Annotated in this window: 35 protein-coding genes; 11 read left to right on the top strand and 24 right to left on the bottom strand. The window is 73.1% G+C overall.

Going from position 1 to position 45,395, the window contains the following annotated elements; all coding sequences use genetic code 11:
• Together PV343_RS36075 and PV343_RS36080 are read right to left on the bottom strand one after the other, a co-directional pair.
• On the bottom strand, positions 1-712 hold a 712-nt coding region (locus PV343_RS36075; RefSeq protein ID WP_319151263.1), incomplete at its 3' end, for a TerD family protein.
• A gap of 129 nt (positions 713-841) precedes the next feature.
• Positions 842-1,438, bottom strand: coding sequence for a M48 family metallopeptidase (locus PV343_RS36080; protein ID WP_133920210.1), 597 nt, complete (start codon positions 1,436-1,438; stop codon positions 842-844).
• A 286-nt stretch (positions 1,439-1,724) separates the two neighbouring features.
• Between PV343_RS36080 and PV343_RS36085 the strand changes: the two genes are divergently transcribed.
• Together PV343_RS36085 and PV343_RS36090 are read left to right on the top strand one after the other, a co-directional pair.
• Positions 1,725-2,975 carry a TOMM precursor leader peptide-binding protein gene (locus PV343_RS36085; RefSeq protein WP_319151264.1) on the top strand — a complete coding sequence of 417 codons (1,251 nt, stop codon included), beginning with the start codon at positions 1,725-1,727 and terminating at the stop codon, positions 2,973-2,975.
• Positions 2,968-4,368 carry an ABC1 kinase family protein gene (locus PV343_RS36090; protein WP_319151265.1) on the top strand — a complete coding sequence of 467 codons (1,401 nt, stop codon included), beginning with the start codon at positions 2,968-2,970 and terminating at the stop codon, positions 4,366-4,368. Before PV343_RS36085 ends, PV343_RS36090 begins: the two co-directional genes overlap by 8 nt.
• Positions 4,369-4,469: 101 nt before the next feature.
• Here PV343_RS36090 and PV343_RS36095 read toward each other — a convergent pair whose 3' ends face one another.
• The 4 genes from PV343_RS36095 to PV343_RS36110 all read right to left on the bottom strand — a co-directional run bounded on the left by PV343_RS36095 (position 4,470) and on the right by PV343_RS36110 (position 8,012).
• Positions 4,470-4,796 (bottom strand): hypothetical protein, encoded by a 327-nt coding sequence (locus tag PV343_RS36095; protein WP_319151266.1) that lies wholly within the window; start codon positions 4,794-4,796, stop codon positions 4,470-4,472.
• The gene (locus tag PV343_RS36100) at positions 4,793-5,161 is read right to left on the bottom strand and encodes a WhiB family transcriptional regulator (protein WP_043476390.1); all 369 of its coding nucleotides are present in this window, start codon (positions 5,159-5,161) and stop codon (positions 4,793-4,795) included. Before PV343_RS36100 ends, PV343_RS36095 begins: the two co-directional genes overlap by 4 nt.
• Positions 5,162-5,333: 172 nt before the next feature.
• A complete protein-coding gene (locus PV343_RS36105; RefSeq protein WP_078614792.1) occupies positions 5,334-5,651 on the bottom strand; it encodes a hypothetical protein in 318 nt (105 codons plus the stop codon).
• A gap of 165 nt (positions 5,652-5,816) precedes the next feature.
• On the bottom strand, positions 5,817-8,012 hold the full coding sequence (locus PV343_RS36110) for an ATP-dependent DNA helicase UvrD2 (RefSeq protein ID WP_319151267.1): 2,196 nt from the start codon (positions 8,010-8,012) through the stop codon (positions 5,817-5,819).
• A 226-nt stretch (positions 8,013-8,238) separates the two neighbouring features.
• Between PV343_RS36110 and PV343_RS36115 the strand changes: the two genes are divergently transcribed.
• Positions 8,239-8,481 (top strand): mycoredoxin, encoded by a 243-nt coding sequence (locus PV343_RS36115; protein ID WP_133920204.1) that lies wholly within the window; start codon positions 8,239-8,241, stop codon positions 8,479-8,481.
• Between the two features lie 102 nt (positions 8,482-8,583).
• On the opposite strand, the gene nudC is transcribed toward PV343_RS36115, so the two are convergent.
• The 5 genes from nudC to PV343_RS36140 all read right to left on the bottom strand — a co-directional run bounded on the left by nudC (position 8,584) and on the right by PV343_RS36140 (position 19,195).
• Entirely contained in the window at positions 8,584-9,528 is a 945-nt protein-coding gene (gene nudC, locus PV343_RS36120; RefSeq protein WP_319151268.1) for an NAD(+) diphosphatase, read from the bottom strand.
• Positions 9,529-9,684: 156 nt separating this feature from the next.
• Entirely contained in the window at positions 9,685-11,088 is a 1,404-nt protein-coding gene (locus PV343_RS36125) for a dipeptidase (protein ID WP_319151269.1), read from the bottom strand.
• A 69-nt stretch (positions 11,089-11,157) separates the two neighbouring features.
• Complete coding sequence (locus tag PV343_RS36130) at positions 11,158-14,781, bottom strand: UvrD-helicase domain-containing protein (protein WP_319151270.1); 3,624 nt, start codon at positions 14,779-14,781, stop codon at positions 11,158-11,160.
• A gap of 113 nt (positions 14,782-14,894) precedes the next feature.
• Complete coding sequence (locus tag PV343_RS36135) at positions 14,895-18,503, bottom strand: ATP-dependent DNA helicase (protein ID WP_319151271.1); 3,609 nt, start codon at positions 18,501-18,503, stop codon at positions 14,895-14,897.
• Positions 18,504-18,769: 266 nt separating this feature from the next.
• The gene (locus tag PV343_RS36140; RefSeq protein WP_319151272.1) at positions 18,770-19,195 is read right to left on the bottom strand and encodes an MGMT family protein; all 426 of its coding nucleotides are present in this window, start codon (positions 19,193-19,195) and stop codon (positions 18,770-18,772) included.
• 185 nt (positions 19,196-19,380) lie between these two features.
• Here PV343_RS36140 and PV343_RS36145 point away from each other — a divergent pair, with 185 nt between their 5' ends.
• The 3 genes from PV343_RS36145 (at position 19,381) to PV343_RS36155 (ending at position 25,575) form a co-directional block, all read left to right on the top strand.
• A complete protein-coding gene (locus tag PV343_RS36145) occupies positions 19,381-22,260 on the top strand; it encodes a lysylphosphatidylglycerol synthase domain-containing protein (RefSeq protein ID WP_319151273.1) in 2,880 nt (959 codons plus the stop codon).
• A gap of 86 nt (positions 22,261-22,346) precedes the next feature.
• A complete protein-coding gene (locus PV343_RS36150; RefSeq protein WP_319151274.1) occupies positions 22,347-23,891 on the top strand; it encodes an alpha/beta hydrolase in 1,545 nt (514 codons plus the stop codon).
• A gap of 121 nt (positions 23,892-24,012) precedes the next feature.
• Positions 24,013-25,575 (top strand): alpha/beta hydrolase, encoded by a 1,563-nt coding sequence (locus tag PV343_RS36155; RefSeq protein WP_319151275.1) that lies wholly within the window; start codon positions 24,013-24,015, stop codon positions 25,573-25,575.
• An 88-nt stretch (positions 25,576-25,663) separates the two neighbouring features.
• Here the strand turns inward: PV343_RS36155 and moeZ are convergent, their stop codons facing one another.
• From moeZ to PV343_RS36215, 12 genes are all read right to left on the bottom strand, one after another.
• Positions 25,664-26,842: an adenylyltransferase/sulfurtransferase MoeZ gene (gene moeZ, locus PV343_RS36160; RefSeq protein WP_319151276.1), complete on the bottom strand. Its 1,179-nt coding sequence runs from the start codon at positions 26,840-26,842 to the stop codon at positions 25,664-25,666.
• Positions 26,843-26,905: 63 nt separating this feature from the next.
• Positions 26,906-27,658: a spherulation-specific family 4 protein gene (locus tag PV343_RS36165; protein WP_319151277.1), complete on the bottom strand. Its 753-nt coding sequence runs from the start codon at positions 27,656-27,658 to the stop codon at positions 26,906-26,908.
• Entirely contained in the window at positions 27,646-28,605 is a 960-nt protein-coding gene (locus PV343_RS36170; RefSeq protein WP_133920193.1) for an NAD-dependent epimerase/dehydratase family protein, read from the bottom strand. The genes PV343_RS36165 and PV343_RS36170 overlap by 13 nt, the downstream gene beginning before the upstream one ends.
• 216 nt (positions 28,606-28,821) lie before the next feature.
• Positions 28,822-30,447: a hypothetical protein gene (locus PV343_RS36175; RefSeq protein WP_415923538.1), complete on the bottom strand. Its 1,626-nt coding sequence runs from the start codon at positions 30,445-30,447 to the stop codon at positions 28,822-28,824.
• Positions 30,444-32,177 (bottom strand): DUF3492 domain-containing protein, encoded by a 1,734-nt coding sequence (locus tag PV343_RS36180; RefSeq protein ID WP_319151278.1) that lies wholly within the window; start codon positions 32,175-32,177, stop codon positions 30,444-30,446. The genes PV343_RS36175 and PV343_RS36180 overlap by 4 nt, the downstream gene beginning before the upstream one ends.
• A gap of 202 nt (positions 32,178-32,379) precedes the next feature.
• Entirely contained in the window at positions 32,380-33,972 is a 1,593-nt protein-coding gene (locus PV343_RS36185; RefSeq protein ID WP_319151279.1) for an ABC transporter ATP-binding protein, read from the bottom strand.
• Positions 33,969-34,967, bottom strand: coding sequence for an ABC transporter permease (locus PV343_RS36190; RefSeq protein WP_319151280.1), 999 nt, complete (start codon positions 34,965-34,967; stop codon positions 33,969-33,971). The genes PV343_RS36185 and PV343_RS36190 overlap by 4 nt, the downstream gene beginning before the upstream one ends.
• Positions 34,964-35,974, bottom strand: a complete 1,011-nt coding sequence (locus PV343_RS36195) for an ABC transporter permease (RefSeq protein WP_319151281.1) — start codon at positions 35,972-35,974, stop codon at positions 34,964-34,966. Before PV343_RS36195 ends, PV343_RS36190 begins: the two co-directional genes overlap by 4 nt.
• Before the next feature lie 4 nt (positions 35,975-35,978).
• Positions 35,979-37,697, bottom strand: a complete 1,719-nt coding sequence (locus PV343_RS36200) for an ABC transporter substrate-binding protein (protein ID WP_319151282.1) — start codon at positions 37,695-37,697, stop codon at positions 35,979-35,981.
• A gap of 180 nt (positions 37,698-37,877) precedes the next feature.
• On the bottom strand, positions 37,878-37,973 hold the full coding sequence (locus PV343_RS36205; RefSeq protein WP_317445263.1) for an Ms4533A family Cys-rich leader peptide: 96 nt from the start codon (positions 37,971-37,973) through the stop codon (positions 37,878-37,880).
• A gap of 56 nt (positions 37,974-38,029) precedes the next feature.
• On the bottom strand, positions 38,030-39,466 hold the full coding sequence (locus PV343_RS36210; protein WP_319151283.1) for a DUF3152 domain-containing protein: 1,437 nt from the start codon (positions 39,464-39,466) through the stop codon (positions 38,030-38,032).
• An 8-nt stretch (positions 39,467-39,474) separates the two neighbouring features.
• Positions 39,475-40,542, bottom strand: coding sequence for an alpha/beta fold hydrolase (locus PV343_RS36215; protein ID WP_319151284.1), 1,068 nt, complete (start codon positions 40,540-40,542; stop codon positions 39,475-39,477).
• A gap of 211 nt (positions 40,543-40,753) precedes the next feature.
• Here PV343_RS36215 and PV343_RS36220 point away from each other — a divergent pair, with 211 nt between their 5' ends.
• The 4 genes from PV343_RS36220 to PV343_RS36235 all read left to right on the top strand — a co-directional run bounded on the left by PV343_RS36220 (position 40,754) and on the right by PV343_RS36235 (position 42,701).
• On the top strand, positions 40,754-40,990 hold the full coding sequence (locus tag PV343_RS36220; protein ID WP_319151285.1) for a hypothetical protein: 237 nt from the start codon (positions 40,754-40,756) through the stop codon (positions 40,988-40,990).
• 166 nt (positions 40,991-41,156) lie between these two features.
• On the top strand, positions 41,157-41,798 hold the full coding sequence (locus tag PV343_RS36225; protein ID WP_319151286.1) for a TetR/AcrR family transcriptional regulator: 642 nt from the start codon (positions 41,157-41,159) through the stop codon (positions 41,796-41,798).
• A gap of 213 nt (positions 41,799-42,011) precedes the next feature.
• A complete protein-coding gene (locus PV343_RS36230; protein WP_020942105.1) occupies positions 42,012-42,239 on the top strand; it encodes a DUF3107 domain-containing protein in 228 nt (75 codons plus the stop codon).
• A gap of 192 nt (positions 42,240-42,431) precedes the next feature.
• Entirely contained in the window at positions 42,432-42,701 is a 270-nt protein-coding gene (locus PV343_RS36235; protein ID WP_319151287.1) for a hypothetical protein, read from the top strand.
• A gap of 83 nt (positions 42,702-42,784) precedes the next feature.
• Here the strand turns inward: PV343_RS36235 and PV343_RS36240 are convergent, their stop codons facing one another.
• Complete coding sequence (locus tag PV343_RS36240; RefSeq protein ID WP_380976668.1) at positions 42,785-43,531, bottom strand: ferritin-like domain-containing protein; 747 nt, start codon at positions 43,529-43,531, stop codon at positions 42,785-42,787.
• Positions 43,532-43,893: 362 nt separating this feature from the next.
• On the opposite strand from PV343_RS36240, the gene PV343_RS36245 reads away from it, so the two are divergent.
• A partial coding sequence (locus tag PV343_RS36245) for a DEAD/DEAH box helicase (RefSeq protein WP_319151288.1) occupies positions 43,894-45,395 on the top strand: 1,502 nt, incomplete at its 3' end.

The raw sequence follows: 45,395 nt of genomic DNA on the forward strand, positions 1-45,395 counted from the left end.
GCGGCGGCACCGGGGCGGGAGCGGGGGCGGCCGGGGCGGCGAACGCGGGCGGCGGGCCGGATTGGGCGGGCGGGGCGAAGCCGGGGGCGGCGCCGGACTGCGGCTGCTGCTGCGGCTGCGGCTGCTGCTGCGGCTGCGGCTGCGGCTGCTGCTGCGGCTGCTGCGGTGCGGCGGGCGCCTCCTCCTCCACCACCTCGCCGCCGAAGTTCTTCAGCAGCGCCTCCAGACCGCCGTCGAAGCCCTGCCCGACGGCGGCGAACCGCCACACGTCCTTGAAGTACAGGTCACCGAGCATCACGGCCCGCTCGGTGGAGAACTCCGAGCCGTTGAACGAGTAGCGCGCGACCTCCTCGCCACCGGCCACGATGCGCAGGTAACCGGGGCTCACCTGGGACATCTGCCCGGCGCCGTCGACGGTCGCGGTGAAGGACAGCTTGCGGATGTGGGAGGGAATCCGGTCCAGGGTCACCCGGAACGACTCGGTGTCGCCCGACTGGCTGCCCAGCAGCTGGATGGATTCCTCCGGGGACTTCGGCTGGTTGAAGAAGACGAAGTACCGGTCGTCGGAGAGACGCTCGTCGGCGTCCAGACCGAAGCAGCTGATGTCGAAGGTCAGTCCGGGGCCGGTGATCTGCACGCCTACGTACAGATCCGTGCCCGCCGTGAGGTCACTGATCCTGGCCTTGTGGCCGCGTTGGAATTCCCTGGCCATGCGTTACGACCGTCCCCCATCCCGAATGCGAGTGCGTCGCGCCAGGCTAACGGCAAACCCCGACATCGGACGCAGCCGGTACAGACCCGGTACACAACCGCGTCCCGGGACGGACGTACGGCGCCCGGCTCACTCCTCGCGGGCCCCGGGCACCTGCGGCAGCCGGTCGGCGGCCACCACGCCCTCCAGGTAGCCGCGGGCCCGCTCGGTGCGCGGGTAGGACTCCAGCAGCCGCCAGAAGCCGGGCCCGTGACCGGGCACCAGCAGATGCGCCAGCTCATGGCAGAGCACGTAGTCGACGACGTACTCCGGCATGCCCTGCAGCCGGTGCGAGAGCCGGATGCTGCCTTCGGCCGGCGTGCACGAGCCCCAGCGGGTGTTCTGGTTGGTGACCCAGCGCACCGAGGCGGGGCGGGCCCGGCCCCCGAAGTACTGCTCCGAGAGGCGCGCGGCCCGCTCGGTCAGCTCGGCATCGCCCAGCTTCCGTCTGCTCTCCTGGGCGGCGAGCTTGTCGAGCATGACGGTCACCCAGCGCTGCTCCTCCGCCTCGGACATCCGGGCGGGGATGAGCACGACGGTGCGATCGCCCTCGCGGTACGCGGAGACGGTACGGCGGCGCCGGGTACTCCTGCGGACCTCGATCGCGCTCGCCCCCGAGCCGCTCGGCGGCTGGCTCGTCGTGCTGCGCTGTGGCTTTCCGGCGCGGTGCAGGGGGTCGGCGGGCACGCCCCGACGTTACCCGCTGCACAGCGCAGAAGTCCCGGCTCCGGGGCGGTTCGATGCCGAGACCCCACCGTACGTCTGATTAGTACGACCGATATGTCGGACTGGCCCGGCCGACTTGTACGACGATCATCCCCTGCCTGTGGACAACGCCCCGCACCGCCCGCCGCGGCCCGGCATCCTGGCATCCACCGGCGGAGCCCGACCGACTCCACCCGCAAAGGAACAATCTCCCACTCGACCGACGTTTGACACCACTGGGGCAATTCATGGCAAACGGGGACCCGACATGCATCCGATGGTGAAACCCGCGCTGCGGCGCGGCTGGCGCGACCTCAACACCGTGCAGTTCGGCATGACTCCGGCGCACGCGATGACCCTCGGCCCGGTGGACACCGCCACGGGCGGTTTCCTGGACCTGCTCAACGGCACCCGCGGCCTTCCGCTGCTGCGCGAGGAGGGCCGCCGCATGGACCTGCCGGACGGCCACGTCGACACCCTGATCGACCGGTTGGCCCACGCCGGACTCCTCGACGACACCCGCGGCGGCGGCCCGGCGGCGGACACGCTGCGGAAGCGGACGGACGTCCTGGACCGGCTGCGCCCCGACCTCGCCACGCTGTCCCTGACCACCCCCGGACCCGGCGACGCGCTCGCCCGGCTGGCCGCCCGCCGCGCCCAGCGCGTCCAGGTCCGGGGCGCGGGACGGGTCGGCGCCCTGCTGGCCTCGGTGCTCTCCGCCGCGGGCGTCGGCGAGGTCGACGTGCGCGACGCGGGACGTGTCGAACCGTGGGACGTGGCCCCGGGCGGCCTGCCCGCCGAGTCGCTCCACGAGCGCCGGGACGAGGCGGCCCGGGCGGCGGTCCGCCGCGCGGCCCCCGACCGCCGCGCCCGCCGTACCCGCCCCGCCCCGTCCTCCGGCGCCGAGGACTCCCCCGGCTCCTCCCGCTCACCCGCGGAGGCTCCCGGACTCTCCCTGGTGATCCTCACTCCCCGGGACGACGTCGCGGTGCACGCGCCGGACCCCTTCTCCGCCGCACCGCTCGTGACCTCCGGCATCCCCCACCTGTACGCGGGCGTCGTGGAGGCGACCGGCGTCGTCGGGCCCCTCGTCCTGCCCGGCGAGACCGGCTGCGCCGGCTGCCTGGACCAGGGCCGCACGGACCGGGACCCGGTCTGGCCCCGCCTGGTCGCCCAGTGGCGGTCCGGCAGGGCCCGCCGGGCCGGGGCCTGCGACGTGGCGCTCGCCACGGCCGTCGCGGGACTAGCCGCCGCGCACGCCCTCGCCTTCCTCGACGGCGAATCACCGTCCGGCACGGGCACCCGCTGGGAGGCCTCCCTACCCGGCCTGACCTGGCATTCCCGTCCCGTGTGGCCTCATCCGGCATGTGCATGCGGGGCCGCGGAGGCAGCCGAGGGGGAGCACTCCTCCGGGAACGGGGAACCGCGCGCGACAATGGCGGTGCAAGGGCCGCGGACCCCGCGACGACGCGAGACAGGCGCGGCGCGGCCGACAGGGACTTGGAGGGCGCATGTCTGATCTTCCCCGGAAGGCGGTCACCCGGACCGCCAAGCTCGCCGCGCTCCCGCTCGGCTTCGCAGGCCGGGCCACCTGGGGGCTGGGCAAGCGGATCGTGGGCGAGTCCGCGGAGATCGTCGGCCGGGAGCTGCAACAGCGCACGGCGGAGCAGCTCTTCAAGGTGCTCGGTGAGCTCAAGGGCGGCGCCATGAAGTTCGGGCAGGCACTGTCCGTCTTCGAGTCGGCGCTGCCCGAGGAGGTCGCCGGCCCCTACCGCGCGGCGCTGACCAAGCTCCAGGAAGCGGCGCCCCCCATGCCGACCCGCACGGTCCACGCGGTGCTGGAGGAGCGGCTGGGAGCGGACTGGCGCGACCTCTTCGAGGAGTTCGAGGACAAGCCGGCGGCCGCGGCCTCCATCGGCCAGGTCCACCGGGCCGTGTGGCACGACGGCCGCGAGGTCGCCGTCAAGGTGCAGTACCCGGGTGCCGGCGAGGCACTGCTGTCCGACCTGAACCAACTCAGCCGCTTCGCCCGGCTGCTGGGCCCGCTCATTCCCGGCATGGACATCAAGCCGCTGATCGCGGAGATGCGGGACCGCGTCTCCGAGGAGCTGGACTACGCCCTGGAGGCCGAGGCCCAGGCCGCGCACGCGGAGGAGTTCGCCGACGACCCGGACGTCGTGGTCCCGGCCGTGGTGCACCAGTGCGACCAGGTCCTGGTCACGGAGTGGATCGACGGCATCCCGCTCTCCGAGATCATCACCGACGGCACCCAGGAGCAGCGCGACCGCGCCGGACAGCTGCTGGCCCGCTTCCTCTTCTCGGGGCCGGCGCGCACCGGCCTGCTGCACGCCGACCCGCACCCCGGCAACTTCCGGCTGCTGCCGGGGGACCCGGAGGACGAGGGCGACTGGCGGCTCGGCGTCCTGGACTTCGGCACGGTCGACCGGCTCCCGGGTGGTCTGCCGGCGCCGATCGGCATCTCGCTGCGGATGACCCTGGACGGCGAGGCGGAGACGGTCTACGAGCTGCTGTGCGAGGAGGGTTTCGTCAAGGAGTCCATAGAGCTGGACCCCGACGCCGTCCTCGACTACCTGCTGCCGATCATCGAGCCGGCCCGGGTCGAGTCGTTCACCTTCACCCGCTCGTGGATGCGCAGCCAGGCCGCCCGTATCGCCGACCCGCGCTCCCCCGCGTACCAGCTGGGCAAGCAGCTCAACCTGCCGCCGGCCTACCTGTTGATACACCGGGTGACGCTCAGCACCATCGGCGTGCTCTGTCAGCTGGGGGCCACGGTCCGGCTGCGCGACGAACTCGAGGACTGGCTGCCCGGCTTCGCGACCGAGGACGAGTTCGTCGAAGAGGGGCCGGACGAGGAAGGTCCGGTCGAGGAGGAGCGGGCTGCGGAGGCGTGATCACAACGCACCGCGGGGGCCGGTCCGTTCGGACGGACCGGCCCCCGCGGGGAGTCTTCGCCTCCCTGGGCCGGGAGGCCACCGCTTCTCAGGTGTGATCGTTACTGCATGACGGCCATGGCGAGCGCCCGGCGGGCGCGCATCGAGGCGCGCTCCGCCCTGCGCTGCATACGGCGGGCGGTCGCCAGGCGGATGGCCCGGCGTTCCTGCTCGGCCTCATGCAGGCGCTCGTGCATATGCGCACGGGCCAGGGCTTCTGGAATGAGTTGCATCTCTCGGGTCCTGTTCTGGCGCGAACCGGTCGCGCCGCTGGTGGTGCCGAAGTCTGTGGTCGCGGAGCCTGCGGGCTCGCTGGTGGACGGCTTCATCGGGGCCTGCTTCTTGGGGTCGTGCGTGAGGGGGCGGTCGATCGTTCCTGCGGTGTTCATGCCGTGACCGGGTTCTTCCGCGGGCGGCCACGGGGCCGCTTCCGGGCGACGACGACGCCCTGGACGAACAGCTCGCCACCCCAGACGCCCCAGGGCTCACGCCGCTCCTTGGCGCCGGCGAGGCAGGCCTCCATCAGCGGGCAGGTGCGGCAGAGGGACTTGGCGTACTCGACGTCGGCCGGCGACTCGGCGAAGAAGACCTCCGGGTCGTAGGAGCGGCAGGGGACGGGTACGCCGAGGTTCTCGATGGCGTCGTCGAGCGCGGTGAGCGCGGTGAGGGGGGTCAAGGTGGAGTCCTCCGTGAGGCCGGGCGGGGGGATCGTTCGTGAAGGCGGTACGGACGGGGCGTGCGCTTCGAGTTGCACGGTTGGTTTTCCTCGTCTGGTCGTTCCGGCCGGTTGACCGGGGGCGGCTTGGTACCGGGTTCTTTTCTTGTCCCGAGGCCCCTTCGGTCTGTCGTGCCCGTTGGGGCAAACAGAAGGGCCGCGGATCCCGGATGGGGTTCCGCGGCCCTGAAGGCGCCGGCCTGATCTGCGATCAGGCTGGATCACTCCAGGGTTCTGGCCCACGGAAGGCCCACATCAGGTGGTGCTGCGTCGTCTGCTTCCGGAATCCGGCACCGGCCGCGAAGGCATAGGCATGTGCCTGTGCCTCTACCGCTTCCAGTGCCTTGGTCGGTCGCTCATTGCGCTCACGGACGGGAAGACCCGCCAGAGACACGGAGGACGCCGGACGGACGGCACGAATGCCGGACAGACCGGTGCCCTGGTTCGAGGCGCCGAGCATGCACGTGGAGACGGTCGGGCGATCGGTCATTTTGGCCGCGCTGATGAAGCTGGTGTTGATGCTGATCACTGGACTCGCCTCCTCTCGGCGTCTTGGGGGACTGGGGTGAGCCAGTCCGTTCGGATATGCAAGTACAACACGGAATCGGCGCCTTCGAGAAGGCCGCCGTTTCCGTGCCTAGAACCTATGGGGATCGCTGGGGCATGCGCAAACTATTTTTTCGACGAGTTGGCGTCAGTCTTCCTCGTCGTCCTGCACGACGTCCTGGCCTGCGCAGATGGCCAGAATGTCGGCGCCGTGGCGTTGCAGCTTGCGGCTGAGGACGCCGGGGATGCGGGAGAGCTCGGTGGTGGTGCCGGGCTGGGCTTCGGCGATGGCCATCAGGGTCCGGTCGGTGAAGACGCAGAAGTCCGGCTGCCCGCTCCGCCGCGCCTGGACGGCGCGCCAGGAACGGAGCCGTTCGTAGAGTCCTTCGTCCATGTCGGAGGGGCAGTCCTCACAGCGCATCAGCTTCATCTCGCCGGCGTCGGTGAGGCTGCGGCCGCAGACGCGGCAGCGGGCGGGGGTGCGCTGTCTGCGGCGGGGGGCGGCGGTGGCCGGTGCGAGGGTGCCGCGTTCGACGCCTCCGGCGGCCGCGGGTCCGGTGCGGCCCGCGGTGGTGGCGGAGCCGGGGCGCAGGCCGTCGAGGAAGGGGCTCGGCCTGCGGTTGGGGCGGCCGCCGGGGGCGCGGGACAGGGACCAGGAGAGATGGAGCCGTTCCCTGGCCCGGGTGACGCCGACGTAGAGGAGCCGGCGTTCTTCCTCGATCTGTTCGTCCGTCCTGGCGTAGGTGATGGGCATCATGCCGTCGGCGACGCCGACGAGGAAGACGACGTCCCATTCGAGGCCCTTGGCGGCGTGCAGGGAGGCGAGAGTGACGCCCTGGACGGTGGGGGCGTGCTGGGCGTTGGCCCGCTCGTCGAGTTCCGCCACGAGGTCGCCGAGGGTGGCTCGGGGGTGGGCGGCCGCGAAGTCGTGGGCGAGGTTGACGAGGGCGGCCAGGGATTCCCAGCGTTCCCGGGCGGCGCCGGAGCCGGCGGGTGGCTCGGTGGTCCAGCCTTCTCCGGAGAGCACGGCGCGTACCTGTGAGGGCAGGTCGACGACGTCGTCGAGGAGGGAGTCGTTGCCGCCGAAGCGGGCCGCGCCGCGCAGGGCGATGCCCGCCTTGCGGACCTCGGGACGGTCGAAGAAGCGTTCGGCGCCGCGGAGCTGGTAGGGGACCCCGACGTCGGCGAGGGCCTGCTCGTAGGTCTCGGACTGGGAGTTGGTGCGGAAGAGGATGGCGATCTCGGCGGCGGGGGTGCCGGCGTCGATGAGTTCGCGGATGCGGCGGGCGGCGCCTTCGGCCTCGGCGGGTTCGTCGGTGTACTCGGTGTAGACGGGGTCCGGACCGGGCGGGCGCTGGGAGACGAGTTCCAGCCGGTGGTCGGCGGCGCGGCCGCTGGCCTGGGTGAGCAGGCCGTTGGCGAGGCGGACGACCTGGGGGGTGGAGCGGTAGTCGCGGACCAGTTTGACGACGGTGGCGCCCGGGTGGCGGGCGCGGAAGTCGAGGAGGTGGTCGGGCGTTGCTCCGGTGAACGAGTAGATGGTCTGGCTGGCGTCGCCGACGACGCACAGACTGTCGCGTTCGCCGAGCCACAGTTCGAGGAGCCGCTGCTGGAGCGGGCTGACGTCCTGGTACTCGTCGACGACGAAGTGCTGGTACTGGGCACGCACCTGGTCGGCGATGTCGTGGCGGTCCTGGAGGACGGCGACGGTGAGCAGCAGGACGTCCTCGAAGTCGATGACGGCGCGGTCGCGCTTGAGGTTCTCGTAGGCGGCGTAGAGGTGGGCGATCTCGGCGGGGTCGCGGGGAGTGTCCCGGCCGGCCTTCGCAGCCGCGTAGGGGTAGTCGGCGGGGACGGTCTGGGTGACCTTGGCCCATTCGATCTCGGCGGTGGTGTCGCGCAGCTCGCTGCGGTCGAGGCGGAGGTTGCGGGTGGCGGCGGCCTCGGCGACCAGCTGGACCTTGCGGTCGAGGAGCCGGGGCATGGAACCACCGACCGCTTTCGGCCAGAAGTACTGGAGCTGGCGGAGCGCGGCGGAGTGGAAGGTGCGGGCCTGGACGCCCTGGGCGCCGAGCTGGCGCAGGCGGCCGCGCATCTCGCCGGCGGCGCGGTTGGTGAAGGTGACGGCGAGGACGGTGGACGGCTGGAGGATGCCGGCGCGCACTCCGTAGGCGATGCGGTGGGTGATGGCGCGGGTCTTGCCGGTACCCGCTCCGGCCAGCACGCACACGGGGCCGTGCAGCGCGGTGGCGACCGCGCGCTGCTCGGGGTCGAGCCCTTCGAGCACCGCGTCGGCCGAGTCGGGGGCCTGCGGGAAGAGGGGGGAGTGCGTTGCTGGTGTCACATGGCCATGCTGCCAGGTCGTCCGGGACTGCTGCGCCGGTTGTCCACAGGCGGGGGCTTGCGGTCGTATTGACTGAGGTTCTCGTGGGGTGGGCGGCACGGCGGCGCCCGGAGGGCCGACAGGGACCCTGCGGCGCTTCCGATACCCCAGGAGGGAATGCCGGGGGTCCGGTCCGTGTTGTGCTGCCCGAACGACTTCCCCGAGCTGCCTGAGGAGCGCGAGAGACATGCAGGGCACTGTGACGATGTACAGCACGACTTGGTGTGGCTACTGCCGTCGGCTGAAGAGCCAGATGGACCGCGAGGGCATCGCGTACACCGAGATCAACATCGAGCAGGACCCGGAGTCCGCCGCCTTCGTCGAGAAGGCCAATGGCGGAAACCAGACGGTCCCGACCGTGCTGTTCGCCGACGGTTCGACGTTGACGAACCCGTCGCTGGCCCAGGTGAAGCAGAAGATCGCCGCGTAGGCGGGCCGGTCGGAGCTTGCGGAAGAGGCGGCTTCTGGGGCTGGGTGCCCCAGAGGCCGCTTTGTTGTGTCCTCTTCCGCGCCCTCTCCCGTCGGCTCCGGCTCAGATGACGCTTCTCGTCGGCAGGGGCCTGCCGTACCACTTCTCGATCAGGCGGGCGGCGATGGAGATGCCGTAGGGGGGCAGGACCTCGCCGGACTCGAAGGCCCCGTGCAGCTCCTCGCGGGAGAACCAGCGGGCCTCGTGGATCTCGTCGCCGTCGACGGTGATGTCGGTGGAGGTGGCGTGGGCCATGAAGCCCAGCATGAGGCTGGAGGGGAAGGGCCAGGGCTGGCTGGCCACGTACTCGACCGCGCCGACGATGACGCCGGCCTCCTCGAAGACCTCGCGGCGCACGGCGTGCTCGATGGACTCGCCGGGCTCGACGAAGCCGGCGAGGGTGGAGAAGCGGCCTTCGGGCCAGTGGACCTGGCGGCCGAGCAGGATGCGGTCGTCCTCGTCGGTGATGGCCATGATCACGGCGGGGTCGGTGCGCGGGTAGTGCTCGGCGCCGCACGCGGGGCAGCGGCGGATGTGGCCGGCCGCGGCGATGACGGTGCGCTCGCCGCAGCGGGAGCAGAAGCGGTGGGTGCGCTGCCAGTTCTCGAGGCCCACGGCGTGCACCATGAGGCCCGCGTCGCGCGGTGACAGCAGCAGTCCGGCCTCACGCAGGCCGGCGGGGCGCGCGGACTGGTCGATGCGGCCGGGCAGGGCGTCCTTCTGCAGCGCGAAGTAGCTGACGCCGTCGTCGTCGGTGCCGAGGAAGTACCGGTGTGCCTCGGTGAGCGGCGCCTCGAAGGACGGGGTCATGACGAGTTCGGTGCGGCCGTCGGGCGTCTCGTCGATGAGTACCTGGCCGCCGGAGACCACGAAGCAGCGGGTCGAGGGGTGGCTCCACGCCGCGGCGAGCCAGGCCTCGTCGAGCCGGTGGTGGGCGGCGCGGTCGATGCCGCTCGGGGCGGTCAGCGAGATGGGTCGGTCGGCGGTGTGGTCGGTCCGGATGGTCACGGGTGCTTCCAACTCCCCCAGTGGAACGGTTCGTCTGGTCGGGCGGTGCGGCGGGCGGTGGGGCGGGAGGGCAGCCGGGCGGGAGAAGGCGGTGCGGGGCGGGCGGTTGTCCCAGTGTGCCCCGCGCGTGGTGCCGTCCCGTCCGGCGTCCTCCGGTCAGGGGGCGTGGCGCCAGTTCTCGGCGAGGTCGCCCCACAGGTAGGCGCTGGTTTCGACGCCCTTGAGGAGGAGGTCGAGTTCGACCTTCTCGTTCGGGGCGTGCCAGCCGTCGGAGGGGACGGAGATGCCGAGGAAGAGCACGGGGGCGCCGAGGACTTCCTGGAGGTCGGCGGCGGGGCCGGAGCCGCCCTCGCGGGTGAAGCGGACCGAGCTCTGGAAGGCGCGGCCCATGGCGCGGGCCACGGACTGCAGCGCGGGGTGGTCGAGCGGGGTCAGGCAGGGGCGGGTGGCGGAGCCGAAGCTGATCTCGTGCGTGATGCCGGCGGGCAGCTGGCCGGCGGCCCAGGCGCGGACGGCCTTCTCGATGTGGTCGGGGTCCTGGCCGGCGACCAGCCGGAAGGACAGCTTGACCATGGCCGAGGACGGGATGATCGTCTTGCTGCCGGGGCCCTGGTAGCCGCCGCCGATGCCGTTGACCTCGGCGGTCGGGCGGGCCCAGATGCGCTCCAGGGTGGTGTGCCCGGCCTCGCCGTGGGTGGCGCGCGACTTGGCGGTGCGCAGCCACCGCTGCTCGTCGAAGGGCAGCTCGGCGAACAGCTCGCGTTCGCGGTCGGTCAGCTCGACGATGCCGTCGTAGAAGCCGGGGACGGCCACGCGCGCGTGCTCGTCGTGCAGGGCGGCCACCAGACGGGCGGCCGCGGTGGCGGGGTTGGGGACGGCACCGCCGAAGGAACCGGAGTGGATGTCCTGGTCGGGGCCGTGGAGGCGGATCTCGCACTCGGCGAGGCCGCGCATGCCGGTGCAGACGGTCGGGGTGTCCTCGGACCACATGCCGGTGTCGGAGACGATCACGGCGTCGGCGGTGAGCCGGTCGGCGTGCTCCTCGACGAGGGCCCGGAAGTGCGGGGAGCCGGACTCCTCCTCGCCCTCGATCAGCAGCTTCAGGTTGACCGCGGGGGCGGTGCGCCCGGTGGCGGCGAGGTGGGCGCGGACGCCGAGGGTGTGGAAGAACACCTGGCCCTTGTCGTCGGCCGCCCCGCGCGCGTAGAGGCGGTTGCCGCGTATGACGGGCTCGAAGGGGTCGCTGTCCCAGCCGTCCTCGCGGGCGGCGGGCTGGACGTCGTGGTGGCCGTAGACGAGGACCGTGGGTGCCTGGGGGTCACCCGAGGGCCACTCGGCGAACACGGCGGGTGCGCCCGCGGTCGGCCAGACCTCGGCGGTCGGGAAGCCGGTCTCCTTGAGCTTGGCGGCGAGCCAGTCGGCGCTGTCGCGTACGTCGGGACCGTGGTCGGGCTGGGCCGACACGGAGGGGATGCGCAGCCAGGCGGTGAGGTCGTCGAGGAAGGCGGCGCGGTGCCGGTCGATGTACGTGCGGACGGCGCTGTCCGGGGTCTGGCTCATGCTCACGAGCCTATCGGCCCGCACCGGCATCGCCGGCGGGCGGTTCGTCACACTTGGGAGGGTGATTCGTCACACTTGTGAGCCCCGGTGTGCCGTTTCGGTGTCGTCGGGGGCGTCTTCGGTGAGCAGCCGCTCCAGGGCGGCCCGGTCGGGCAGCCCCGCGGGACGGACGATTTCGCCGCCGCGTACGTAGAGGAACGCGGCGGTGACCGAGTGGAGCGGGACGCCCTGCTGTTCGGCCCAGGCCAGGCGGTAGACGGCGAGCTGGAGGGGGTCGGCGGCGCGGGTGCGGCTGGTCTTCCAGTCGACGATCTCGTAGGTGGCCGTCGGCCCGTCGCCGTTCCGGTAGACGGCGTCGATCCGGCCGCGGACGACCCGGCCGGCGAGCGTGAGCTGGAAGGGCGTCTCGATCCGGTACGGGGTGCGGTGGGCGTACTCGGTGCGCTCGAAGGCTTCCTTGAGTGCTTCGAGGTCGCGTTCGTCGGCGATCTCGGCGTCGGTGCCGGGCAGCTCGTCGGGCTCCAGCATGGGGAGCGTCAGTTCCTCGAAGCGTGCCTCCACCCAGGCGTGGAAGCGGGTGCCCCGACGTGCGGCGGGTTGCGGGGGGCGCGGCATGGGGCGCGCGAGTTCCTGCGCGAGCCCGTCCGGGTCCTCGGCCAGGCGCATCAGCTGGGACGCGGTGAGCGTGGCCGGCAGGGGTACGTCGGTGGTGCTCTGCCGGGCGCGCAGCAGCTCTCCGGTGAGGGCGTCGAGGTCGCGGTCCCAGGAGGCGATGGCGCGCGCCTCCTCGGGGGTGAGGGGCGAGGGGAGCCGGGGTGCCGGGCGGAGGGCGCGTGCGCCGGGGTGGGCGCGTCCGCCGCCGTCGGGGTGCGCGCCCGGGGAGGGCGCCTGGTGCGGGACGGTCGGGAGGCCGCCTTCGTACGAGTCGCCTACCGGGTCGCCGGACGGGTCGCTGTCGCGGGCGTCGCCGAACAGGTCACCGTCGCCGAACGGGTCGTCGCCGCGGGGAGCTTGCTCATACGCGTCTTCTCCGTACGGCTCGTCGTCGTACTGGTCGTCGGAGTACGGCTCGTCGTCGTAGGGGGATTCCTCGCCGTACGGCTCGTCGTCGTCCGTCGGCGCCGGCCAGTCCGGGTCGGCGAAGGCGGCCGGGTCGTGGGTGGCGGGCGCCGGGGCGTCCTGGTGGGCGGCGAGGGTGTCGAGGTGGGTGAGGACGGTCTCGGCCGCCGCGCGGCGGCGGGCGAGAGCCGCCTCGTCCAGGGGGAGCGGCCACACCTGGTCGGCGGTGGCCGTGTGCAGGGCCGGGTTCTCCTCGTCCTCGGCGGGCTCGTCGGCCCACGCCTCGATCTCGCCGTACCCGGCGGCGCAGTGGTCGTACAGGGCCTGGAGGAAGTCGGAGGGGCCGCGCGGCTTCTTCTGGCTGGGTCCCCACCAGTGACCGGAGCCGAGCAGGAGGGAGCGGGGGCGGGTGAAGGTGACGTAGCCGAGGCGCAGCTCCTCGGTGTGCTGGTGTTCCTTCATGGCCTCGTGGAAGGCCTTCATGCCGCGAGAGTCCCAGGAGTCGATGTCAGGGAGGGTGACGGTGTCGCCGCGCAGGGCGTGCGGCAGCACCTTGGCCTGCGCGGTCCACTTCTCGCGGCCCTGGGCGCTGGGGAAGGTGCCGGTCACCAGTCCGGGGACGGCGACGACGTCCCACTCCAGTCCCTTGGACTTGTGCGCGGTGAGCACCTTGACGGTGTTCTCGCCGCCGGGCAGGGCGTTGTCGAGGCCCTTCTCGTACTGGGCGGCGGTGCGCAGGAAACCGAGGAAGGCGAGAAGGGTGGCCTCGCCGTCGCCGGCGGCGAAGGAGGCGGCGATGTCGAGGAAGTTGGACAGGGTCTCGCGGCGGCGGGCGGCGAGCGCGTGCGGGGACGCCGACAGCTCGACCTCGAGGCCGGTGACGGCGAGGACGCGGTGCAGGACGTCCATGAGCGGATCGGCCAGGGAGCGGCGCAGGTCGCGCAGTTCGGCGGCGAGGCGGGCGAAGCGTACGCGCGCGTCCGGGGAGAACGGCAGTCCGTCGGCGTCGCCGTCGTCGTCGTTCAGGGGCGATTCGAGGAAGGTGTCCAGGGCGTCCGCGAGCGATATCACCTCGGACGGGTCGACTCCTTCGACGGCCTCGGCGAGCCGGCGGTCTGGGTCCTCGGCGTCGTCCACGCGCGCGTGGGCGACCAGCAGGCGGGCGCGGCGGCCGAGGAGGGCGAGGTCGCGGGGGCCGATGCGCCAGCGCGGGCCGGTCAGCAGGCGAACCAGGGAGGCGTTGGCCCCGGGGTCCTGGAGGACTTCGCAGACGGCGACGAGGTCGGCGATCTCGGGCAGGTGGAGCAGCCCGGAGAGGCCGACGACCTCCACGGGGATGTCGCGGGCGACGAGCGCGCCCTGGATCTCGGCGAAGTCGGTGGCCGTGCGGCACAGGACGGCGATCTCGGCGGGGGCGGTGCCGGTGCGTACGAGGTGGGCGAGGGAGTCGGCGATCCAGTCGATCTCCTCGGCGTGGGTGGGCAGCAGGGCGCAGCGGACCGTGCCGTCGCGTTCTGCACCGGGTGCGGGGCGCAGGGCTTCCACGCCGGCGTGCATGGCGCGCAGCGGCTCGGCGAGGCCGTTGGCGAGGTCGAGGAGGCGGCCGCCGCTGCGGCGGTTCTCGCTGAGCGACTGCCGGGTGGCGGGCCGGCCGTCGGTGCGGGCGAAGTGGTCGGGGAAGTCGTCCAGGTTGGCGACGGAGGCGCCGCGCCATCCGTAGATGGCCTGGCAGGGGTCGCCGACGGCGGTGACCGGGTGGCCGGTGCCGCCGCCGAAGAGGCCGGAGAGCAGGACGCGCTGGGCGACGGAGGTGTCCTGGTACTCGTCCAGGAGCACCACGCGGAACTCCTCGCGCATCTGCCGGCCCACTTCGGGGACGCCGGCGAGGTGGGCGGACAGGGCGATCTGGTCGCCGAAGTCGAGGAGGTCGCGCCGGCGTTTGGCGGTCCGGTAGCGCTCGACGAGGTCGGTGAGTTCGCGGCGGGCGGCGGCGGTGTCCGGGACCTTGCGCAGGTCGGCGTTGGTGAGCTTGGTGCTCTCCAGCGCGTGCAGCAGGTCCGCGTCCCAGGCGCGCAGCCGCGCCGGGTCCACGAGGTGTTCGGCGAGTTCGGAGTCGAGGGCGAGCAGGTCGCTGACCAGGTCGGCGAAGGAGCGGGTCAGGGCCGGGTAGGGGCCGGGGGCCTCGCGCAGGACGCGTGCGGCGAGCTGGTAGCGGGTGGCGTCGGCGAGGAGACGGGAGCTGGGTTCGAGACCGATGCGCAGGCCGTGGTCGGTCAGCAGCCGGCCGGCGAAGGCGTGGTAGGTCGAGATGACCGGCTCACCGGGCGGATTGTCCGGGTCGATGACGTCGGGGTCGGTGACGCCGGCCTTGATCAGGGCCTTGCGGACGCGTTCGGCGAGCTCACCGGCCGCCTTGTTGGTGAAGGTCAGGCCGAGGACCTGTTCGGGGGCGACCTGCCCGGTGCCGACCAGCCAGACGACCCGGGCGGCCATGACGGTGGTCTTGCCCGACCCGGCTCCGGCCACGATGACCTGCGGGGCGGGCGGCGCGACGATGCAGGCCGTCTGCTCCGGGGTGAAGGGGATGCCGAGGAGCTCTTTGAGCTGCTCGGGGTCGCTGATACGGGCGGGCATGTCGTCACAGGCTAGTGGCGGGCACTGACAGTCGGGCACGGCTGGACCGGTCGGGGCGGCGGATGCGCAGGTCAGCGCACGTGGTGCCGTACGTCACCCTGCCGGTGGGCGGGTCACTCGACCACGTGCCGGCCCTCGGGGCGCGCGCTGCAGGAGGCGCGGAACGCGCAGTGGGTGCAGTGCTGGCCGGTGGTGGGGGTGAACCGTTCGTCGAGGACCTTTCCGGCGGCGGTGGCCAGCAGCTCACCGACCCACTCCCCCGCCGGCGGCTCCTGGGTCTGCACCTTGGGCAGGCTCTCGCCGCCGTCCCGTTTGGCCGCGCCCTGTCTGAGGTGGACGAGTTCGGCACCGCCGGGGCCGGGGCGCGCGCCGTCGAAGGCGGTGTCGACGGCGCCTTCGCTCACGGCGAGCTGGTAGACGGCGAGCTGCGGGTGGCGGGCCACCTCGGCGGCGCTGGGTGCCTGCTTGCCGGTCTTGAAGTCGACGACGTAGGCGCGGCCCTCGGCGTCGGCCTCGACGCGGTCCATCTGGCCGCGGATGCGGACCTGGTAGTCGCCCGCTTCGAGGGTGATGTCGAAGTCCTGTTCGCTGACCACGGGGGTGCGGCCGGTGCGGTTGAGGACGTGCCAGTTCAGGAAGCGTTCGAGCGCCACGCGCGCGTTGTCCTTCTCCTGCGCCGACTTCCAGGGCGCGTCGAAGGCGAGCGCGTTCCACACCGAGTCCAGGCGTTCCATCAGGACGTCGAGGTCGGCGGGGGTACGGCCGGAGGCGACCTCGTCGGCGAGGACGTGGATGACGTTGCCGAAGCCCTGGGCGGTGGTGGCGGGCGCGTCGGCCTTCACCTCCCGGCCGAGGAACCACTGCAGGGAGCACGTGTTGGCGAGCTGGTCGAGGGCGCTGCCGGAGAGCACGACGGGCTGGTCGCGGTGGCGCAGCGGCACCTTGCTCTCGGTCGGCTCGAACATGCCCCACCAGCGGTAGGGGTGCGCGGACGGCACCAGGGGGCGCCCGTCCTCGTCGGCGAGCGCGGCGAGCCTCGCCAGGCGGCGGGCGGCGGCCTCGCGCAGCCGGTCCGAGGCGTTCGGGTCGACGGTGGTGGCGCGCAGTTCGGCGACGAGCGCGGCCACGGACAGCGGGCGGCGGGGGCGGCCGGTGACGTCGCGGGGCTCGACGCCCAGCTCGGTCAGGAAACGGGACGGCTGGTCGCCGTCGTCGGCCGGTGCCTTCACGGCGGTGACGACGAGGCGCTCACGCGCGCGCGTGGCGGCCACGTAGAACAGGCGGCGCTCCTCGGCGAGCAGCGCGCCGGGGGTCAGCGGCTCGGCGAGGCCGTCCCGGCCGATGCGGTCCGCCTCCAGCAGGGAGCCGCGGCGGCGCAGGTCGGGCCACAGGCCCTCCTGGACGCCGGCGACGACGACCAGCCGCCACTCCAGGCCCTTGGAGCGGTGCGCGGTCATCAGACGGACGGCGTCGGGGCGTACGGCACGGCGGGTGAGGGTGTCGGCGGCGATGTCCTGGGCCTCGATCTCCTCCAGGAAGTTCAGGGCGCCGCGGCCGCCGGTGCGCTCCTCCGCGCGCGCGGCCGTGGCGAACAGCGCGCACACCGCGTCCAGGTCGCGGTCCGCGTTGCGGCCGGCCGCGCCGCCGCGCCGGGCGGCCCGCTCCAGGCGGGTGGGCCAGGGCGTGCCCTCCCACAGGTCCCACAGCGCCTCCTCCGCCGTACCGCCGCCGGCGAGGCGCTCGCGGGCCTTGCGAAGCAGCGCGCCGAGGCGCTGCGCCCCGCGCGCGTAGGCCGGGTCGTGCGTCACCAGGCGCTCGGGTTCGGCGAGAGCCTGGGCGAGGAGCTCGTCGGAGGGCGGCGGCAGCGGGTTCCCGGCGGCCCGCTCCTCCTCGCGCAGGGCGCGTCCGAGGCGGCGCAGGTCGGCGGTGTCCATGCCGGCGAGGGGGGAGGCGAGCAGGGTGAGAGCGGTCTCGGCGTCGAGCCAGGGTGTACGGGCACCGGCCGGCTCGTGGGCGGAGGGGTGCGGTTCGGGGGGTGCGCCGGTGCCGGTGCCGTCGCCGGGGACGGTTCCGTCGGTCGATGCCTGCTCGGGGCCGCCGGGCTCGGTCGTTCCGCCTGAGTCACCGGAGTCAGTCGAGTCACCGGAGTGACCGGAGTCGTCGGAGTCGCCGGAGTCGCCGGAGTCGCCGGTCGCACCCGGCTCGGCCGGCTCGCCGGGCAGCCCCAGGGCGTCCGGCACGGGGTCCGCGTTACCGGCGGCGTCGTCGTCCCGTTGTCGGTCGGCGTCCGCCGTGGGCTCCGCGGCCGCGTCGACCGGTCGCTGGGCGGCCTCGGCCGTGGCGACCACCCTGAGAGCCGTCAGCAGGGGTGCGACCGCCGGCTCGTGGCGCAGGGGCAGGTCGTCGCCGTCGATGTCCAGGGGGACGCCCGCCGCGGTGAGCGCGCGGCGCAGCGTCGGGATGCTGCGGGAGCCTGCGCGCACGAGGACGGCCATGTCGTTCCAGGCGACGCCGTCCTCCAGGTGGGCGCGGCGCAGGATGTCGGCGACGTTGTCCAGCTCCGTGCCGGACGTCGGGTACGTGTAGACCTCGACGCGGCCGCCGTCGCGTACGGGCGCGGGCTCGCGGTGGGCGCGGACCTTGTCGGCGGGCAGCCGGGACAGCGGCATGCGCTGGGTGATCAGGCGGGTGGCGGCCAGCAGGGCGGCGCCGGAGCGGCGGGAGGTGCGCAGCACCTCGACAGGGGCAGGGCGGCCGTCCGCGCGCGGGAAGACGGCCGGGAACTCGAGGATGCCGTTTACGTCGGCGCCCCGGAACGTGTAGATCGACTGGTCGGGGTCGCCGAGCGCGACCAGGGTGCGTCCGCCCCCGGCCAGGGCGCGCAGGAGGCGTACCTGGGCGGGGTCGGTGTCCTGGTACTCGTCGACGTACACCGCGTCGTACTGGCCGGCGAGCCGGGCCGCGACCTCGGGGCGCTGGGCGAGCAGCACCGCCCGGTGGACGAGTTCGGCGTAGTCGATGACGCCCTGGAGGTCGAGGACGTCGAGGTACTCGGCGAGGAAGGCGGCGGCGGCGCGCCAGTCGGGGCGGCCGATGCGGTGGGCGAAGGCGTCCAGCGCGCCGGGACCGAGGCCGAGCTCTCGGCTGCGGGCGAGGACGGCGCGTACCTCGTCGGCGAAGCCGCGCGTGGTCAGGCAGGCGCGCAGCTCGTCCGGCCAGCGCACGGAGGTGAGGCCGAGCCGCTCCAGGTCGGGCTGCCCGGCCAGCAGCTCCCGGACCGCGACGTCCTGCTCGGGGCCGGACAGCAGGCGCAGCGGTTCCGTGAACAGGCCGCTGTCCTGGTGGGCGCGGACCAGAGCGTAGCAGTACGAGTGGAAGGTGGTGGCCCGGGGGGCACGGACGGCGCCGATGCGCAGGGCCATGCGGTCGCGCAGGTCGACGGCGGCCTTGCGGCTGAACGTCAGCACGAGGATGCGCTGCGGGTCCCCGCCGGCGGCGATGCGCGCGGCGACGGACTCCACCAGCGTGGTGGTCTTGCCGGTTCCGGGACCAGCGAGGACCAGAAGTGGTCCTGTCTTGTGGTCAACCACGGCGCGCTGTGCCGCGTCCAGAGGAGGGGGGTCCACCTCGGGCGGCGGGGTCCGGACGAGTCGGTAAGCGCCACGTGCGCCCTGCCGCACCGGGGGGTGCGGCAGGCGCCTGGTGGAGAAAGAGGAGCTCACGTGGTTCGCCGGTCCTGGTGGTTGTGCTGGTGGGCAGGCGGTCACGCGTGCGAGGCGGTGGCCGCGGGGTGAGGGGGGCACGTGCAGCCGACGCTACGCCGCCGCACCGGACGGAAGCAGGGCTTCCGATTCTTCCCTCGCGGCCCTCGTGGCCCCCGCGTCACGTGAGTCCCTCACCTCACGAACGTACGTCATGCCGCGGGGGTCCCCGGTGTCCCTCGTACGGGCCACAGGCTCCCCTCCCCGGCGCACGATGGCGGAAGCTGTCAGGTGTGACCCTCCACACCCGCGTCGCCGTCCCAGCGGGCCCGTCTCATGTCGAGGCGCGGCACATGGCCCTCGGCGCTCCTGGCCGCCTCCTTCAGGGGCGTGCCCTCCGCGCGGTAGTGGGCGAGGGCGCGCAGCTCGTGGCCGGGCAGCAGCACCCCGTCGGAGCGCACCACGCGCCACCAGGGGACGGCGCTCCCGTAGAGGGACATCACCCGGCCGACCTGGCGCGGCCCCACGCGCCGTCTCCCGCCGGTCTCGCCGACGTCGTCGGTCTCGCCGTCGAGCCACTCGGCGACGTCGCCGTACGTCATGACGTGCCCGGGCGGGATCCGCTCGGCCACCTCCAGGACCCTCTCGGCGTACTCCGGCAGCGCGTCGGCGTACCCCTCGCGGGTGTCCTCGGCAGGGCTCTGCTCGCTCATTCGCCCCATCCTGCCGCACCCCACCGACAACGGGACGGCGAAGCCGCGACAGGCCCACTCGCCCTCGGGCGGTGCTTCCGGCAGACTGTCCGCCCGCGCATCCGCACCCTGATGCCCCCGCGGGCCGGTGGGGCATGCCACCATCGTGCGGGCGGTGACCGGTGATACGAGACCAAGAAGAGACCATGAAGCAGCAGGGCGTGCACCCCGAAGGCGCGGAGGGCACCCCTGACGTTCCCGCGCGTCCCGACGCCGCCCGCTCGAACCGGGACGACACCGGCACGGCGGATGAGAAAGGCACGCGCGCGCCGGAGGAGAACGGCACCCGCGCGGAGGACGCCGGGGGCGCGGACGGTGCCGGGACCGCGGGAACGGACGGTTCCGGCGGCAAGGGCCGGGACGCCGCCAGGCCCGCGGGTGAGGACGGCGGTGCGCCCGAGGACGGCGGAGCCCCCGAGGACCGCGGCGACGATCAGCACGCGGACGCGGTGGAGGGCGACGAACCACTGCTCCCCGCGCGCGTGCACCGCCCCTCCGACCTCATGCGGCTGCTCGTCGGCGTCCTCGCCATCGTCGTGCTGCTCGCGATCGCCGCGTTCGCGCACGGCACCACCTCGGGCCTCGAACAGGACATCAACAAGGGCACCGGACAGGCACCCGACCTGCTGATCAAGATCGCGGGGCTGGCGTCCAGCATCGCGATCCTGCTGGTACCGGTCGCCTTCGCGATCGAACGGCTGATCAAACGCGACGGGCTGCGGATCGCCGACGGCGTCCTGGCGGCCGTCCTCGCGCACGGGGTGACCCTCGCCACCGACCTGTGGGTGGCGAGGGCCGCCCCGGACTCCATCCAGGAGGCGCTCACCCAGCCCTCACCGGGGGACATCCACGCCCTCACCGACCCGGTCCACGGCTATCTCGCGCCGGTCATCGCGTACATGACGGCCGTCGGCATGTCCCGCAGACCCCGATGGCGCGCGGTGCTGTGGATCGTGCTGATGCTCGACGCGTTCTCGATGCTGGTCACGGGCTACACGACACCGTTCTCGATCATCCTGACGGTCCTGATCGGCTGGACCGTCGCCTACGGCACCCTGTACGCGGTCGGCTCGCCCAACGTGCGCCCCACCGGGCAGACCCTCATGGCGGGCCTCAGGCACGTCGGATTCCACCCCGTCTCCGCCGCCCGCGAGGAGACCGTGGAGACGGAGAACGGCGACCGGGGCCGGCGCTACTTCGTCACTCTGGAGGACGGCCCTCCGCTGGACGTCACGGTCGTCGACCGGGAGCAGCAGGCCCAGGGGTTCTTCTACCGGGCCTGGCGCAACCTGACCTTGCGCGGCTTCGCGACCCGTTCCAGCCTCCAGTCGCTGCGCCAGGCGCTGGAGCAGGAGGCGCTGCTGGCGTACGCGGCGATCGCGGCGGGGGCCAACGCGCCCAAGCTGATCGCCACCTCCGAGCTGGGCCCCGACGCGGTGATGCTCGTCTACGAGCACACCGGCGGTCGCACGCTGGACTCGCTGGCGGACGAGGAGATCACCGACGAGCTGCTGCGTAACACCTGGCACCAGGCGCGGGCGCTGCAGTCGCGGCGGATCGCGCACCGCCGGCTGGCCGGTGACGCGATCCTGGTGGATCGTTCCGGCAGGGTGATCCTCACCGAGCTGCGCGGCGGCGAGATCGCGGCCGGTGACCTGCTGCTGCGCATGGACGTGGCCCAGCTGGTCACCACCCTCGGCCTGCGGGTGGGCGCCGAGCGCGCCGTGGCCTCCGCCGTCGGTGTGCTCGGCCCGGACGCCGTCGCCGACTGCCTGCCGATGCTGCAGCCCATCGCGCTGACGCGCTCCACGCGCGCGACGCTGCGCCGACTGGGCCGGGAGCGGGCGCAGCGCGAGCGCGAGGCGGTGCTGGAGGCCTCACGGCAGGCCAAGCAGGCGCGTCTCGACGAGGCGTCCGAGACGGGCCCGGTGCTGGAGAAGCCCGACAAGAAGACGGTCCGTGCCGAGCAGCGCGCTGAGAAGCGGGCCCTCGACGAAGCGCTGGACGAGGCCCGCGAGGAGGATCTGCTCACCCAGATCCGGCACCAGGTGCTGCGGATCAGGCCCCAGGCACCGGTGGAGCCGGCGCGTCTGGAGCGGGTGCGTCCGCGCACGCTCATCAGTTTCATCGCCGGCGCGATCGGCGCGTACTACCTGCTCACGCAGCTCACGCACATCCAGTTCGGCACGCTGTTCTCGCAGGCCCAGTGGGGCTGGGTGGCCGCCGCCGTGCTGTTCTCCGCGCTCAGCTACGTGGCCGCGGCCATGGCGCTGCTCGGGTTCGTGCCCGAGCGGGTACCGTTCCCGCGGACCGTCGGGGCCCAGGTCGCCGGGTCCTTCGTGAAGATCGTGGCACCGGCGGCGGTCGGCGGTGTCGCCCTGAACACGCGCTTCCTGCAGCGCCAGGGGGTGCGCCCGGGGCTCGCGGTGGCGAGCGTGGGCGCGTCGCAGTTGTTCGGTCTGGGCTGCCACATCCTGATGCTGCTGTCCTTCGGCTATCTGACCGGCACCGAGAAGACGCCGTCGCTGTCGCCGTCCCGGACGGTCATCGCCGGCCTGCTGACGGTGGCGGTGCTGGTGCTCGTGGTGACCTCCGTGCCGTTCCTGCGGAAATTCGTCGTCACGCGCGTGAGGTCGCTGTTCGCCGGTGTCGTGCCGCGCATGCTCGACGTGCTCCAGCGGCCGCAGAAGCTGGTCACGGGCATCGGCGGCATGCTGCTGCTGACCGCCTGCTTCGTGATGTGCCTGGACGCCTCGATCCGCGCGTTCGGGGACGGCTCGACCTCGCTGAGCATCGCCAGCGTCGCGGTCGTCTTCCTCGCCGGCAACGCGCTCGGCTCCGCGGCCCCCACCCCGGGCGGTGTGGGCGCGGTCGAGGCGAGCCTCACGCTGGGTCTGATCGCCGTCGGCCTCCCCAAGGAGGTGGCCGCACCGGCCGTCCTGCTGTTCCGGCTGCTGACCCTGTGGCTGCCGGTGCTGCCGGGCTGGCTCGCCTTCAACCAGCTCACCCGCAGAGGCGCCCTGTAGCCGGGCCCTGGTAGCCCGGTCGCGGGCCGTACCTCCAACGGCCCGCGTCCCGCGCGCCCCGGCGCGGGCGGCGTGAGGATGGGTGCATGGCCAACCGATCCCGGCTGAGTGCCGTCGCTCTCACCACCAGCGCCGTCCTGCTGGCCGCGCTGTCGGCCGGCTGCGGCGGCGGTGGCGCCAGGACCGGGGATCTGACGGCTCAGAAGCTGGACTGGAAGGACTGCCCGGCCCCGTCCCAGGCGGAGGGCGGCGGCACCTCCCCCTCCCCGCTGCCCAGCGGCGCCAAGTGGCAGTGCGCCACCATGAAGGCGCCCCTGGACTGGAGCAAGCCCAAGGGCGACACCATCGACATCGCCCTGATCCGCGCGAAGGCGACCGGGGACCCCAGCCGGCGGATCGGCTCGCTCGTCTTCAACTTCGGCGGCCCCGGCGGCAGCGGCGTCAGCACACTGCCGGCCTTCGGCGCGGACTACGCCACCCTGAACACCCGCTACGACCTGGTCAGCTTCGACCCGCGCGGAGTCGGCCGCAGCGCGCCCGTGGAGTGCGAGAGCGACGCCCAGCTCGACTCGTACTTCCAGCAGGACGCGACACCCGACGACAGCGCCGAGCAGAAGCAGCTGGTCGACCGGACCAAGCAGTTCAACGCCGCCTGCGAGAAGAACTCGCGGAAGACCCTGCCGCACGTGCGCACCACCGACGCGGCCCGTGACATGGACCTGATGCGCCAGGTGCTCGGCGACGACAAGCTGCACTACTTCGGCATCTCGTACGGCACCGAACTCGGCGGTGTCTACGCCCACCTGTTCCCCAAGCACGTCGGCAGAGCCGTGTTCGACGCCGTCGTCGACCCCACCGAGGACCCGGAGCAGAGCGCGCTCGGGCAGACCAAGGGCTTCCAGCTCGCGCTCGACAACTTCGCGAAGGGCTGCACGGCAAAGGGCGACTGCCCGATCGGCGACACCCCGCAGGAGGTCAAGGACCGCATCGCCAAGCTCCTCGACGACCTGGAGAAGAAGCCGATCCCGGGTGTCTTCCCGCGCCAGCTGACCCAGACCGCCGCCACCAACGGCATCGCCCAGTCCCTGTACTCCAAGGACTTCTGGGAGTACCTGACCGAGGGGCTCCAGCAGGCGTACGAGGGCGACGGCAAGATCCTCATGCTGCTGTCCGACTCGATGAACGGGCGCAGCGAGGACGGCGAGTACAGCAACATCACCGCCGCCAACGTCGCCATCAACTGCTCCGACGAGAAGCCGCGGTACACCACCGACGACGTCCGGCGGAAGCTGCCCGAATTCCGTGCCGCCTCCCCGGTGTTCGGCACCTACATGGCCTGGGGCATGCTCGGCTGCACCGACTGGGCGGTGCCCGGAGCCGCCGACCATCCCGACGTCAGCGCCCCCGGGTCGGCGCCGATCCTCGTGGTCGGCAACACCGGTGACCCCGCCACCCCGTACGAGGGCGCGAAGAAGATGGTGGACGCGCTCGGCAAGGGCGTCGCCGTCGAGCTGACGTACAAGGGGCAGGGGCACGGGTCGTACGACAGCAAGAACAAGTGCGTGCAGAGCGCGGTGAACGACTACCTGCTGGACGGGAAGGTGCCGAAGACCGGCACGGTCTGCTCCTAGCTCGAATACGCAGGTCAGAGGGTTATCCACAGGCCGTCACGGGGTGGGCCGGCTCCGCCTACCATGGCGTCAACGCCCGCCGCGGCACGACGCGGAGGGCCTGCGAGGGGGGTGCGTGCGCATGTCGCGATTCCTGCGGTGGACGGCGGTCGTCGCCGCGGCGCTGCTGGTGGCCGGATGCGGCGGCTCGTCGGGCGGCGGCCGCGACGAGGGCAAGGGGGCGGCCGGGGGGACGGGTCCGGCGAGCAAGGGCACGGGGAGAACACCGGCGTCCACTCCGCCGGCACTCCCTTCCTCCCTCACCTCGCAGCGGCCCGACTGGCACACCTGCAAGGCCACCGAGGACTCGGCGGCGCCGGGCGACGCGTGGCGGTGCGCCACCCTGAGAGTGCCGCTGGACTGGTCGAAACCGGGCGGTACGACGATCGGCCTCGCCCTCATGCGCTCCCGGGCGACCGGGAGCGGGCGGATCGGCTCGCTGCTGTTCAACTTCGGCGGCCCGGGCGGCTCTGGCCTGTCGATGATGCCGTACTACGCGGCGACCGTCCCGAAGCTGCACGAACGCTACGACCTGGTGAGCTGGGACCCCCGCGGGGTCGGCGCCAGCGAGGGCGTGCGCTGCCGCGGGGACCGGGCCATCGCGAAGGCCGAGCAGGTGGACGCCACCCCGGACACCCCGGCCGAGGAGCGGGCCTACCTGCGGGACGCGGCCGACTTCGGCCAGGGCTGCCGCAAGGCCGCCGGCGCACTGCTGGCGCACGTCTCCACCACCGACACCGCACGCGACATGGACCTGATGCGCCAGGTGCTCGGCGACCGGACGATGCACTACTTCGGCATCTCCTACGGCACCGAGCTCGGCGGCGTGTACGCCCACCTGTTCCCCGGGCGGGTCGGCCGGCTGATCCTCGACGCGGTGGTCGACCCGACCGCCGACGCGGTGGGCCACGCCGAGAACCAGACCCGCGGCTTCCAGCGGGCCCTGGACGACTACCTGAAGTCCACCGGGCAGGACCCGCGCCAGGGCTCACGGAAGATCGCGGACCTGCTCAGGCGCCTCGACAGCGAGCCGCTGCGCACGTCGTCCGGACGCCGACTGACCCAGACGCTCGCGGTCACCGGCATCGTGGTGCCGCTGTACACCAAGGCCGCCTGGCCGCGGCTGACCAGCGCGCTCGACGCGGCGGAGAAGGGCGACGGTTCTCCGCTGCTGGCGCTCGCGGACCAGTACGACGAGCGGGACTCCTCTGGTCACTACGGCACGACGAGCCACGCCCAGCGGGTCATCTCGTGCCTGGACGACCGGCAGCGGCCCACCCTCGCGGAGACGAAGAGGCTGCTGCCCGAGTTCGAGCGGATATCGCCGGTCTTCGGGGACTTCCTCGGCTGGGACACCGCCGGCTGGTGCCACGACTGGCCGGTCCCCGGCCAGTACGACACCCCCGAGGTCAGCGCGCCGGGCGCGGCACCCGTCCTGCTGGTCGGCAACACCGGCGACCCGGCGACCCCGTACGAGGGCACCCGCCGGATGGCCGACGAACTCGGCAAGGGCGTCGGGATCGAACTCACCTGGAAGGGCGAGGGCCACGGCGCCTACGGCAGCGGCAGCGACTGCGTGGACAACGCGGTGGACACCTACCTCCTGGAGGGCAGGGCACCCAAGGACGGCACCGCCTGCTCATGACGGCGGCCCCCTCGACGACCGAAGCCCACGGCGTCCGAGGAGGTCGGAGCCGTGGGCTTCGTCAGTACCACCGGGCGTCGGTGAGGGGTCAGTAGACCGGCTTGCTCGGTTCGATCTGGTTGACCCAGCCGATGACGCCGCCGCCGACGTGGACGGCGTCGGAGAAGCCCGCGGACTTCAGGACCGCGAGGACTTCCGCACTGCGGACACCCGTCTTGCAGTGCAGGACGATCTTCTTGTCCTGCGGGAGGCCCTCGAGGGCGGTGCCCATGAGGAACTCGTTCTTCGGGATCAGCCGGGCGCCCGGGATGGAGACGATCTCGTACTCGTTCGGCTCGCGGACGTCGATGATCTCGATGTTCTCGCCCTCGTCGATCCACTCCTTGAGCTGCTTGGGAGTGATCGTGGAGTCGGCGGCCGCCGCCTGGGCCTCCTCGGACACGACGCCGCAGAAGGCCTCGTAGTCGATGAGCTCGGTGACGGTCGGGTTCTCGCCGCAGACCGCGCAGTCGGGGTCCTTGCGGACCTTGACCTGGCGGTAGGTCATCTCCAGGGCGTCGTAGATCATCAGGCGGCCGACCAGCGGCTCGCCGATGCCCGCGAGAAGCTTGATGGCCTCGTTGACCTGGATGGAGCCGATGGACGCGCACAGCACGCCCAGGACGCCGCCCTCGGCGCAGGAGGGGACCATGCCCGGGGGCGGGGGCTCCGGGTAGAGGCAGCGGTAGCAGGGGCCGTGCTCGGACCAGAAGACCGAGGCCTGGCCGTCGAAGCGGTAGATCGAACCCCAGACGTACGGCTTGTTCAGCAGCACGCAGGCGTCGTTGACCAGGTAGCGGGTCGCGAAGTTGTCCGTGCCGTCGACGATCAGGTCGTACTGGCTGAAGATGTCCATCACGTTGTCGGCTTCGAGCCGCTCCTCGTGCAGGACCACGTTCACGTACGGGTTGATGCCCTTGACGGTGTCGCGCGCGGACTCGGCCTTGGAGCGGCCGATGTCGGACTGGCTGTGGATGATCTGGCGCTGCAGGTTCGACTCGTCGACCTCGTCGAACTCCACGATGCCGAGCGTGCCCACGCCCGCGGCGGCCATGTACATCAGCGCCGGCGAGCCCAGGCCGCCGGCGCCCACACAGAGCACCTTGGCGTTCTTCAGCCGCTTCTGCCCGTCCATCCCCACGTCGGGGATGATCAGGTGGCGGGAGTACCGGCGGACCTCGTCTACGGTGAGCTCAGAAGCTGGCTCGACCAGGGGTGGCAGCGACACGGGGACTCCGTTGGTCGGTCAAACAGTACGGTTGTTCTCTCCGTAACACTGCCACGGCCTTTTTCATTCCGAGACACCCGTCCCGACACGCGAGACGATCTCGTCCCAGTAGCCGGGCATCGTCTCCCAGGGGTCCACCCGGCGGCCCCCGTCGGTGCGGTCCGTGAAGTAGATCGTCCCCGCTCCCTGCCAGCGCGCGATGCGCAGCGCCTCCGCCAGGTGGCCGCGCGGCACACCGTGCACGAAGTGGCAGAACCGGTCGGGCGGGTAGTCGGCGGTCCACTCCGCGACCTGGGAGAAGCGGTACCGGGACCAGGGGCCGCGGAAGGTGACCAGTTGGTCGGCGTTCTCGGCGTAGCCCGGGTACGGGTGGCTGTCGTGGCCGAGGACGAGGTGCGGCGCGTCACCGGTGGCCCGCAGCAGCTTGAGCGCGTGGCGGACCTCCGGCAGCGCCTCCCGCCCGGCGGGGCAGCGGTCCAGGAAGAAACCGTCGACCCGGTACCAGTCCAGGTGGCGCTGCGCGTCGGCGAGCAGGTCGCCGCGGGCGCGGGCGCCGTGGGTGAGGTCCAGGTGGCCGAGGACGCGGACGCCCGCGTTGCGCAGCCGCCCGGCGGCCTCCAGGCAGTGCGGGTCGGGGCGGGTGCCGGGCCCGGCGGCGACGTTGAGCACGACCCAGTCGAGCGGGGTGCCGGGCCGGGCGAGTTCGGCCCACTGGGCCGGGGCGACGAGCGGGTGCGCGTAGCCGGGGACGCCGAGGGCGGTGCGGACGCCGGTGCCGGTGGCGTCCGATGCTGCGGTGCTGGTCAGATGCGGCATGCCGCCTCCATCCAGATGTCGGCGAGGGACTCTTCGAGGTTGATCCGGGGCCGCCAGCCGAGCCGGTCACGCGCGGTGCGCACGTCGGCCTGCTGCCAGCTGCCGCAGCCGTCCGGGTAGGGGAAGGCGACCGGGGACGCGTGGTCGGGGTCGGTGCGCGGGTGGCCGATGGCGCCGCGCAGCGGCCCGGGAGGGGCGTCGAGTTCGTGCAGGGCGCCGCCGTAGCCGGCGACCCTGGCCAGGACGGCGGCGGCGTCGCGGAGGCGGACGGCGCGGCCGGAGCCGATGTTGATGACGCCCTGGGCGGCGGAGAGGGAGGCGGCGTGCACGGCGCGGGCGACGTCGCGGACGTCGACGAAGTCGCGCTGGACGCCGAGGCCGCCGAGCTTCAGCTCGCCGTCGCCGGACTGCATGGCGCGGCGCATGGCCTCGGCGAGCCGGCCGAGCGGGGAGCCGGCCGGGGTGCCGGGTCCGGCGGGTGAGAAGACACGCAGGACGACGGCGTCGAGGCCGGAGCCGAGGACCAGTTCGGTGGCCGCCAGCTTGCTGACGCCGTAGGGGCCGCCGGGGCGCGGCACGGCGTCCTCGGCGGTGGAGGAGCCGGGCTGGCTGGGGCCGTACTCCGAGCCGCACCCGATCTGCACCAGGCGGGCGCCGCAGCCGCTGCGGCGCAGGGCCTCGCAGACGGTGGCGACGGCGACGGTGTTGTGCCGGGTGAGTTCGCGGGCGCCGCCACGGGTGGCGCCCGCGCAGTTGACGACGACCCCGGGGTGGACCGCGTCCAGGAAGCGGGTGAGCGCTCCGGGGCTGCCGGTGGCGAGGTCGAACCGGACGTCGGCGTCGTCGCCGCGGCCGAGCGCGGTGAGCTGGACGGCGGGGTCGGCGAGCAGGCGGTCGGCGACGAAGCGGCCGATGTATCCGTTGGCTCCGATCAGCAGGACCCTCATCGGGCGGCTCCCGGGGTGTGCGCTGCGGCTGCTCCCAAGGCTCCGGACGGTCCGGGCGCTCCGGGCGCTCCGGGCGCTCCAGGTCGGGAGGTGGTCATCTGGTCTTCTCCTTCGAAGGGGTGAGGCGGTTGCCTCCGGCGGTGGGCCGGGCTCCCGGGCGCTGCCACGCGCCCGGGGTGGGTGGCGGCGGGCTCGGTCCGTCCGGTGGCGGAAGGGTCACTCGGGTGCTCCCGCGGGCGCGTGGGCCGAGGCCCGGGTGAGCGTGCGCAGGGCGTGCACCAGCAGGGCCAGGGCCGCCGCGGCGCAGGCGAGCGTGGGGACGGTAGCCGGGCCCCAGGTGTCGGCCGGCGCGCGGACGGGGGCCGCCAGGGCGGCGCAGCCGGGCAGCCGGGCGGCCAGGGCCAGGCCCAGGGACACCGCCTCGGCGGCCGTGGCGGCGCCGAGGGCGAGGGCGGGCGCGTGCCGGTGCTGGTGCACGACGAGCAGGCGGGCGAGCAGGAGGAGGGCGCCCAGGGTGAGGCCCTGCGGGTAGGCGGCGCTCCGGTGCAGGACGGTGCCGCACAGCGCGAGCAGCCCGGTGAGGGCGCCGAGGAACAGGGCGAAGACGCCGGTCAGCAGGGGGCGGGCGGCGGCCGTGAAGTCCTCGAGGCCCCGGCTCCTGGCGAGTTTGCGCCGGGCGCCTGCGGTGAGCAGGTGGGCGCACCAGGCGGCCGGGGCACAGGCCAGGGCGAGCGCCAGGGCGGGGACGCCGGCCACCGGCCAGGGACCGTCGGGCAGGGGGCCGCCCGCGACGGCGGCGCGCAGGAGGCCGTCGCCGAGCAGGGCGTAGCCGAGCAGCCAGAGGGTGCACAGCCGGGTGCCGGGCGCGGTGCGCCAGGAGGGTGGGCCGGACTCGGCGGCGAGGGGTCCCCGGCGCAGGGCCGCGCGGACGGCGAGGGCGACGGCGAGGAGTCCGCCGAGGGCGACCGTCGTGCGGACCCGGCCGTGGGTGAGGCGCAGCCCGGTCACGAGGGCCGTGGCGAGCGCTCCGGGCAGGAGGGTGAGCAGGACCCAGCCGATCCGGACCGGTGGCAGGCGCGGCGGCTCGGGCCGGGGCCGGGGGGCGCCGTCGCGGGGCACGCGCGCGTAGAGCTCCTCGGCGAGCGAGAAGACGTCGCGGTGGCGGAAGCGGGCGGCGGTGCGGTCGGTGACTCCCTGCGCCTCCAGGCCGGCGGCGATCTCCAGGGGGTCGACGGCCCGTTCGCACAGGTCCCGGTGGTGGTGCAGCAGGGTCTTCACGGGGTCGCCCGCCCCGCGCCGCAGGGGCTTCCTGCGCGCCTTCCGGGGCTCGGAATCGACCCCGGGCCGGGTCTCGGCGCCGGGCACGGATTCGGGCGCCGGCGCCGCCACGGACGCGGCCCCCGGTAAGGCGTCGGCCTCGGCCACGGGTACGGCTCCGGCCTCGCGCGCGGCACCAGGGACGCCTCCACCCCCGAGCACGCCTCCACCCCCGAGCGCGTCACCGACCCCGAGCGCGTCACCGACTCCGGCCTCCCCGCCGGCCCCGCGCACAGGTCCAGGCACGCCTCCAGCGCCGTCCCCGTACACCGCGCCGGACAAGTCACCCCCGGTGCGCGGCCCGCCCAAGAGCCCGCCCGGCGGTGCGGTCATGGTCACCGCCTCACCCCACGTGGGGCCCTCGGCGCTGCCGTCGTCGTGGCCCTCGGTGCCGGACAGCCATGCGCGCGAGCGCGCGTCCCAGGCAGTGGCGCCGGTGGGCATGGCGGGGCGGTCCTGGGTGCCCGGCTCGCTCAGGACGTCCCGGTCGCCGTGGCGGCCGTCGGCCGCTTCGGAGCCGCTCACCGTGCCGCCTCCGGGGCCGTGAGGGGGGCCGTCAGCCGGGCGTTCGGCGGGGTGGCGCGGACCGGGCCGCCCGCCGCCCAGGCGGGGACGCCCCGGGGCAGCACGGGAGCCGTGGGCCCGGTCCAGTGGACGGGCACGTGGGCCTCGGCGGGGGCGGCGAAGGGCAGCGGCGCGCCGGCCTCGTCGAGGACGACCCGGCGCACCGGGCAGCGCGAGACGATCTCCAGGTAAATGCCGTGAAATGCCGCGATGTTCTGCTCGACGGTGAACAGTTCGAGCGCGCGGGCGCGCGCGGCGGCGCCCAGGCGCTCACGGCGCTCGGGGTCGCGCAGCAGTGCCACGCACGCCTCGGCGAGCGCCCGCGGGTTGCGCGGGGGTACGACGAGCCCGGTGCCGCCGATGGCCTCCACCACCGCGCCGACGTCGGTGGACACGGTGGCCCGGGCGCAGAGCATGGCCTCCACCAGGGTGATCGGGAAGCCCTCGACGACGCTGGAGAGGACGACGACCGCGCCGGAGGCGTAGGCGTCGGGCAGGGTCGGCACCTCGGGGCCGCCGATCTCCTCGAAGGAGACCGGGTTGTCGCCGACGGCGTGCACGCCCTCGGCCTCGTCGGGGAAGAGCTGGGCGGCGAGCACGCGGCAGTGGCCCAGGTAGACCTCGCCCTCGGGGCCCGCGGGTGAGCCGACGATGCGCAGGCGGGCCGTCGGCCGCTCCTTGCGGACCTCGGCGAAGGCGTGCAGCAGGGAGACCAGGTCCTTGGTGGGGTCGACGGGTCCGACCCACACGAGGGTGTCCGGGTCGGACCGGTCGGCGGCCGGGGCCTCGCCGACCTCGGCGAAGCGGGCCGCCTCCATGCCCGGGTGGACGGTGCGGATCCGGGTGCGATCGGCGCCGCACCGTTCCTGCCAGCGGCGGGCGTGCGCGTTGCCGGGGGTGAGGATCGCGGCGCGCCCGTAGACCTCGGTGGCCAGCCGGCCGTGGAAGGCGGCGAGCAGGGCGCGTACGGCCGGGGCGGCGGCGTCGGGGCCGAGGGTCAGGTAGTGCGAACGCAGTTGCACGCCGTACTCGGTGACCAGCAGGGGCACGCCGGAGAAGTGCCGGGCGAGGAGGCCGGGCAGGGCGGCGGGGCCGCCGGCGGTGGCGTGGCAGAGGTCGGCGGCGCCGAGGCCGTCGTCGCCGTACCAGTCGAGGGAGAGGGGGCGCAGGGCGCGTTCGAGATGCGCGGCGACGGCGAGGAGGTCGGGTACGCGCGCCTCGCGCGCCGTGCGCGACGCTCCGGGCGCGCGGCAGGCGCGCTCCAGGGTGCGTACGGCGGTGTCGGAGCGGAGTGCGCCGGTCAGTCCGCCCTCGTCGCGAGCGAGTTCGGCGAGTCCGTACAGCGCGCTGCCGAAACGGTCCGTCAGTTGGGTGGAGCCGGCGTCGGAGGGGGTGCCGGGAGCAGTGCAGACCGCCTCGGCCAGTTCCCCGTAGCACTCGGTGAAGCGCCGGCGCGCGCGCCGCCCGTAGGAGACGCCGTCGTCCTCGGCCCTCCAGAGCGGGGCCGTGCGGACCCGGCTGACCTGGTCGGGCAGCGGGACCAGGCCCGCGTCCTCCTGGGCGCGGCTGCGGCTGAGCGCGTGGATGTCGAACTCGTGCTGGGCGAGCCCGCGCACGAGCCGGTCGCACCAGAGTCCGGCGTCACCGCTCACATACGGATAGCCACCCTCCGTCAGTAGCCCGATGCGCACGTGTGCACCCCCGATCTCCCGCTGGACGGGAGCCGCCTCGTCGCGGCGGCTCGCAGCGGGACGAACGTATGCGGACAAGGCGGTGGCGCGACGGACGGTTGTCCATCGCGCCACCAAAAGGGGTGAACGGTCGTAACTTTCGCGTGCGGTACGCGTTCCGGCGCGCTAAGAGATCGGACGGTTACCGCCCGGACGCGAAACGTTACGCCACGGCCGGCTCCCGCCGGGTCGCGCGCCGCCGGGCCGCCTGCTCCGGGTCGAGGGCGGGAACGGCGGCCAGGAGCTGCCTGGTGTACGTCTCGCGCGGGGCGCCGTACACCTCGTCCACGGGCCCGGTCTCGACGACCCGGCCCCGGCGCATCACCGCGACCCGGTCGCTGACCTGGCGGACCACGGCGAGGTCGTGCGCGATGAACACGAGCGCGAGGCCGAGTTCCCGCTGGAGTTCGCCGAGGAGTTCGATCACCTGGGCCTGTGTGGTGACGTCGAGCGCGGAGACGGGCTCGTCGCAGACGATGACCCGCGGGTCGGCGGCGAGCGCGCGGGCGATGCCCACGCGCTGGCGCTGTCCGCCGCTGAACTCGTGCGGGTAGCGGTCGTAGTGGGCCGCTTCGAGGCCCACGCGCTCCAGCAGTTCGGTCACCCGTCCCCGGATGCTCCGCTCGTCGCGTCCGCCCCGCGCGCGGAGCGGGTCGGCGATGGACTCGCCCACGCTGCGGCGGGGGTTGAGGGAGGAGACGGGGTCCTGGAAGACCATCTGCACGGACGGGTCCACGCCGGTGTGCGGGCGCCCGTCGTGGCGGATCTCCCCGGCGGTCGGTTCCAGCAGCCCGACCAGCATGCGGCCCAGGGTGGTCTTGCCGCTGCCGCTCTCCCCCACGACGCCGAGGGTCTCGCCCCGGCGGACGGTGAGCGAGATGCCGTCCACGGCCGCGAACGTCCCCTTGCCGTGCCCGAACTCGCGCCGGAGCCCGGTGGCCTCCAGCACCACCTCGCCGGGTTCCCGCGACCCGGTACGCGGCGCGTCGACGCGCGGTACGGCATCGAGGAGTTCGCGGGTGTACGCCTGTCCCGGTGAGCCCAGGACGGTACCGACCGGGCCCTGTTCGACGGCCCGGCCGTGCCGCATGACCAGCACCTCGTCCACGCTCTCGGCGGCGACGCCCACGTCGTGGGTGACGAGCAGCAGGCCCATGCCGGTCTCCTCGCGCAGCGTGTGCAGCAGGTCGAGGATCTGGGCCTGGACGGTGACGTCGAGGGCGGTCGTGGGCTCGTCGGCGATCAGCAGCCGGGGCGAGCAGGCGAGCGCCATGGCGACGAGGGCGCGCTGGCGCATGCCGCCGCTGAACTCGTGCGGGCGGTACCGGGCGCGGCGCCGCGCGTCCGGGATGCCGACCCGGTCCAGCACCTCGACGGCACGCGCGCGTGCGGCGCGGCGGGAGGCGCGGGTGTGGACGCGGTGGACCTCGGCGATCTGGTCGCCGATGGCGTAGTACGGGTCGAGCGAGGACAGCGGGTCCTGGAAGACCATGGCGGCCTTCGCACCGCGCAGCCGGCGCAGTTCCTGCTCCGGGGCCCGCCCGACGTCGGTGCCGGCGACCTGGACGGTGCCGCCGACCCGCGCCCCGGTGCCCCGGTGCAGGCCCAGCAGGGCACCGGCGACCGTGGACTTGCCGGAGCCGGACTCGCCGACGAGCGCGAGGGCGCCGCCCTCCGCGAGCCGGAAGGAGAGGCCGTCCACGGCCCGCACGGAGCCGAACTCGACCGTGAGGTCCTTGACTTCCACGAGGCTCATGCGAGTACCACCCGTCGGTCGGCCACCGCGTAGAGCACGTCCGCGACGGCGTTGGCCACGACCACGAAGAATCCGATGACCAGGACCATGCCGACGACCACCGGGAGGTCGACGACGTTCACCGCGTGCACCAGCTCCTGGCCGATGCCGGGCAGCCCGAACAGGGTCTCGGTGAGGACGGCGCCGCCGACGGCCCCGCCGAAGTTGTTGGCGTTCAGCGCGATGACGGGGGCGAGGGCCCCGCGCAGGGCGTGCCGCCCGACGACCGAGCGTTCGCTGACGCCGTAGGCGCGGAAGGTCCGGATGTGGTCCTCGGCGAGGGTCTCCAGCATGGCCGCACGGGTCAGGCGGGCGAACGCGGCCGCCTCGACGAGCGCGAGGGAGAGCCATGGCAGCAGCAGGTTCCAGGCCCACTGTTCCGGGTCGTCGGTGAACTTCACGTACTGCGGGAAGGGCAGCAGCCGCAGCTCGCCGCAGACGACGATCATGAGGACCAGGCCGATGACGAAGACGGGCGTGGCCGTGCCCGCGAGGGTGAGCGCGGTCAGCGCGCGCTCGGTGAACCGGCCGCGCCGCCAGGCGGAGAGCACGCCGGTGCCGACCCCGAGGACGAGCCAGATCACCATGGCGCCGACCACGAGCGACAGGCTGACCGGGAGCTTGGTCAGGATGATGTCCGTGACCTGCCGGTCGCTCTGGTAGGAGAGCCCGAGGCAGGGCGCGGGGCAGTGCTCGACCGAGGTGCCGGTGGAGTAGTCCTGGCCGGCGAACAGCCCTTCCAGGAAGTGCCAGTAGCGCAGATACAGCGGGTCGTCCAGGCTGAGCTGCCGGGCGACCTGGTGGACCTGTTCCGGGGAGCAGCGCGGGCCGCAGGTGATCTGGGCGACGTTGCCGGGGGTGACGTAGAAGACGACGTAGATGATCACGGAGATGGCGAGGAGGGTGACCAGGGCGCCGGCGCCGCGGCGCAGCACGAAGCCGCCGAATCCGCTCATGCCGCGGCCTCCTTGCCCGCCCGGTCCGCGCGCCTGCCGCCGGTGCCGACGCGCAGGCGTGAGGCCGCGCGCGGGTCGAGGGCGGTGCGGACGCCGTCGCCGACGACGGTCAGCGCGACCACGGTGACGAAGAGGGCGCCTGCGGGCAGCAGCAGGTACTGCGGCGCGGCCTGGTACCAGACGTCGGCGGCGGTGAGCATCTGTCCCCAGGACGGGGTGGGCGGCTTCACGCCGACGCCGAGGAAGGACAGGGCCGCCTCGACGGAGATGTTGAGGGGCACGAGCAGCGCCGCGTAGGTGATGACGGGTGCGGCGAGGCCGGGCAGCAGTTCGCGGCGGGCGATGCGCCAGGTGCCCCAGCCGCTGAGCCGGGCGGCGGCGACGTGGTCGAGTCCCTTGAGGGTGAGGGTCTGGGCGCGGGCGATCTTGGCTATGTTGCCCCAGGCGATCAGGCCGATCACCAGGGTGACCAGGACGGGCCGCGGGAAGCTCGACGGCACGATCGCGAGGAGCGCGAGCGCCATGATCATCAGGGGCAGGGCGACGATGATGTCGGTGATCCGGCTGAGCAGTTGGTCGACCAGCCGGCTGCCGAGCGCCGAGGCGACGCCGAACAGGACGCCGAGGGTCACCTGGATCGCGGTGGCGCCGAGCGCCACTCCCAGGGAGACCCGCGCCCCGTACACGAGCCGTGCGAACAGGTCGCGTCCGGTCTGCGGTTCGACGCCGAGCCAGTGGTCGGCGCCGAGGCCGCCGAAGGAGCCGACGGGCACGCCCCCGCGCGCGGAGTCGATCAGGGAGGGGTGGTAGGTGGTGGGGTCCTGGCCCTCCAGGGCGGTGAGGAGCGGCGCGGCGAGCGCGACCAGGACGAGCAGCGCGACGACGGCCGCGGCGACCAGGGCGGCCCGCTGCGCCCGCAGCCGCCGCCAGAACTGACGGGCCCCCGAGACCCCCGGGGCGGGTGTGTCCGCCCCGGGGGTGTGGGAGGCGACGAGTGCCTCGCTCACGGTGCTACTTCACCGCGACCTGGGAGATGTCCAGCACGCCGGTCCAGTCGCTGATGACGATGTCGCGGACGTCCTTGCCGTACAGGCGCTTGTAGACGGGGTGGAACAGCGGCACGACGAGGGCCTGTGCGCCGATCTTCTCGTCCAGGGCGCCCCACCTCCTGGCGGCGGCGTCGAGGTCGGTCAGCTTGTTGATCGAGTCGATCTCGTCGTTGACCGACTTGTCGTTCAGCAGGCCGGTGTTGAAGTTGGCGCCGTCCCTGACGATCTGCCGGCCGTCGAAGATCGGGGCGAGGAAGGGGCCGCCCGAGGGCCAGTCGGCACCCCAGTGGGCGAGGAAGAAGCCGGGCTCGGTCCGGACGTTGTGGATCTTGTCCGAGTAGTCGTTGCTCTCCAGGCCCTGCAGCTTGACCGTGATGCCGGCCTTCTTGAGCGCGTCCTGGATCGCGGTCGCGATCTCGGGGCTGGTCTCGAAGTCCTTGCTGTTGGAGTGGGTCAGGGTGACGGTGAGCCCGTTCTTGTGGCCGGCCTGGGCGAGCAGTTCCCTGGCCTTGGCGGCGTTGCCGGCCTTGCCCGCCGGGAAGAGGTCGTAGGGGGTGTGGCCGAAGGACTTCTGGTGGGGCAGGAAGGTGGTGGCGGGCTCGGCGAGCGCCGAACCGCCGGCCGCGTTGACGACCGAGGAGCGGTCGACGGCGTAGGCGATGGCCTGGCGCACCTTCGGGTCGTCGAACGGCTTCACCTTCGGGTTGAAGGCGATGTAGTCGGTGTAGCCGAAGTGGCCGGTGCCGACGCGCGAGGCCAGGTCCTGGTCGCCCGTGACCTTGGCGAGCTCGGCCGGGCCGAGGTTGGTGTCCGTGGTGACCGCGGCCGCGTCCGCCCCTTGGGACGCGGACAGCCGCTGGTTGATCACGGAGGAGTCGAGGCCGGAGCGGACGTCGACGGTGTCCGGGTAGGCCTTGCGCTCGGAGTCGGTGGCGGCGGACCAGTGGGTGTTGCGCTTCAGGACTAGGTGCTCGCCGTCGTTCTCGTTGCGGACGACCTTGTACGGGCCGGACGAGACCGGGTGCTCCTCGTACTTGGTGCCGGTGTCCTTGGCCTTCGGGACAGGGGTGAACTGGGTCTGCGTGGCCAGGTAGGGGAACTCGCCCTCGGGCTTGTTCAGGTGGAAGACGATGGTCCGCTCGTCCGGCGTCTCGATCGCCGAGAGGCCCTTCTTGTCCTTGTAGGGGCCCTGGTAGTCGGCGGCGCCGACCAGCCAGTCCCTCAGGTAGGGGGCACCGCCGGAGAGTTCGGGGGCGAAGGAGCGCTCGATGCCGTACTTGACGTCGGCCGAGGTGATCGGGGTGCCGTCCTCGTAGGTGAGGCCCTTCTTCAGGGTGTACGTCCACACGGTGGCGCCCTTGCTGGGGCGCCCGGTGTCGGTGGCGAGGTCCGGGACGACCTTGGCGCCGGCCGCGCCGTTCTCCCGGTTGCGGGTGGTGAGGGTGCGGAAGACCAGGGACGGGACGTTGCCGCCGCCGGAGGTGTAGAGGCGGGCGGGGTCGAAGTCCTGCTGCGGGTTGGAGTTCAGCACCGTGAGGGTGCCGCCCCGGTGCGGGGCGGAGTCGCCGCCGGAGCCCTTGGCATCGTTGTCCTTCGGACCGCAGGCGGCGGCGCCCGCTGCCACGACCAGGCTGACGGATGCCGCTGCCACGCGGCGCGCTATGACGGACGGTTGACGCATCGGAATGACGACCTCTCGGAGACTGAACGAGTGCATCTCGAAAAGTGAGACACATGGACGAGGAGTGAGACGGCTGCGGACAGACGTCGGCCCCGGCGTCGGGTCGTCGAAGAACGCCGTGAAGACATCACGGACGTGGAAAAGAGAGAAAGGAATCGCGACACTGACGCCAGGGAGGCGTCAGCGACAGTGGACGTCGGCCACGCAGAGGGCGGTCACGCCGATCAGCGCCAGCTCGATGGCGGCGCTGTTGGAGACGGCATGACGGGACCACATGCGCCAAAATATGAACGACCTTGCGACTTATGTCAATCTGACGCAAGCGCTCCCCGTCAACTCCTGGGATAGGGCCAGGGGTTGGGCAGGCAGTGGATTCCGTCGTGGTCGAGGAACTTGGTCTGCTGCTGCATCACCGGGGCCAGCTCGCCGTTCTTCTGGCACGTCACATGACCGTGACCGAGCCGGTGGCCGACCTCGTGATTGATGAGCATCTGTCGGTATGCGTGGATTTTGTCCCCGTACGTCTTGCTGCCCTGGGCCCACCGGTAGGCGTTGATCATCACGCGCTCGGTGGACGCCGAATCGCAGGAGACGTTGTCCTCGGTGGTGTCGAGACCGGACTTGGCGCACCACTTGGCGGTGGTGCCGGGGCTGGCGAGCGTGATGACGAAGTCGGGTTTGCCCGAGGAGACACGCTCGAAGGTGCGGGTGCCGCCGTGCGCCCAGCTCCGGTCGTCGTTGAGGGTCTTCTGCACGGCCTCGGCGAACAGCGCGCCGTCCAGGCCGAGTCCCTGCTCGACGTCCACTCGGTAGGTGTACTTCTGCCCCTTGCCGGGCGCCTTGTCGGCGCCGGGCACGGCCTCGAACTTCCCGGACGCCTTCAGCGTGGCGGCGAGCGGGTACGTCCGGTCCATCTTCTGCTCGTACGTCAGGGGCGCCGCGTTCTGCGCGGCGGAGGGCGCGCCCTGCCCCGGCGCTCGGGCGTCGCGCGCCTGGCCGGTGGCGGACTGCGCGTGCGTCTCGCCGTCGCCGTGGCGGTCGGCGACCTGTCCGGCGACGACGACCGCGAGCACGGTGGTCACGGCCGCGGCGGCGATGCCGGTGAAGGCCCGCCCCTTGTTCCCGCCTCGCTGCGCGGGCACGGACGCGGGCGGTGCGCCGTCGCCGTCTCCGGCAGGCGCCTGCCCACCGGCGTCGTGCGGGTGCCGCGCCCCGGGGACACCCGGGCGACGGGGCCCGCCGGCGCCGGGCCGGGCCGCGAAGACGTCGTCGTCCTCCTCGAAGGCGTCGAGGTAGTCCTGCCGCGGCCCGCCGTCGGACCGGCGCCTGCCGCCCTGCCGCTGCCGCGGGAAGACGGGACCGGCCGGGCCCTTCTGGGCCCCGGGAGCGGTGTCGGCGCCGGCCGACCCGGTGAACTCGCCCCAGCCGCCGCCCGGTTCACGCTGCTGGGGGTGCCCGCCGCGGGTCGCGGGACCGCCGGCGCGCGGTACGCCCCGCGCGGGTGTGCCGTCGGGCAGACGCGGGATCCCGTGCGCCGGGGTGCCCTCCGGAACGCGCCGGGCCGCCGCCTGAGCGGGCAGCCGGGGCACGCCGCGGGCCGGGGTGCCGTCGGGGAGCCGCGGGCCTCCCTGGCCCGGCGCGCCCGGACGGGGGCCGGGCTGCCGTGCCTCGTACGGGGCTCCGGGGGCCGGGGGCCGCTGGTCCCGCTGTGCTCCTATGTCCCCGGCTTCGTCCTTCGGGGCCGGTCCGCGCCTGCTGTGGCGTCCCACCTCTGCCCTCAGCTCCCCGCGCCCGTGCCGGAACCGGCGCCCGGCTCGGCGGCCCCGGTCTCCTCGCCGGCTGCCCCGGCACCGGCTGCCGCTTCGCCGACCGCCTCTTGCCCGGCCGGCTCTTCCCCGGCCTCCGCGAGCATCTCCCGGAACGCTCCAGCCACCACCTCCGGGTACTCCATCATCGCCACGTGCCCGGCCTCCGGCAGGGACACCAGGCGGGAGTCGCGGAAGGAGCGGGCGGCCTTGGGCGCCATGCGGTAGCCGACGAGCTGGTCGCGACCGCCGTAGACCAGCAGGGTCGGGGCGAGCACGCGCTCGGCCTGGCGCCACAGCCCGTGCTGGCCGCCCAGGGTGTAGGCGTTGACGATCCCGCGCGCGGAGCGCGCCATCGCGTCCCAGAAGTACGGCAGCCGCAGCCGCCGCTCCAGTTCCTCCACGGCGTGCCCGAACGCCTCGGGCGACACCTTCCCCGGGTCGCCGTAACACAGCCCGAGGACGCCCCGCACTCGCTGCTCGGCCGTCCACTCCCTGGTCAGGCGGGTGAACAGCAGGGCCACACCGGGGACGCCGAGCAGCGCCGTCGGCACCGCGGAGCGCTGCACGCGCAGCTCCGGCAGAGCGGGCGAGATCAGGGTGAGGGTGCGCACGAGGTCCGGGCGCACGGCGGCGACGCGCGTGGCGACCGCACCGCCGAGGGAGTTGCCGAACAGGTGGACCGGGCCGCGCCCCGAGGTGTCGAGCAGGCGGATGACCGCGCGCGCGTGCCCGGTGACGGAGTAGTCGCCGTCGTCCGGTGGCGGCGAGTCGCCGAAGCCGGGCAGGTCGACCGCCTCGCCGTCGACGACGCCTTCCAGCTCCTTCATCAGCACGGACCAGTTCTGCGAGGAACCGCCGAGTCCGTGGACGAACAGCGCGGGCGGCAGCCCCTCGCGCGCGGGGCGCCGCGAACGGACCGACAGGGTGACCCCCGGCAGTCCCACCGACCTCAGCCGCTCCCCTTCACCGACCCGGACGGGTGCGACCCTCGGAAGGACGCTGGCGGCCGGTACGGACGGCGACTCGGTCGAAGACATGCGGCAATGTTACGAGACGATCACGCTGTGGTTCATGTGTTCGCCGTCACAGGTTGGACCACGTCGCGCCGGACACTCCGGACCGGAGAACCCGCACCGGACAGGGGCCGACGGCATGGCGTCCGGATCAGGTGTCTCCTAGGCTCGTACAGAGGGCACCCGCATGTGGCCCCTGCTTCTTCCAGGGACGTTCGTAGGAAGGGAGCCCACCATGGTCCATGAATCCATCGAGGACCCGATCGAGCCCGACGGCATCGAGGAACTGGATGCCGACGACCCCTCGGAGATCGACGTCGAGGCGCCCGAGGTGGACGCCGCCGAGCAGCACGCGGACATCGCGCCGGACCGGGACGACCCCCTGACCGGCGTGGATCCGGACCGCGGCAACGAGGCCGATCTCATCGAACAGGCGCGCGTGGTCGCCCTCGACGAGGACGACTACCGCTGACCTCGGCCGACCCGGCGGGGCCGGACCACCCGCACAAGGCGGGCTTCGCGGCTTTCCTCGCTGTCCGGTACGTGAAATTCTGCGCTCGCACCGCGCACACCACGGTTACCGAAAAGTACGATGGCCGCGCGGCCGACACCGCATGTGGACGACCTAGGGAGGCGGCGTGACAGCCATCGAGCAAACTGAGGCGGCACGCCCACGGGGCACCCGTCTGCCGCGCCGTGCCCGGCGGAACCAGCTGCTGGGCGCCGCCCAGGAGGTCTTCGTCGCGCAGGGCTACCACGCCGCCGCGATGGACGACATCGCCGAGCGGGCCGGCGTCAGCAAGCCGGTGCTCTACCAGCACTTCCCCGGCAAGCTCGACCTGTACCTCGCCCTGCTGGACCAGCACTGCGAATCGCTGATCCAGGCGGTGCGCAGCGCGCTCGCCTCAACGACCGACAACAAGCAGCGCGTGCGGGCGACCATGGACGCCTACTTCGCGTACGTGGAGGACGACGGCGGCGCCTTCCGGCTGGTCTTCGAGTCGGACCTGACGAACGAGCCCGCGGTGCGCGAGCGCGTCGACAAGGTGACCAACGACTGCGCCGAGGCGATCTGCGACGTCATCGCGGAGGACACCGGTCTGTCGCGCGCGGAGTCGATGCTGCTCGCCTCGGGCCTCGGCGGTCTCGCCCAGGTGGTCGCGCGTTCCTGGCTGCACAGCGACCGCAGCGTGCCCCGCGACCAGGCGGTGCAGCTGCTGACCTCGCTGGCCTGGCGGGGCATCGCCGGCTTCCCGATGCACGGCACCGAGCACCACTGACGGGCACCGCCGGCGAGTACCGCCGACGAACACCATCGACGGACAACCACAGCCGCCGGCGGGCCTCCACGGACGCCGGCGGCCGTGTGTTCCCATCCGGTGTTCGCTGTTGGCGTTCCGGCCCGCAGCGTGTACGTCCCCTCACCGGGCTAATGTGTGCAGCGTACGGCGCGGAAGATCGCGCACATCACTGACCGTCGGAGGGACATAGCCGTGGAGGTCAAGATCGGCGTGCAGCACGCGCCCCGCGAGATCGTTCTGGAGAGCGGTCAGAGCGTCGAGGAGGTCGAGCGCCTGGTGTCGGAGGCGCTGGCCGGTAAGACGCAGCTGCTGAGCCTCCAGGACGAGAAGGGCCGCAAGGTTCTGGTCCCGACGGACCGCCTGGCGTACGTGGAGATCGGCGAGCCGACCGTCCGCAAGGTGGGCTTCGGCGCCCTGTAGGGCGCTGCGTCACCGCCCTGTGAGCAGATCGGGAGAGGGGCCCGGCGGCGCTGTGCCGCCGGGCCCCTCTCCCGTGCGGCACACCCACGGGCGGCGCACAACTTCTCCACAGCGGAGGATTGCAATCCGCAGGTCACGGGTATGACGGGCTACGACCGTCAAGCAGAGGCCGGCCGTGGGAGGGACCCCGACATGATCCTGGAAGCACTCGGATCCGCCTTGCTCGGTCTGCTCCTCGCCTGGGCCGCGACCCGCCGGCTCGCGCACCGGCTGCCCGCCCGTCCGCTGGTGCTCTCCACGGGCGTCGCGGGAGCCCTCTTCGGGGACTTCGTCACGCACAGCGCCCTGGGCACCGGGGGCGTCCTGCTGAGCCTCCTGGGTGCCGCGGTCGTCTCGGCCGCGTCCCTGTCCCTCCTGCTGCGCCCGGCCCGCCACCTGCGCCGACGATCAGCCCCGGCGTAAACGGACGCCAGGGGGCCGAGCCGCGGGGAACGCCGCCCCGCCGCGCGCCGTACCCGGACCGCGCCGACGGGGCGACGAACGTCTCAGGCCGCGAGGCCCAGGGCCGCCATCCGCTTGGTGTGCGCCTCCGTGATGCGCGAGAACATCCGGCCGACCTCGGCGAGGTCGAATCCGTCGGCGACCCCGCCCACCAGCATCGTGGAGAGCGCGTCCCGGTCGGCGACGACCCGCTGCGACTGCGACAGGGCCTCGCCCATCAGCCGCCGCGCCCACAGCGCGAGCCGGCCGCCCACGCGCGGGTCGGCGTCGATCGCCGCGCGCACCTTCTCGACGGCGAACTCGGCGTGCCCGGTGTCGTCGAGCACCGCGAGGACCAGCTCTCGCGTGTCGGTGTCCAGACGGGCGGCGACCTCGCGGTAGAAGTCGCTCGCGATGGAGTCGCCGACGTACGCCTTGACCAGGCCCTCCAGCCAGTCCGAGGGGGCCGTCTGCCGGTGGAAGCCGTCCAGGGCCGCCACGAAGGGCTCCATCGCCCCGGTCGGCTCCTCGCCGATCTCGGTCAGCCGGTCGCGCAGCCGCTCGAAGTGGTGGAACTCCGCCGAGGCCATCTTCGCCAGTTCGGCCTTGTCCGCGAGCGTCGGCGCCAGCTTGGCGTCCTCCGCGAGCCGCTCGAACGCGGCGAGCTCCCCGTACGCGAGCGCGCCCAGCAGGTCCACGACCGCGGCGCGGTACTGGGGGTCGGCGGCGGCCTGCGCCCAGTCCTGGGCGGCGACACCGGTGGGACCGGCGGAGGCTGCGGACCCGTTCTCAGGCTTGTCGGAGCTAGTCATGAGGCGCACAATAGCCCGCTCGCCGTGCCTCTCAAGTCCCTGGTCATCCACTGTGCCTACGACCACGTGACGAATTCGGCCATCGCATGTGCGCGATTCCGGGGTATGGTGGTAATGCGCCTGCTGAGTGCGTCGACGGTGTTCGACGTGTCGCGACAGGCCGCACGCATGAGGATGCCCGGTCGGTGGCCCGATCGGCTCCGACCCGACAGCCCTCCCCGGCCGTACGGCACTGCCCGTACGACGACCGGAGGGACACCCTCAGCGGTACGAGCGCTAGAGCGTCGGCAGTGGTCCCGTGTCTTACGGCGTGCCCGAGTGGTTCGCCCGTACGGCGGCCGACGTCCCCGGCACGGTCAGACATGACCCCCGCGCTCGCCTCGCGCCGCGCACACAGAAGAGGCAGCACCCTGACTACGACGTTTCGAGAACTCGGAATCCTTCCCGAGACCGCCGAGGCCCTGGAGGCCGTCGGCATCATCAGTCCCTTCCCCATCCAGGAGATGACGCTCCCGGTCGCCATGTCCGGCACCGACGTCATCGGCCAGGCCAAGACCGGCACCGGCAAGACCCTCGGCTTCGGTCTGCCGCTCCTGGAGCGCGTGACCGTCCCCGCCGACGTGGAGGCCGGACGCGCCACCCCCGAGGACCTCACCGACGCCCCGCAGGCGCTCGTCGTCGTCCCCACGCGCGAGCTGTGCCAGCAGGTCACCAACGACCTCCTGACCGCCGGCAAGGTGCGCAACGTGCGCGTCACCGCCATCTACGGCGGCCGCGCCTACGAGCCCCAGGTCGAGACCCTGAAGAAGGGCGTCGACGTGGTCGTCGGCACCCCGGGCCGGCTCCTGGACCTCGCGGGCCAGAAGAAGCTGAACCTGAAGCACGTCAAGAGCCTCGTCCTCGACGAGGCCGACGAGATGCTCGACCTGGGCTTCCTGCCCGACGTCGAGAAGATCATCAACATGCTGCCGGTCAAGCGCCAGACCATGCTGTTCTCGGCGACCATGCCGGGCGCGGTCATCGGCCTCGCGCGCCGCTACATGTCGCGGCCCACCCACATCCGCGCCACCGCGCCGGACGACGAGGGCGTGACGGTCGCGAACATCAAGCAGTTCGTCTACCGCGCGCACAACATGGACAAGCCGGAGATGGTCGCGCGCATCCTGCAGGCCGAAGGCCGCGGACTCGCGATGATCTTCTGCCGGACCAAGCGCACGGCGGCCGACATCGCCGAGCAGCTCGAGCGCCGCGGCTTCGCCTCCGGCGCGGTCCACGGCGACCTCGGCCAGGGCGCCCGTGAGCAGGCCCTGCGCGCCTTCCGCAACGGCAAGGTCGACGTCCTCGTCTGCACCGACGTCGCCGCGCGCGGCATCGACGTCGAGGGCGTCACCCACGTCATCAACTACCAGTCGCCCGAGGACGAGAAGACGTACCTGCACCGGGTCGGCCGTACGGGCCGCGCGGGCGCCAAGGGAACGGCGATCACGTTCGTCGACTGGGACGACATCCCGCGCTGGCAGCTGATCAACAAGGCGCTGGAGCTGGACTTCAACGACCCGGTGGAGACGTACTCCAGCTCCCCGCACCTGTTCTCGGAGCTCGGCATCCCCGCGGGCACCAAGGGCACCCTGCCGCGCTCGGAGCGCACCCGCGCCGGTCTGGACGCGGAGGTGCTGGAGGACCTGGGCGAGACCGGTGGCCGCGGTGCGCGCGGCCGCGGTGGCCGTGGTGGCCGCGGCGAGACCGCCGCGCCCGAGCGTGAGCGCTCGGCGCGCACCCCGCGCAGCCGCCGTCGCACGCGTGGCGGCACGCCGCTGGACGCGTCCGCGGCGACCGCCGAGGCGCCGGCCGCCGAGGCCGGCTC

It is taken from the genome of Streptomyces sp. WI03-4A (genome assembly GCF_033792105.1).
Classification (GTDB): Bacteria; Actinomycetota; Actinomycetes; order Streptomycetales; family Streptomycetaceae; genus Streptomyces; species Streptomyces collinus_A.

Bases quoted from the DNA above. Each gene is read 5' to 3' on its own strand.
- PV343_RS36085 (WP_319151264.1), top strand. From the start codon at position 1,725: ATGCATCCGATGGTGAAACCCGCGCTGCGGCGCGGCTGGCGCGACCTC.
- PV343_RS36090 (WP_319151265.1), top strand. From the start codon at position 2,968: ATGTCTGATCTTCCCCGGAAGGCGGTCACCCGGACCGCCAAGCTCGCC.
- PV343_RS36095 (WP_319151266.1), bottom strand. From the start codon at position 4,796: ATGAACACCGCAGGAACGATCGACCGCCCCCTCACGCACGACCCCAAG.
- PV343_RS36115 (WP_133920204.1), top strand. From the start codon at position 8,239: ATGCAGGGCACTGTGACGATGTACAGCACGACTTGGTGTGGCTACTGC.
- PV343_RS36125 (WP_319151269.1), bottom strand. From the start codon at position 11,088: ATGAGCCAGACCCCGGACAGCGCCGTCCGCACGTACATCGACCGGCAC.
- PV343_RS36130 (WP_319151270.1), bottom strand. From the start codon at position 14,781: ATGCCCGCCCGTATCAGCGACCCCGAGCAGCTCAAAGAGCTCCTCGGC.
- PV343_RS36140 (WP_319151272.1), bottom strand. From the start codon at position 19,195: ATGAGCGAGCAGAGCCCTGCCGAGGACACCCGCGAGGGGTACGCCGAC.
- PV343_RS36145 (WP_319151273.1), top strand. From the start codon at position 19,381: ATGAAGCAGCAGGGCGTGCACCCCGAAGGCGCGGAGGGCACCCCTGAC.
- PV343_RS36150 (WP_319151274.1), top strand. From the start codon at position 22,347: ATGGCCAACCGATCCCGGCTGAGTGCCGTCGCTCTCACCACCAGCGCC.
- PV343_RS36155 (WP_319151275.1), top strand. From the start codon at position 24,013: ATGTCGCGATTCCTGCGGTGGACGGCGGTCGTCGCCGCGGCGCTGCTG.
- PV343_RS36165 (WP_319151277.1), bottom strand. From the start codon at position 27,658: ATGCCGCATCTGACCAGCACCGCAGCATCGGACGCCACCGGCACCGGC.
- PV343_RS36170 (WP_133920193.1), bottom strand. From the start codon at position 28,605: ATGAGGGTCCTGCTGATCGGAGCCAACGGATACATCGGCCGCTTCGTC.
- PV343_RS36185 (WP_319151279.1), bottom strand. From the start codon at position 33,972: ATGAGCCTCGTGGAAGTCAAGGACCTCACGGTCGAGTTCGGCTCCGTG.
- PV343_RS36190 (WP_319151280.1), bottom strand. From the start codon at position 34,967: ATGAGCGGATTCGGCGGCTTCGTGCTGCGCCGCGGCGCCGGCGCCCTG.
- PV343_RS36200 (WP_319151282.1), bottom strand. From the start codon at position 37,697: ATGCGTCAACCGTCCGTCATAGCGCGCCGCGTGGCAGCGGCATCCGTC.
- PV343_RS36205 (WP_317445263.1), bottom strand. From the start codon at position 37,973: ATGTGGTCCCGTCATGCCGTCTCCAACAGCGCCGCCATCGAGCTGGCG.
- PV343_RS36215 (WP_319151284.1), bottom strand. From the start codon at position 40,542: ATGTCTTCGACCGAGTCGCCGTCCGTACCGGCCGCCAGCGTCCTTCCG.
- PV343_RS36220 (WP_319151285.1), top strand. From the start codon at position 40,754: ATGGTCCATGAATCCATCGAGGACCCGATCGAGCCCGACGGCATCGAG.
- PV343_RS36235 (WP_319151287.1), top strand. From the start codon at position 42,432: ATGATCCTGGAAGCACTCGGATCCGCCTTGCTCGGTCTGCTCCTCGCC.
- PV343_RS36240 (WP_380976668.1), bottom strand. From the start codon at position 43,531: ATGACTAGCTCCGACAAGCCTGAGAACGGGTCCGCAGCCTCCGCCGGT.